Genomic DNA, 43,538 nt, shown 5'->3' on the forward strand with positions numbered 1-43,538 from the left:
CTTTTATTAAGCCGTATCCAGTAATCCTTGAACCAGGATCTATCCCTAATATTATGGCCATTAATCTATTGATTCTAATTGTTTTTCTGAAAACTCTGCATTGCTGTACACTTCCTGAACATCATCCAGATCCTCAAGCATATCGATTAACCTAAGAAGACTCTGTGCTGAATCATCATCGATAGAAACTAAAGTTTGGGCACGCATGGTTAAATGAGATTGCTCAATTTCTAGACCTGCTTCTGTAAGCGCATTTAATACACTATGATACCCCTCGACAGGAGTAATCACTTCAATTTGACCTTCATCTACAGAAACATCATTTGCTCCAGCATCTATGGCAATCTCCATAACCTGCTCTTCAGATTGTCCTGGTGCCATAAGAATTTCACCCTGATTAGTAAAGAGATAAGATACTGAACCGTCTGTTCCCAAATTACCGCCATTTTTCGTGAATGCATGACGCACTTCTGATACGGTTCGGTTTTTATTATCTGACAAACAATCTACAAGAACTGCAACCCCACCGGGTCCATAGCCCTCATAACGCATAGCTACCATTGCTTCACCGTCAAGTCCACCCACTCCACGCTTAATCGCATTCTCAATTGTATCGCGTTTCATATTCGCACTAAGTGCTTTTTTAACTGCATCCCTTAATCTAGGATTGGAAGACTCCTCCCCTCCTCCCATTCGAGCAGCTACAGTAATTTCTCGAATTAATTTGGTGAATATTTTTCCACGTTTTGCATCTTGAACGCCTTTACGAAATTTAATATTTGCCCACTTACTATGACCAGCCATATTACTACCTCAAAACCTTATTTAATTTTGTATAAATTATACATGCTCTTTTGTTAAAAAGAATAACTTAGCTTATATTTGGGCTCGACATTTTTAACTTTTTTAGACTATAGTAGCCCCCAGAATGTAGTTTTTAATTTATAGCAAATAAGAATATCTGGGTAAGCTTGGAAATAGATGCAGTCAATTTGGATTCCGCTCCCCAGCAAGAGTAACTCAATAAATCCATAACACTAAAGGAGATCAATAGTGTATTTGCAGGGATTTGGTAATTACCATCAAACTGAAGCAGTTCCAGGCGCTTTGCCAAGTAGCCAGAATTCACCACAACACTGTAATTTAGGTCTTTATGCCGAACAATTAAGTGGGACGGCCTTTACTCGTCCAAGACATAGTAATTTACGAAGCTGGCTTTACCGAATTCTACCCTCTGTAGTCCAGGGCAGATATCAGGTTTATGAGATGGAGCTGTTCAAACCCTATCATACAGAGCAATCTCCAAATCCCATGCGTTGGTCTCCTCAGGACCTGTTTAAAGGAGAAGACTTTGATTTTGTCGAAGGTATGTTTCATCTTGCAGGAAGCCACCATGTAAATGCATATATTTATCATTGCACCCGGTCCATGCAAAATAAATACTTCGCGAATAATGATGGAGAAATGCTTTTTGTTCCTTACTTAGGGGAGGTGAACCTACATACTGAGTTTGGTAAATTAAATATATGCCCTGGCATGATAGCTGTTATTCCCCGTGGTATTAAATTCAAAATGGAACTCATTGGTTCCGAAACAAAAGGATATCTATGTGAAAACACTGGCAGCCCGCTCACACTACCTCCATTAGGACTGATCGGAGCTAATGGTCTGGCGAATCCACGACATTTTCAATATCCCACTGCTGCATTTGAGCAAGGTATCACACAAGCGACCCTTATATGCAAGTATCAAAATAAATTATGGACAGCAAAATGCAACCACTCTCCGCTGAATGTAGTAGCCTGGCATGGTAATTATGCTCCTTATTGCTATGATTTGAGTTTATTTAATACAATTAACACAGTAAGTTTTGATCACCCCGATCCCTGCATTTTTACCGTGTTAACTTCGGAAAGTGATACTCCCGGAGTAGCCAATTTGGATTTCGTCATTTTTCCTCCTCGCTGGATGGTTGCCGAACATACATTTAGACCACCCTATTATCATCGTAATTACATGAATGAACTCATGGGGCTTGTCCGTGGTGAGTACGATGCAAAAAAAGAAGGATTCTCACCTGGCGGAGTAAGCATTCATAATTGCATGACGCCGCATGGGCCTGATCAAATAAGCTATGAAAAAGCAGTGGCGCAAAAATTAGAACCTGAACTTTACTTGAATACTTTGGCGTTCATGTTTGAAACAAGAGATGTATGGAACGTTACCGAGCAGGCTATGCGTATTCCACAGATGCAAAAAAACTATGCGGATTGTTGGCAGGGGCTGAAAGCAAATTTTACATGCCCATAGTACAAAATGATGAAGATGCAGCCATAACACGAAAAATTAACACCATAAATCGTCAGGGCAAATTAGTATAATCTTTGAATATTTTTTTTGCCTGCTTACCGCTTGATGCACGGCATCCATCGATCTACATGAAGACATGAACTGGATTCCCCGCATAAAGCGCGGAACGCAGGGTATTTTGTTTTATGCGATAAAGATTCGTTTACCCTGATAAGCCCCGAGCTCTACTGCTTCGCCCTGTCAGCAGGACTCAAGCAAAAACCTTAAATCCTTTATTTAAAGTACAGTCAATTTGATGACTTGCTAGTTTTTGATAATTGATTGCATTCATTACCGTATTTTTTATAGAGACAGTTCCATCTGCATTAATACTGTACTTAACAAATTCGAAGGCAGGATTACCACGAGCAAAAGGACTATCCAAAGTAAAATGGTTCACTGAAGTACTAATTCGACTGTTATCAATAACAAGAAAAGCATTAGGTTGTGCTGATGCAGCAATAGGGATCAAAGGTGGTTTTTGTGAGTTGCACTCTTGAATATTCGTTACCAGAGTGATTCTTTTTCCTTGAGATATCGCATCCGCCATTTCCGTTAATGTTGTTAATTGTTCTGCTTGAACCCCTGATGATAAAACAACTAAAGCGGATAAAATCATTTTCTTCATTAAAACTACTCCTCCCCTTTTGATATTAACAATAAAAAAAGCCTGGGGAAACGCAGGACTAAAAAGTGGCAAGAGCCGTCGTTTTCCCAGGCTACAATAGAGTTCATAAAATCATTTATGCGGTTGAAATTCCTAAAACAAATCTTCCTGCGTTAATCCCATTTTTTCCAACAAACCACGTAATGTTTTTAATGCTTCAACTTGGATTTGACGAACACGTTCTCGTGTCAAATCAATTTCCTTACCCACATCCTCAAGTGTTGCTTTTTCAAACCCTCTTAAACCAAATCTTCTCGCAATAACCTGCTGTTGATTTTCAGTCAATTTATCCAATAAAGATTCTATATGTAAACGCAAGTTTTCATTAGTTAAGAGCTCTGCAGGATTTACGCTGTTTTCATCAGCAATAGTGTCTAATAGTGATTTATTTTCATCAAAGCCTATGGGCGTATCAACAGAGGTTACCTTGTCATTCAATCCTAATAACTTTTGTACATCTTCTAAAGGTTTATCAACCATTTCTGCAATTTCTTCGGGTGAAGGCTCATGGTCTAATTTTTGGGTCAGTTGCCTTGCTGCTCTGAGATACACATTCAGCTCTTTAACTACGTGGATAGGTAAGCGAATAGTCCGCGTTTGATTCATAATAGCGCGTTCAATTGTTTGTCTAATCCACCATGTGGCATAGGTTGAAAAGCGAAAACCACGTTTAGGATCAAATTTCTCAACGGATTTCATTAAACCTAAATTTCCTTCTTCAATTAAATCGAGAAGAGGTAAACCACGATTAAGATAACGACGTGAAATTTTAACCACCAAGCGCAAATTAGATTCAATCATCTTTTTGCGGGCAGCAACATCCCCTTTCAAAGCCAGAGTAGCATAACGTACTTCTTCTTCTGCACTGAGCAAAGGAGAAAATCCAATTTCACTCAAATAGAGTTGTGTCGCATCCATCATTTTTAGTGCATTTTTACCACGGAATGAGGGGAATGCATTATCATCCGAAAAATCAGGAAGCTCGGCACTTTCCTCTTCTTCATCTTTTTCAAGAAGAGAATCAATGTCTTCCTCTATTAAGAGTGATTCATCGTCTGGTTCAGACCAATCTTCATCCTTAAGTTCTGGTTCTTTACTTGACTCATCGTCGTGCATTGTTTTTCACCTATAGTATTAGGCTCTGTCTACATTTCTACTGTCTTGGCCGAACTGTCCTGATTTTCTGCGCCCCAATGCGCACATACTTCGTATATGCTGTGCTTCGGTGCTTGAAAACCAAGTCATTTTGACCCAAGCTAGCGAAATGTAAACAGCCCTAGTCATGTTGCGAAATTTATTCCATAACTACATTATACTTCATAAAAAGATTATTGTTGCTATAACTACAAGTCATCTGTCAACCTTTTTGTAGATAATTCAAAGGATTGACTGGTACGCCCGATCTTCTGATTTCAAAATGAACACCGGTATATTTGCGATCAATAACACCGGCTATTCCAATAATTTGCCCTGCTTTTACTTGCTGTCCTTCGGATACCATAATCCGGGCATTATTGCCGTAAGCTGTTAAATATTCATGATTGTGCTTAATAATAATCAAGTTACCATAACCAGCTAACCCACTTCCAGCATAGGCAACCACACCATTTGCCGCCGCAATTACTTTCTCACCCTTTCTACATGCAATGTTTATACCTTTTTTGCCTTGTTCTGGAATAAATGATGTAGTTACTCTTCCACTCACCGGCCATAACCAGCCCGAAGTAGAACGAGCATATCTATTTGCGGGGGAATAAATTACAGAAGTTCTTGCAGGAGCAACATAATAATGCCGTGCTGTAGCTGGGCGTGTTATTTTTCTATGTCTTGGAATAATAATACCTTGCAAGCGGATTACTTGTCCCACTCTTAAAGAATAAGGCGGATTAATATGATTTAACCGAGCTAAAGTTCTGTAATTTGTATCATAGCGAAATGCAATAGAAAAAAGCGTGTCTCCACGTTTTACCACATATACTTTCTGATAGCGGGAATAAGGATTCCATTTTAACTCAGTAACAGGAGCTAAATTATTTCCACAACCAACTAAGGTTATCATGAGGAAAAGACATAAAAATCTTTTGCAAAATGTGGCTATCATTTATTAAACCTCAAACAAATTGTTTTATTGAATGCCAATCCCATCGAGCCAATTGGCTAATTGATCAAACATTTTGTAATTTGTCATATCCAAATGAAGAGGTGTGATTGAAACATACCCTTCACTTATTGCATAAAAATCTGTTCCAGGGCCCGCGTCAGCCTCTGCTCCGGGCAAACCAATCCAGTAAATAGGCCGTCCCCTAGGATCCTTCTCTTTTACAACAGGTTCAGCACCATGTCGAGTGCCTAAGCGAGTAACTTGCAATCCCTTTATTTTATCCAAGGGCATATCAGGGACATTAATATTTAAAATAGTTTGAGAAGGAAGACGGTGCGTACTTAATTTCATCACCAAATGCTTGGCAATAATTGCCGCTGTGTCATAATACTGAATGTTATCCCCTACCATAGAAACTGCAAGGGCAGGCAATCCTAAATAACGGCCTTCCATTGCGGCAGCTACAGTACCTGAATAAAGAATATCATCACCTAAGTTAGCACCATCATTAATTCCAGAAACAACCATGTCAAATTCGGTATCTAAAAAACCTGTAACTGCCAAATGCACACAATCCGTTGGGGTGCCTTCAACGCTATAATAACCATTATCCAGTTTTTTAGCTTTTAGCGGACGTGACAGAGTCAAAGAGTTGCTTGAGCCACTTCTGTTTCTATCAGGAGCAACGACTTCTATGTCTACAAAAGTTGATAACTCCTTGGCTAGTCGATTAATTCCGGGGGCAAAAACTCCATCATCATTACTTATTAGTACTCTCATCTTTTAACTCATAGGTGATTCAAACCATCTAACTACTGCTAAATGATCAGCTAAATCATGTCTGTTTTGAGTTAAATTGGCTTGTAAATTTGTATTATTATTCTCAATTTTTAATTGTGCTTGTTCTTTAACAATCGACTCTTGTAAAGCCATAATTTTTTTTCCGAAACCTTGGGGACTGAGTTGTAATTGATAAGCCAATTTATTCATCCGATTGGCAAGAGATTCCAATTGATCACAGGTCAAACCCGCTGGTTGTTTGTTTGGACAAGCTTTTAGCGCTTGTTGCAATTCATTAGGATGCGCTTTGTAATAATGTTCATTTTTTGCTGAGCAAGACGTTAACCCTAAAATTATAAATAATACTGCCAAAGATTTATTCATACTCAACCTATTCTAAACTACAAAAAACCGATATTATCACTAGACAAACGCTAACGCCATCTTATGAGATAACTATGCTTGATTTTAAATTGCTGCGTGATCCTCAAACAGGAGAACAATACATTGAAACTTCTCTTTGCGGTAAACCACTCCTAACGACTCCTCAATTGAACAAAGGCACAGCATTCACAAACGAAGAAAGAAAAGAGTTTGGTCTGTTGGGAAAACTGCCCCATCGCGTTGAAACACTGGATGAACAAGTCAAACGCGCTTATCTACAATATTCCAGTTATACAACTCGTCTACAACAAAATATTTATTTAAATAATTTGCACGATAAAAATCAAATTTTATTCTACAAATTAATCAACCGCCACTTAGGTGAAATGTTACCTACAATATATACTCCTATCGTGGGAACTGCAGTAAAACGTTTCAGTCATGAATACAGACAACCTCGCGGTTTATATATTTCCCATACAGATAAAAATCAAATAGAAGAAATATTAAAAAATCGTTCTAACCCAGAAATCGATGTGATTGTCGTTACTGATGGAGAAGGCGTCTTGGGTATAGGTGACCAAGGAATTGGAGGAATGGACATTCCTGTGGCCAAATTAATGGTTTATTGTTTATGCGGAGGCATTGAGCCGACTCGCACCTTGCCTATATTTCTTGATGTAGGTACAAATAATCAAGAGTTACTCAATGATCCTATGTACTTAGGTTGTCGCCATCCACGCATTAGTCCAGCTGCATATGACGATTTTATCTCTACTTTCGTTCATGAAATTCACAAACAATTCCCCAATGCATTTTTACATTGGGAAGATTTTGGCCGTGGTAATGCCCGGCGTATTCTGGAAAAATTCCAAGATCAATTATGTACCTTTAATGATGACATTCAAGGTACTGGCGCTGTGACCTTGTCAGCTTTATTAGCAGCCTGTGATGTAACAGGTTCAAAAGTGCATGAACAACGAATTGTTGTTTTTGGTGCTGGTTCTGCAGGGACTGGTATAAGCGATCAAATTATTGATGCAATGGTGCGTGAGGGAATTAGTCCCGCCGAAGCGTATCAACGTTTTTGGTTGATTGACCGTCAAGGCTTGTTACTTAGCACTGACCCAGAGCTTACTGAAGCACAAAAACCTTATGCGCGAGATCCCAAAGAGATATACAAATGGACCATCAATGAAAAACAGCATCCTTCACTTACTGATACTGTAAGACATGTAAAACCTACTGTTCTTATAGGTTGCTCAGCTCAACCAGGAGCATTCTCTCAAGACATCATCGAAACCATGTCTGTTAATTGTGAGCGTCCTATTATTTTCCCATTGTCTAATCCAGATGAAAAATGCGAGGCTAAACCAGCAGATATCCTAACTTGGAGCCAGGGAAGAGCTTTAATTGCTACAGGTACAGCCTTTCCGGCAGTTGAATATCATAATCGTATGGTACAAATTGCCCAATGTAATAATGCATTGGTCTTTCCTGGTATAGGACTAGGAGTCCTCGCAGTTAATGCAACAAAATTAACTGAAGATATGATCCTGGCTGCAGCACATGCTTTATGCCAGTTCGCTCCCAGCAAAAAAGAAAGTTACTTACCTTTATTGCCCTCTTTGGATGATGCGCAAACTGTTGCCAAGGAAATTGCGGTCGCCGTAGCACGCTGTGCTATTGATTCAGGACTAGCGCAAAAAAATCATGATGCTGATTTGGAAAAACTGGTAGAAGATATGTTTTGGGAACCTAGATATTTACCATTTAAATTTAAAAAATCATGATGAATGTATAGGTATGGCTCAAGTCCCGCGTAAATGCTTATTTTAACGGGGGATTTGGGTGCAGGGAAGGCTCAATACGACTAAGCCTGGTTGGGTTGAGCTCTTAACACTAATTCTAATTGTTATCCGCTTTTATGAAATTCACTTTAATACTTTTCAAGGTTGCTGTATCAGGTTCCCAAGAGCGGGCATATTTAAATACAATTACCGTATTTTCTGGATAGCTTTTTCTTTTCTCTAACCCAAAGGTGAAATGCATTTGCCCACCAGCTCCGATAAGATCAGTCTTCGGTCGTTCATAAGTACTACTTCGGAGTGTTAATAAATTTTTATCAAAGCGCACAACTGACCATTGAAATCCTGTAGTCGGATTTGCAGGTAAGGTCACAACAAAACTTGGTTCATCCAAATTAACATTCATGGTTAAATTATCATCTGCATAACCCATCATGGAAAAACTAAAAAGCAATAAACCAAATATTGTTTTCATTAACAAACTCCTTTTAAATATCTACACTCAGTTTAGCTTATTTTGTTAAATTCTGTTACTTCTTTTATCTTACTTATATTCAGAAAATCAAAAAAATTCTTCGATAAAATAATGATAATCGGCCCCTGATTTAAATAGAGTTAACTATTTGACTCTATTAATTAATTTAGATACTCTGCACAAAGATGAATCATTAAGAGGATTTTATGTTAAACTTAATTGGCTGGACTGAAATAAGTGAAATATTGGATTTAAACGATGAAGCACAGGATGAAAATTATCTTTCAGGAATCATTGAACGAACAGTCAGCAAATATCGAGAACGCCCCGGTTTTTTCGCTCCCTACCAAAATAGCCAGGAATTTACAGGCGGATTACTAGCCCCAATATGGTATCCTGCTGCAACAGCTATAGGAACGGCATTTATGGCATTTACTGTGCTTATGGCTGCGTGTTACTTTGTTGGGTTCACGTTACTTGGACTTTTATCAATTATTATGATGAATGCTGAATATCGTAATACAGCACTGGAAGGGGTTGCTAACAGCCTTGCGCTAATAGGTTTAACGCTCCTTGGAACTGTTGCAGGAGCTTTACTAGCTGTTTTTAGTTTTCCACACAGCATTGCTTCGCTATTTACTCGTTCAGCGGCCACAGTTGTTTCTGCTACAACGGATTGTTGTGAAAATGATTATCAATATTCAATTTAATTGTTAGATTGATACAGCCTGAGTGAAATATAACAAACCTTAAAATGCGGAATTACTCTCTAGATTCCGCTTTTCTTCGCCTATTCTGCAATGCGTATTAATTTTCAATATAAATCTTGATATTAAAGCATAGAAAAGCGATTATTTTATCTTTTTATAATCACAGTTAGGAGCGCGTGTGGAACACGAAACCATGGAATTTGATGTAATCATCGTCGGTGCAGGTCCGGCGGGGTTATCTGCCGCGATTAAATTAAAGCAGCTCGCATTAGCTGCGCAAAAAGAATTATCCGTTTGCATTCTGGAAAAAGGGGCTCAAGTTGGAGCACATATTCTCTCTGGAGCTGTTCTAGAACCTAGAAGTCTTAAAGAGTTACTTCCTGATACTTGGCAAGAAGCACCTCTCAATACATCAGTAACCGAAGATCGTTTTTATTTTCTAACCTCAAAAAACTCCTATAAGCTCCCTACGCCAAAGCCCATGCATAATGAAGGAAATTATATTATTAGCTTAGGTGAACTTTGCATGTTTCTTGCACAACAGGCTGAGTCCCTAGGGTGTGAAATCTATCCTGGTTTTGCTGCAGCTAGAGCCCTTTATAACGATCACAATCAAGTAATCGGTGTCGCAACCGGAAGTGTAGGCCTCGACAAAAACAAAGAGAAAACAAACAATTATCAAGCTGGTATGCATCTTCTTGCGAAACAGACTTTATTTGCAGAAGGATGTCGTGGACAGCTTAGTCAGAGTCTGATGGCACATTACCACTTAAGGGATAAAGCGAATCCACAAACTTATGGTCTTGGAATAAAAGAAATATGGCAGGTTAAGGAAGAACAACATAAGCCCGGACTAGTTATTCATACCGTAGGCTGGCCAATGGATCACATGACCTATGGTGGTTCATTCATATATCATCTGTCAAAACAACGCGTTGCTATTGGTTTTGTAGTCGGTTTGGATTATAAAAATCCATGGTTGAATCCTTTTGCGGAATTCCAGCGCTTTAAAACACACCCACTAGTTCAACCTACTTTAACTGGAGGTGAACGAATCAGTTATGGGGCGCGAGCCCTTAATGAGGGGGGATGGCAATCCTTACCAAAACTAACTTTTCCAGGCGGTGCATTAATTGGTGATGCTGCAGGTTTTCTTAACGTACCTAAAATCAAAGGAATACATATGGCAATGCAGTCAGGCATGCTTGCAGCAGAAGCATGCTTTGATGCCTTGCAACAAGAAAACCCTGCACCATTTGAATTGACTGATTATCCAGAAAAAATCAAAAATTCCTGGCTGGAAAAGGAGCTCTATGCTGTACGCAATATAAGGCCAGGATTTAAATACGGCCTAATTCCAGGCTTAATCAATGCAGCTTTTGAAACATACATTACCCGCGGACATTCTCCATGGACTTTAACTAATCATGCTGACCACAATACTTTAATTCCAGCAAATGAAGCAAAAAAAATAGATTATCCTAAGCCCGATGGGGTACTTACTTTTGATAGACTTTCATCTGTTTTTTTATCAAATACGTATCATGAGGAAAATCAACCCTGCCATCTCGTATTGAAAAAGCCTCAATTGGCAATAGATGTCAATTTAAAAACTTATGCATTCCCAGAAGGTCGATATTGTCCTGCTGGCGTATATGAAATAATTGAAGAAGAAAAAGGCCCTAAATTACAAATTAATGCCCAAAACTGTGTCCACTGTAAAACCTGCGACATCAAAGATCCTCGACAAAATATAGTGTGGCATGCACCAGAGGGTGGTGGTGGACCAAATTATTCTGAAATGTAAGCTGGCATATGTATAGATTCATGATTGAAACAGAGCACCCTGGGTGCTGGATGAATTAATTCATGCTCTGTTTCACCCAACTTATGAACATTTTCTACCTAAGAATATCTAATAAATTGAATTAGCAATGATTTCCCTCTAGGGTGACAAGCGTTGCAAATACCATGCATTATTCTGTAAAACATATTCCCAAACATCGGATAGCTCGTCCTGTCGGTATGAATAGAATATCATATGCTCAGGTTGAATACGAAAACCACAATAATCGGGGCTTAAAGGGATTGGTTTATTTACAAATGAATCCTCAATTTTTTGGCGCTTTTCCTCAAGAATTTTTTTACTATCAATAACTTGCATGGACGTAGGTGCATAACTTAAAAAACGAATTTGCGCCCATTGAGGATAGCTGTCCCAATAGTTTTGATTCTCAGCATGATTTAGAAATTGGGCTTTACCTTCTATAATCACTTCTCGTTGTAACAGTTCCAGCCAAAACACGAGACTTACATGGGAATTGTTTGTTAATTCGCTTACTTTGCGAGTACCTTTTTGAGTAAAAAATAAAATTCCTTCATTTGAAATTTCACGAATAGCGACAACACGGCTATGCGGCGCACCATCTAATGAAATAGAGGATAAAACCGCGTGATTCGGGTTTGGCGCCCCACTCTTTTGCTCTCGCTCCAACCAAAGAATTAGTTCAATAATAGGATTTGTTTGCATTTCCTGTTTTTCCTTGATTTAAAAATTGCAGAATTAATTGTACCTGAAGTTTAGTGGCGTATTCTCCATTGAGAATTAAATCTGCGCTTTTTCAGCTGTTCATCAAAAAAATAAAGGCCTTGATTCGTCTAAGTAAAATGTTAACTCATCCAAAAGCTCTTTTTTATTCTCTTTTTTCTTCTTTAAAATCACGTAATATCCTTCTACATAGGGAACTATCTAAGGGAACCTCAATATGGATACAGAAATCAATATATTGCCCTGTCTGCTGATGCAAACGCCCTAAAGGTGCATCAAAAATAATAAATCGAGTTGGTTTTAAAACATCCTGTGTTATCGAATGTACTATTGAATGTCCTGACTTAAGCATCTGTAGTATTTTAGCAAGCTCACTTAATTCCACTCGCGATAATCTTGTCCGCTTTGATGCCAAGCTACATAGTTTGCTGGAGCGAGTGATATCTCATCAAACTCATCCCAACTAATTAGCATAGCTCTTAACTCCTTAGCAAGAGTTTCAGCAAGCGTTGACTTACCAGCACCTGATACCCCACTAATGCCTAGTATTGTTGCCACAAGATACTCCAATAGCTTTGAATGACTATTAAAATGGTCTTGCTTATTATATTCTAAATTCCTGATTGGTTTGGCATACAGGACGTAAAAAACATTAACTACTCTACAGGGAATGGTAAATATGTTTAACTTGTTCCACTCACAAGGCATAGATGCTTTTAATAGAAGTGAATATGCGCAAGCTAAGAAACTATTTCTCCAAGCAATTGCCCAGAATCCTGAGGTCCCAGAAACCTACTTTTTTTTAGGAAAGGCTTGTTTTTTATCTGATGAAAAAAAGATACTATTTTTTATTTAAACCAGTTTATTGAATTAACTAAAAGTGTGAAAAAGCAAGAAAACAGATCTCATGCTTTTGATCTTGTAGGACAATGCTATGCTACGGAAAATAAAAATGAAGTGGCAATCACATATTACTTTGCTGCAATAGAAAATGACCTTAGTTGTGTTTCAGCGCGACATAATTTGGGGTTAAGTTATATGAGCCTTGCACGTGATCATCTCAATTCTCATTTAGAAAATTGTTTTATTTTACTCAAAAATGCTCATATCGCACTCAATTCAGCATTAGAAATATGCGTTAATAATCCGATGCTTTTACAAACAACAGCCAGATGGCATGAGCAATATATCGAGCTGCTTAAAAAATTATCCAAAGAGAAAGAGACTCAAGAAGACATAAGCGTGAACTTTATCTGTGCCATTCACTATTATCGTGAGGCATTAACACATTGTCAAAAAGAGGATATAGCATTAAAAAAAATAATTACAGAAAATCTTGCTGAGTGTTATGCCCAATTTGGAAATCATCTGTACCAAAATGAAGAGTATGAAAAAGCCCAGGAGTTATATAGTTTAGTACTCGAGTCAGATCAAAATCATATACCGGCACTCAATCAAACAGGTATGTGTTCCTTCAAACAAGGGATGTACATAGAAGCAAGAAAAAAGTTTACCACAATTCTTAAGCAAACGATTGAGACGCAAGATCAAGCGGATGCTTGGTTAAAAATAGCCTGTTGTTATCGATTTGAAAAAAATTGGGACGAAGCAGAACGCTCTCTCAGTGAAGCAAGACAATTAACTTCTCAGGCCCCTAGCATCGATGAAGAACTCGAGAAGCTAAGACTCGCGAAATCACAAACACTTCTTGCAGAAACAGATCAAGTTTTTTTTGGTCTTAAACAAAATAACATCTCCTCTTCATCTCGGAATGAAGATGGTATGCAATTAAATTTGGATATCACACGGGATATGGACTCTAAAATTTATATATAAATTAATGAAGTTCAAGCACTTTTCCAAACTAAATGTTCATCTGTAAGTTAACTTTTCTGAGCAAGCCAAACGGTTGCCCCGCCGCAATTCGGGTCGCTAACTTTATGCACCAAAACCTGCAAGTGATTCTTGTTTAAAATAGTTGTGTATTCTTTGGCATCTAGGGAGGCATGATATAAATCATAATCACCATTTTCACCCCAAACTTCTCCTGCCTCAGGCCCCGAAGTAAAAAGTAACAACCCCTTGGGTTTAACTAAGGAAGAAAATAAACTCAACGCACTTCTTTGATCAGCTTGTGGTAAATGAAAAAAACTGTGCCATGCAATAACAATATCAAACTGAACAAGAAATTTCATCGTTCGCATGTCTTCTATAATCCAGTGTGCATTTGGAAAGTTTTGTTTGCAACGCTCTATCATTTTTGTACTGGCATCAACACCGGTTATGTCATATCCCGCTTGAATAAAAAATTTTGCAATAGGTTCTCCAGTACCACACCCAATATCCAGCACACTCCCACCATGAGGAAAATGTTTTTTTATTTGATACAAATAAAATTGCTCCATATGGAGCTCTTTATTACGATGAACATCAAACCAATCAATTAGTTCATCATAAGCTTCATAGACTTTATTTTTATTTGATTTTTTCATGATTAATCTATATTAAAATTGAAATAGCTGGATAAACATATGAAAATAATTCATAGAACCACCCACCTACCAAGGCTGAATTCGATCGCAACAAGTAGCTCTTTTGCAGTCAATCTTTATCACGGTCATATAGAAATAGAATCCTTCTTACATGGATTTGCTACCTGTTTTGAAAGGGGTTGCCGAGACGATTGTTTTCTTCTTCCTCTTCTTTCGGAAGGATTTCTTTAAGTGCAGATTTATATTGTTCTATAGACTTGGATAATTTTATATCCTGAACAATGCCCACTTTATCCGGCAACGTTGCATCGGATGTTATATTGGCAATTAAAGTCACAAAAAACTTCACAGCACTAGCCAAAGCTTGCCATACTGAAGAAGAACTCCCCATTGCCTCATAAGAAAGACTAATTAAGTCCTTATTAATTTTTTCAATTTCTTCAATTTCCCCTGCCTGCAACAAAATCAGGCTATTGTAACACTGCGCAATGATATGAGTCAGTGTATCCAATTTCTTTCGATCCAGATTTTTTAATGCGGTTCCATTACTATGCTCAGCAATTGCATCAAGCAGTTTTAATATTTTCTCGATTGCTGTTCCAAGCTGAGGGTACTTATCCGTTCTCTGAGCCAATGCAGCTGAAAAAAGAATATAATGATCTTGATACGCTTTAACTGCTGAATCCCTAAAGGCTTCCTCTACATTTGCTTGTTCATTTTTAGTGATCTTTCCTTGTAGATCGAGATAACACAGCATACGAGCGTTAATCCCTACCCCATGCTCGCACTCAGCCAATGAATCGAGGAACTTCTCCATTAATTCTTGTTTTGCTTTTAATTGTTTTGGCTCACCAGCACACCATTTTTGTTCACTAAACAGAATTTTTTTAAGCTCTTCTTCTAAGTCCTTATTTTTTGTGTCATTCATTATACGTTGAACACATTCCAATTTGCGGACATGTAAAGCAATCGCCTTATCTAAGAATCCATCAGGACCTAAATACTGTTTGTAGTAACTTAACAATTGCAACCTAGTCCGTTGACTCTCTTCGTTCAATGCCATGATTTTTTTAGCTATATCGGGGGCAACACCATATAGGCGAGCGGCCATTAGATTTCTAACACAGATAAAATAATTAAGTGGTATGTAATCTTGGGAAGGACTGATAATTACATGATGATCACGAGCAGAGCCAGGCTCTGGTGCAACCTGTACTACTGCTGCGTCCTTGTCTATTTTTTTTCGGGAGCTCATTTGAACTATATTGCCATTATACATAGTCACAAGATCAAGTGTTCCTCGTGCCGCATCCCCTTCACGTTTTGGATCAGCTATTACTTCTTCGCCTGTTTGTGGGTCTATTGTTATATGACTGTAGGTTTCATCTTTGCTGTACTTGAGTGCACCCTCACAAATAAGATGAAGTGCATGTAGTTCAGGATGATCATTCGGGTTATCCCAAATCTTTATCTCGGTTTTACTCTTCTTATCAAATTTGTTTCGGGTATTTGCATCATACCCGGAAAGGAATAAATCAGGACAAGCAGCAACAAGTTCCTTCCAGCTACTCACATTTTTTACCGTTGCACTGTAGAGTTTATGCCAATCCTGATTACGTTTTACTACATTACCTGCATCCAAATGCCCAGTAACTGCTTGTATTTTAATACGTTCATCCTTAATATTTTTTTCACTGTCTCCACTTCGTAATACAGTAAAATTAGTAACCAAGCCTCCTTTATTATACCCTGCACCACAAAGTCTGCTGCTATTTCGTCGTGCTTCTACTGGCTCACCTTCAACTTTTACTTTCAAACTTGCTTTATGAATAATAAAGGTTGCCATACCTGTCGTAGGAAGGATCTGCGTATCCAATTTAGTATGGGTTGACATATGACTTATGCATTCTACCTCATAGCCTTCCAGACCTAATTTTCTTAACTGGTCCTCTATCTGTGCCTGAGTTTTTCCAAAATGCGTTTCTTGGCAATTGATGACGAAAAAATCTGCATCGTCTTCACGAAGCAACTTTATAATTGTGCAAGTAGCCTGTTCACCAAGAATGTCATTGCCACAATTTGCTGTGATTGCTCGATATTTAAAAGGAATATAAAACTCTCTTACTGCTCGATCATTTTGCTAATGTATATTATTAATATAGACCAAAGCAACCTGAGACAGAAAATTTGAAAAATCAATCTTAAATAAAATATTTTTTATTCAAAAAGTTAATTGTTTTAACATTTTATAATATTTAATGCAATATTGATATATTTCTAAACACATATTTTATGCGATGGAATATTTATCTCTGGAGGTAAACTCCTCCTCTGAGCAACAATTACTGCATCAAATATTTGTTCCACATCGCCTTTTTCGTGCCAAAAACTTTGAAATGCTAAAGGATATTTTTCCAATACCTCTTTTTTAGAAATTTTTTGAGGGTTTTCGATTACGTTTAATAATGATGTTAACAAAGAAATTTTGTCTTTTATTTTCGCATCTTGCGAGTCGGCTTTTTGTCTTAATATGTGCAATTTATACTGAATAAGCCCTTCCAGATAGGGGTTGATCGCATCTACACCCATCGTTCGAATTACTGCACTGTAATCCAAGTATGTAAACAACCTGGAGTAATTATGATCATTTGATTCTTCTTCTTTTAAACCGTTAAGTTTCAAGATCACTTCTTGCTGTGCAATTGCATCCTGAGTAACATCGGGTTTGCTCAAATGAAACCATCCTTTGATCGCTCGTTTTAAAGTATGAGGAGCCACACTCCATGATATGTCAAGACCAGTAAATAAGACCGCCGTCAGTGCAAATAGAGTGCCTATAGCAGGAGCAATAGGGAAAAGCAGGGTAAAAAAAACCACCCCTAAGGCAGAAGCGATAAGAGTCATAGCGAACAAATTACCCAATGCTGCTTGGATGTAATGCATGCGTTGAGCACTATTTGGAGGAGATTCAAAAGCTCTATATAAATTGAGCCCAACCATGACCAGCTGATGAACCAATGCAACAATTAAGCTGCTGGCAAAAAACCAAGGAGCTGCAGCAAAACTATAACCTAAGGCCATTGATATTGCTGCACCATAGAGTGATACACTCGCTAAAACAGCACAAAGTGCAGACGTAGCAAAAAGAAACCATCGATCAAAATTGCGATTGCTGGCTGTTGTAAGGCGATAGCCATTTATTAAAGCATTTACAGTTAGCAAGAAACCTATAAAAGGCAACATGATGTAAAATAAAGGAGATGTACGAAATATCGCTGATAATCTCGCGTCAGCCAGAGTAACAAATAATGCGATTTCCTGGGCTTCTCTGATGTATGCAATCGCCCGTTGGAAGTGAGTAACAAACATAAGTCACCTGATAAATTATTATTATTCCTTGATTTTTTATTTCTTAAATTTGAAAAAAGTACTTATTAAGAACACGTAATTACATGGTCTGGCTATAGAAAAACTACCATTAACCAATGGGGCTTGACTTTATGTCCTGCGGCTTATCTGCGCAATCCCAGGTTCGGGATCCCGCAGAAAAGCCATAGAAGGTAGACAAGAACACGCTCTTAACTCGAGGCAGTGGTTAAAGAAAGCACCTTTGATTCTCTCAAAGACCAGCTAGCACCTCTCTAACAACTAAAGCGATAAAAATACTTGTTAGTCACTCTTTATTGCCGTAAATGAGGGAACAAAATCACATCCCGAATTGACTGAGAATTGGTAAATAGCATGACCAACCGATCAATACCTATACCTTCTCCCGCTGTGGGGGGCAATCCATATTCCAGCGCTTCAATATAATCACTATCAAAATGCATGGCTTCTAAATCACCGGCATCCTTTTCCTCAACCTGCTTTCGAAAACGTTCGGCCTGATCTTCAGCATCGTTTAATTCAGAAAACCCATTAGCAATTTCCCGGCCTGCAATAAAAAATTCAAAGCGATCAGTCACTTCTGGGCTATGATCACTACGGCGTGCCAAAGGTGATATTTCGGTAGGATAGCCTGTAATAAAGGTAGGTTGAAATAATTGATGCTCAACAGTTTCCTCAAACAATATGATTTGCAGCTTGCCTAAACCATCAGTTTCTTTAAAAGGGAATCCTTTTTTCTGCAATATTGCACGACAACTCACTACACTCTCGAGATCTTTAGCATTAATTTCTGGGTGATAATGTAAAATTGCCTCTTTCACCGTCATACGGGTAAACGGCTTGCCAAAATCAATGATTTGACCTTGGTATTCGACCTGACGTTTTTTCAAAACAGCATCACAGAGATAACACAGTAATTCCTCGGTAAAATTCATCAAATCCTTATAATCCGCGTAGGCTTGATAGAACTCAACCATAGTAAATTCTGGATTATGGCGTGTTGAAATCCCTTCATTACGGAAATTACGATTAATTTCATAAACACGCTCAAATCCACCCACAACAAGTCGCTTCAAATAAAGCTCAGGTGCGATACGCAAATACATAGTCATATCCAGAGTATGATGATGCGTAACAAAAGGACGAGCCATGGCGCCACCAGGAATAGGATGCATCATAGGAGTTTCTACTTCCAGGAAATAGTGTTGTTCCATAAATTGCCTAAATGCTTGGATCAATTGTGAACGGATCAAAAAGGTATGGCGACTGTCATCATTAGCAATTAAATCCACATAGCGTTTACGGTATTTTACTTCTTGATCCGCTAAGCCATGAAATTTATCGGGTAAAGGGCGCAGAGACTTAGTTAATAATTCTATGTGCTCTGCATTTACTGTAAGCTCACCCGTATTTGTTTTAAATAGTTCACCTTTAACCCCAACAATATCGCCTAAATCCCAATGCTTAAACTCTTCATACTGCTCAGGAAGGTCGTTAGCTCGGATATACACTTGAATACGCCCAGAAACATCTTGTATATGAAAAAAGCTGGCTTTGCCCATAATGCGTCTCAATACTATGCGGCCAGCCACACTGACCTTAACATGTCGTTGTGCTAAAGCGTCCTTATCTAATGAATCGTAATGTTTTATAATTTCCTGGGCTAAATGTTCACGACGAAACTGATTTGGGAAATTAAACCCTTTTGTACGTAATTCAGCTAATTTTTGTTTACGAATAGAATAAACTTCACTTTCATCAATATGGTCAATTTGTTCTTCACTCATGCTGCCCTACTCCTGCCTTTAAACTGGCTTCAATAAACTGATCCAATGCCCCGTCCAATACTGCTTGTGTATTGCTCGTTTCAACACCGGTGCGTAGATCTTTAATACGAGATTGATCCAATACATATGAACGAATTTGAGATCCCCAACCTATATCTGATTTACTGGCTTCCAATGCTTGCTGCTCTGCATTTTTCTTTTGCATTTCCAATTCATATAACTTGGCGCGTAGCTGTTTCATTGCCTGATCTTTATTGCGATGCTGGCTTCGATCATTCTGGCATTGTACTACAATTCCACTTGGTGCATGAGTAATACGTACTGCTGAATCAGTTCGGTTAACATGCTGCCCCCCAGCCCCGGACGCACGGTATGTATCAATACGCAAATCAGCCGGATTAATTTCAATATCTATATCATCATCAATCTCAGGTGAAACAAATACTGCTGCAAAAGAGGTATGCCTTCTATTTCCTGAATCAAAAGGTGATTTTCTTACCAAGCGATGTACTCCGCTTTCAGTACGCAGCCATCCAAAAGCGTATTCTCCTTTGAAGTAAATAGTAGCACTTTTAATACCAGCAACCTCGCCCGGGGAGCATTCAATTAATTCCGTATCAAACCCATGCTGTTCACCCCAACGCAAGTACATGCGTAACAACATTTCCGCCCAATCCTGTGCCTCCGTACCACCCGAACCCGACTGAATATCTAAATAAGCATTCGAGTCGTCCATTTTTCCGGAAAACATACGGCGAAATTCTAAATCAGCAACTTTTTGTTCAATCGAGTGTAATTCTTCGCCAATTTCATTAATTGTTTGCTCGTCGCCTTCTTCACGTGCAATTTCAAATAATTCATTTAAATCAGTAATGGATTGACCTAATTGAGTCAAAGTTGAAACAACTGCCTCTAGCTGTGTTCTTTCACGTCCTAATGCCTGAGCAATCTCGGGATTATCCCAAACTGTTGATGATTCCAGCTCTCGAACAACCTCTTCCAAACGCTCACTTTTAGCATCAAAGTCAAAGATACCCCCTAAGCGACTCTACTCGCTTATCAAGCTCCACCAGATTAAGATTAATTTGGTTTACTTCCAACATAAGTGTCTCTTAAAAAATAGTAATTATGTCAATGCTCTTATCATAATGAAGTCTCTGGCAGGCTAGACTGTTAAGTCCAGCAATTTTTTAACCTTATTATTTTCCAAATCACATAGTTGATAAGGAATGCTTTTAGACCCATTTGGGTATAAATTGGGCATAACCGCCCAGCCTACTCAAGCTACATTTATAATTCAGCATGACTTAGTAAAAAATTAGTCTGGGATTTTACCGTGAAAGTAGGCAAAAAAACAGCTATGAAGTCTTCATTGCGGTCCGGTAGGCTTGCAAATTCATTAATAAATCCGCTTCTGCGAGAGATAAATGGCAACTTTCCACAATTTCATCGCGATTACCGCCCATTTCCAAAATACGCAAAGCATGGCGATATCCACCATCATTATCTCGTTTATTTTCCAGATCCTGAATTTGATTATCCATACTAATTAATTGATTATTAATTTCCTTTAACTGCTTGGAGAATAATAAATCAGCATGAATTAACACAGGATGATCTTTTGTGATTTGATCAATTAATTTTTGCTGCGTATTCAATTCCTCTCGAAAACTAATTAGTTTTTTCCGTTGATTCAATAAATAATTCATAATAAATAAAAAAATAACCACATTTAAGCTTAAAAGAAAAGTTATCATTTTTTATTTTTACCCCCAAAGATTACACTATGATCTTGCTCGCTTACCGCAGGGTTTAAAAGTCGAGGAACATTTCGATTCAAAGTAATGATAATAGTCACCCTACGATTTGCAGCTCTCCCTAGTTCTGTAACATTATCTGCTACTGGATATTGCTCACCATAGCCTGTTACTAAAATACGATCCGTTGTTATCCCAAACGAATTTAAAGTACGTCCAACAGCTGCTGCACGCATCGCAGAAAGTTCCCAGTTTGATGGAAATTGTGGCGTTTCTATAGGAACATTATCTGTATACCCTTCTATTGCGACAAGAGAAGATGATTTTTTAAGTTTAGCGGCTAACTGCATTAATTTGACAAAAGCTTCTGGTTTTAAATCTGCATCACCCGAATCAAATAAAGCTCCTGCTTTAATATCCAACTCCACCCAACCTTCCTGTCGGTTAATCTTATAATTACCATCTTGCAATTCTATGAGCGATTGATTTAACTCATCAAGCCCATCATGAAAAGGCCCTCGAAATGGTGTTGATTGTGGACCATCCTTTATACTTTTTGTTGATTTCAGGGCCTGGGCTTCATCTTTTTTATTAAAAGCCGACTTCATCCCTTCTGAAAGCGATTTATACTTTGAGGTGTTGACTGAAGAAATAGCATACATTACTACGAAAAATGCGAATAACAAGGTAATGAAATCTGCATATGAGACGACCCAACGATGATGATCATTATTTTGTTCATTTCTTTTTTTTCTTTTTTTCATCTTTCTTATGCTGGCCAAAATTATTGAGTTTTAACATCAAAACTCCTGGACTTTCCCCAGAGGCAATGGTGACTATGCCTTCTAGAATCATTTCGTCATAATGCACCTGACGAGCAATACAACTTTTTAATTTATTTGCTACGGGTAAAAAAATAAGATTAGCCATTCCAACTCCGTAAATAGTCGCTACGAAAGCTACTGCAATACCTAATCCCAATTCATTCGGCTCAGATAAATGACGCATCACTTCAATCAATCCTAATACTGCCCCCAAAATTCCTATGGTTGGGCTGTATCCCCCCATACTTTCAAACACTTGTGCCGCATGGATATCATGAGTTTCAACACGTTCTATCTCGTCTTCTAAAACTTTTCTTATAGTGAGTTTATCTACACCAATTACCAACAACTCCAGACCCTTATTGATAAGTGGATTTTTCTCAACCTCTAAGTGTTCCTCTAGAGAAAGCAACCCCAATTGACGAGCTTTTCGTGCTAAATCAAACATTCTGTTGCGGCAAGGTTCAAAATCAAGTTTAGGAGGCTTAATAACCCAAGGTAAAATTTTAAAGGCTCTTTTAAATATATTTAGTGGTGTTTGCACCATCACTGCTCCAATTGTGCCTCCGAGCACAATCAACAATGCAGGCATATTCATTAAAGCCTGCATACTTCCACCTTCAAAAATCTGGCCAAGTGTAATAGCTAAAAAACTAGTGAGTATTCCTATTAAAGTTAAAGCATCCATTCTTTTTATTCCGGTAAGCGTGATTTAATTCGATGTATTGCCTGACTAAGAATCTGTGAAACGCGTGATTCGCTAACGCCAATAACCTCCCCGATTTCTTTTAAATTCAAATCCTGTTCGTAATATAAAGAAAGTACCATGCGTTCCTTCTGAGGCAATCCGCGAATTACCTCGGATAAACGGCCCATCAAGTCACTATGCAATACATTGACATGAGGTTCAGTAGAAGTACGTCCATCGTCAACTTGCAAGGCATCATCCGTAACGCCCAAATCTTCAAAACCATACAAATGACTGCTCACAGAGTCTTGTAACATTTCATGGTATTCAGCAATTGATATTTCAAGTTCAGTTGCAATTTCAGAATCCTTAGCTTCCCTTCCTAACCGGTGTTCAACTTTCTTAACAGCTTCTGAAATCATTCTTCCATTACGATGTACTGATCGAGGTACCCAATCATTACGTCTTACTTCATCAAGCATATACCCTCTAATGCGAATTCCCGCATAGGTTTCAAATGAAGCACCTTTAGAAGAATCATAATGTCGAGTTGCCTCCAGTAATCCGAGCATTCCTGCTTGTATTAAGTCATCCAGTTGTACACTTTGCGGCAAACGACCCAATAAATGATGTGCTATGCGTTTAACCAATAAGGCATGAGTTTTTACCAGCGTTTCCTGAATTTGCTGGTTAACTTTGCTATAGGCAGCCAAAGCATCCACAATGATCTCCTTAAAATTCACCTGCTACTAAACGCTCTAAAAAGAAACTGGTATTACCCCCCAATAAAGCGCTGGGGGGCCACTCGGATACTTCATCTGCTAACTGTCTAAGTGCTATAGCAGCAGCAGAATCAGGATAAGAAATTAATACCGGCTTTTGCATTTTCACTGCCTTGTGTATGTGTTCATCAAATGGTACTGCTCCTAAATAGTCTAGCTGAACCTCGAGAAATTGCTCGGAAACTTTGAATAATTTGTTAAATAATTCCCGTCCCTCTCTCTCATTCCGCACCATGTTTGCCAAAATATGAAACCGTGTCCATTCATAGCGCTTACTCATTACTTTAATTAAAGCATATGCATCAGTTAACGAGGTGGGTTCATCACATACAACAACAATTAGCTCTTGCGACGAACGGGTGAAACTTAAAACAGTGTCAGAAATACCAGCAGCAGTATCAATAATCATGTAATCTAAATCATCCGTGAGCTCGTTAAATGAATCGATGATTCCAGCAAGTTCCGGAGAAGAGAGTTGCGTCATAAACTCTGTGCCAGAGGCTGCAGGAATAACAAGGACGCCATTAGGTCCTGACAGAATAATGTCACTTAAATGACAGATGCCCTGCATTACATGAGATAAATTATATTTAGTATGCAATCCCAACATGATATCAATATTTGCCAATCCTAAATCAGCATCAAGCAACATTACTCTTTTATTAAGTTGAGCCAAACCAACTGCCAAATTGACAGAAACGTTGCTCTTGCCAACACCGCCCTTTCCAGCAGAAACTGCAATTACTTTAATCGGTTTTGCTCGTGCCAGATTTCTCAAACCAGAAGCCTGATCGCGTATATTTTTATTCACTTTAGACATGATATTCTCTCCCAGCACTTTGCAGTGCATTCCTGACATTGTCCGTCTGGAACAGTTGTGTTTCCTGCTCTGCAAATAACTCAATTAGCTGATGGCGCGTAGCCATTTTAATATCTTCAGGTACTCGTTGTCCGTGAGTGAGATAGCTCACCCCTAAACCCGACTCAATAAGCGCGCTCAACGCACCGCCTACAGCCAATGACTCATCCAGCTTGGTCAAAATACACTGATCAATTTGATTAGCGTCATAACGTTTTATTGCATCAATTAACACTTGGTAATGACTTGTTGCAGGTAAAACCAAAACTTTGGAAATCGACAATAAATAAGTACCCAAGACATGCATTTGTTTTACAACTCGCTCATCCGCGGGATTCATTCCGGCGGTATCAATCAAAATTAATTTTTTGTCATTTAATTGCCGTAATACTCGCGCTAAAGACACTTCATCCTGAGCAACGCAAACCTTAACCCCTAAAATTTTTCCATACATCATAAGTTGTTCCTGTGCCGCGATTCGATAGGTATCCATAGTAACCAGGCCTAACTTATCCGCGCCAAATCTCAAGGTAAACCGGGCTGCAATTTTGGCTAATGTCGTCGTTTTTCCGACGCCAGTTGGACCAACAAAAGCATAAACCCCTCCCTCTTCTATTCTACGTGTATCACAAATAGTTAATTGATCTGCAATTTGATTCAATACAGCTTCCCAGCCTCTTTGCTGATTTAAATCAGATCGCACAGAACATGCCCAGTTCGCAGCTGTAGTATGGCTTACCCCAAGATACAGAAGTTTTTGCAATAAAATAGTATGCAAAGGCTCATGGATGCCAACATTTCCCCTTAACTGCGCTTCAAGCATGCTTCTTAGTGTTTGAATCTCTTGACGCATATCATCAAGAGGCGTTTGCATTTGGTATTTATTTGCTTGACTTGTTGGCTCAGCGCAAGATACTGCTGCGGAAGTTGACAGAATTGTTTCATCGAAATCAATCGCAGCAACAACTTCCACTCCACCATCTACATGATGACTGGACAAAATAACGGCATCAGCGCCAAGTGTCTCTTTAATTTGTTTCATAGCGCTGCGTGTATCGGTCGCAACAAAACGTTTTAATTTCATAAAGCCTCCTGCTTATGAAGAAATTTGTCACTATTCACGCAATGCCTCTTTATAGAAATTGTAGCTTGCCTGTAGGAAAACTGAAAAGTTTAGCCCTGGGCTCTATACCAGCACCCACTAAGTTCTATACATTGTTGCAAGCCGCTCCGCTCAGTCATGTACTTGAGTACACTCTTTCACCTCACTTTGCTTGCGCCTTGTCTAAAACGTAGTGGATGACGCTATACACTTAACACCGAGGTTACTAATTCAACTGTGATACACCCAGTTACTCCTATCCCACTGTACCTACTATTCTTATTTGCTTATTATCAGGAATCTCCTGATAAGACAAAACATGAAAGTCATGAGATATATTACGCACAAATCGTGCCAACACTGCGCGTATTCCCGGTTGAACTACCAATACAGAACTCTCTTGTTTCGCCTGCTGTTGCATTGCTAATTGTGTCAAAGAATGTTGTATTTTATCCGCCATTCCTGGCTCAAAATTTACACCACCGGATCCACTACTCTGAATAATGTTTTGCAATAATTGTTCCAACTCGGGTTTTAACGTAATAATTGGCAGCTCCTCATGAACACCGCTGATTTTTTGAGTAATTAATCGGGATAAAGCAATACGAACCTGGCTGATTAAAAACTCTGTATCCTTAGATTTTGGCGCTAGCTCCGCCAAAGTTTCGACTATAGTGCGAATATCCGTTAAAGGAATATGTTCCGCCAATAAGCCTTGTAACACTTTACTAACCATTCCTAATGAAAGACCGTCAGGTACTAATTCTTTCACTAATTTGGGTGAACTCAATGCAAGTTTGTCTAAAAGCTGTTGGGTTTCTTCATAACCTAATAATTGCTGGCTGTTCTGTTCTAATATTTGACTTAAGTGCGTGGCAACCACAGTAGAGGCATCAACAACTGTGTAACCCAAAGTATGTGCCTGTTCTCTTTGACTTTCATTGATCCAGACTGCCTCCATGCCAAAAGCTGGATCAAGTGTTTTTACTCCCTCTATTTCACCAAAAATCTGTCCAGGATTTATCGCCAGGCAGCGATCAAGATGAATTGCAGCCTCTCCCATCACAACTCCAGCCAAACTAATACGATAATGATTAGGTTTTAAATCCAAATTATCACGCACATGTACTGATGGAATTAAAAAACCCAACTCTTGTGATATTTTCTTGCGTACCCCTTTAATACGAGAGAGTAAAACGCCTCCTTGCGCCTGATCCACTAAAGGAATCAAGCGATACCCAACCTCAAGACTAATCACATCAACTGGATTCACATCATCCCATGATAATTCTGTAGAAATATTTGGATTTTGAATAGCGAGGGATTCATTTTCTTCATTGAGTAGTTCCTTGCTTCTTTCTTTATTTTGTTGAAGAAACAAATAAGCAATTCCTCCTAAACCTGCAGAAAGTAAAATAAACGCGATATGGGGCATACCAGGAATAATACCAATCAATCCCATAATAGCTGCTGCAATAATTAATGAACGTGGATTAGCAAATAATTGGGAAATAACTGCATGCCCCATATTTTGCGCACTGGAAACTCGAGTAACAATGATAGCAGCAGCAGTTGATAAAACTAAAGAAGGCACTTGTGCTACCAAACCATCACCAATAGTTAACAAAATATAATTGTGAAGCGCATCAGAAACACTCATTCCATGCTGAAAAACTCCAATAATCAATCCACCAATAATGTTAACAGCCAAAATCAAAATCCCAGCAATTGCGTCACCTCGAACAAATTTACTCGCACCATCCATCGAACCATAAAAATCTGCTTCCTGTGCCACTTCTAATCGACGCTTTATCGCCTGCTCCTGATTAACCAAACCTGCATTTAGATCAGCATCGATCGCCATTTGTTTTCCAGGTAGAGAATCCAAAGTGAACCGTGCACTTACTTCAGATACACGCCCAGCACCCTTAGTTACTACAACGAAATTTATGACTACTAAAATGATAAAAACAACCAAACCCACTGCATAGTTTCCACCAATTACTACTTCGCCAAATGCTTGAATCACATGTCCTGCAGCATCAGTACCTTTATAACCATTTAATAAAACAACACGAGTTGAAGCAACGTTCAATGCCAAGCGTAATAAAGTTGCAAGTAATATAACTGTTGGGAAAACAGCAAAATCCAAAGGCCTTTCGCTGTAAATCACTGCCAACAAAACTACAAGTGATAAAGCAATATTAAAAGTAAATAGAATATCCAATAAAAATGGGGGCAGAGGTAACATCATCATGCCAAGCATGATGATGAGCACTAGAGGGGTTCCTAAACCTTGACGCATCCCATATTGTACATAATACAATGCTTTATTCATTAGTATCCTCCTCTGCTTCTCGTACTAACTCTTCTGGTATAGGAACATTCTGTAACACAGCAGGTTTATAGTCATAACGCTCTTTATCACGCAGTTGAAATATATAAGCTAAAACCTGGGCTACAGCGATATAAAGGCCTCTTGGTATTTCTGTATTTAATTTAGTAGAAAAATAAAGAGCACGCGCCAAAGGGGGTACTGAGATAATAGGAATTTGATGCGATGTTGCAACTTTACTAATTTGGAAAGCAATCAAATCCTTACCTTTGGCGACTACTATGGGTGCTTTATGACTCTTCTCCCTATAACTGATTGCCACAGCATAATGAGTAGGATTGGTTAAAACGACGTTTGCTTTAGATATTTCATTCATCATGCGCCGTCTCGAAATCTCTTGCTGGGCACGACGAATAGCGCTTTTTATTTCGGGTTTACCCTCTAGTTCTTTGTATTCATCCCTTAATTCTTGCATCGTCATTTTCATACTTTTTTGATGCTCATACAATTGGAAAGGAACATCAAAAGCAGCAATCAAAATCAAACAGGAAGAAATCAACACAAAGGATTTCACCACAACTAAACTACCGCTGCTAATTGCTGTTTCAATAGGTGCATGGGCTAAACCGAGTAATATGGGAATTTGTGATTTAAGTACCACTATAGCAACCACTGCTACGATTATAAATTTAAAAAACGATTTGAACATTTCGACAAATCCTTTCAACGAAATCATTCGCTTCAATCCTTGAAACAAATTAAGTCGCGAAAATTTAGGCTGTAACACTTGAGTACTAAAAACCCATCCCCCCATAAGCAAAGGAGCCGTCAAAGTAATGAGAAAAATAACCACTAATAAAGGCATCAAGGACCAAAACCCCATTTTCGCTAAAAAAAATAACTGCTCCACACTTACTTTGGGTGTAATGATAACTCGAGTATCAAATGCAAAAGCATGATACATCATGGCTGCTAACTGATTGGCCAATTTCTTGCCAAAAATAAGAAATCCCAATGCAGTAAAAAGTAGCGTTACTGTAGTATTGAAATCCCTTGATCGTGCAACCTGACCTTTTTTGCGAGCCTCTTTAAGCCGCTTGGCCGAGGGCTGTTCCGTTTTTTCTTGTGAGTTTTCTTGCTCAGCCATCAGTGCAACATCCCTGTAATAAAACGCATTCCCTCTTTGATAAGATCTACCATTTGTATCGCAACACTAGGCAGACCCACCTTAATTACAACTATCCCCATTATTAACGTGATAGGGAATCCTAAAGAAAAAATATTTAGTTGTGGTGCTGCTCGAGACATAATCCCGAAGGCCAGGCTCACAATAAGCAAAGACAATAAAGCTGGTATTGAAATCAATACAGCCTGCTTAAACATCCATCCTGAAAATAGAATCACATTCCAGACCATAGATTGAGTCACAGAAAGCTGCCCTACAGGCATTATTCTGAAACTATCCAATAGCGCTTCAAAAACAGTTAAATGTCCATTAAGTGCCAAAAATATTAGCGTCATCATTATTGAATAAAGTTGGCTGACCAATGGAACACTGGCACGGCTTGCGGGATCCATCATCACTGCAAAACTAAGACCGGCCTGCATCGCAATAATTTGTCCTCCCAAAACAAAAATCTGGAAAACAAGCTGCAAAACAAAGCCCATTAATAAACCATAGAGCAATTCCTGGATAATATATGCCAAAAAAAAACCGTTGAAATTTAGAAATGAAAGCTCCTTAGGAACCATAAAGGCGCAGACCCAGCTTAAAACAATAAGTAAAATAATTTTAATGCGATGAGGTAATAAACCAGAAGAAAAAACAGGGAGTGTAAGCAACAAACCGCCAATGCGCCCCATTGGCCAAATAACCTGGCTTATCATACCTATTATTGTTGGATAATCCAGTTTCATCTTGAACTAACCTATTAAATAAGGAATATTGGTAATTAAAGAATCAGTGTAATTCACTATGATTTTAAGTAACCAGGGGCCTGCAAATACGAGCATCAAAAAAGTAATAAATAATTTGGGTATAAAACTTAGACTCGTTTCATTAATTTGTGTTGCCGCTTGAAACATGGAAACAATCAGGCCAACAATCAAACCAGGAAGAATGAGTACGCTGATAAGTAACAGCATCAAATATACTCCTTCACTGAATATAGAAACCACTGACTCTGGGGTCATATTATTTCCCTATAATTTTGTGTAGACTTCTTTTGAATCTCTACTGTAGCTGCATAATTGCTTCGTCGATGCAGTGCTCGAATCCTCATGTAACTGCACCCGATTCTCCTTCCACTTCGCTCAATAGAGCGCATTTGGAAAGAGGTCTATTGTCATTATAATTCGTAGCATTGATGAAAATGCGACGTTTAACTCATAGAAAAACTTGATGCAAGCGATCCCAAAACAAGTGTCCAACCATCAACCATCACAAAAAGCATGATCTTAAAAGGTAATGAAATAATCAAAGGGGATAGCATCATCATCCCCATAGCCATCAGAACACTCGATACCACCATATCAATAATTAAAAAGGGTAAAAACAATATAAAACCAATCTGGAAAGCTGTTTTTAATTCACTGGTAATAAATGCAGGAATTACCACACTCATTGGTACATCATTAAGAGTGGCTGGATTTGTTTGAGCAAATTTTTCAAACAAGGATAAATCATTTTTACGTGTTTGATTTAACATAAATTGACGTAAAGGCACCTGTGCATTGGCCAAAGCTTCAGGAAATTTTATAGTCTCTGCGAGATAAGGCTGTAGTGCGGTTTCGTTAATTTTATTAAAGACAGGAGACATCACAAAATAAGTCATAAACAACGCAATACCAATTAAGATTTGATTCGTAGGTGTTTGAGCCATACCTATGGCTTGGCGTAATATGGAAAGCACGATGATTATTCGCGTAAAAGCTGTCATTGCCATCAACATCCCAGGCAAAACAGTTAACAACGTCATAAAAATCAAAATTTGCAGATTTACACTATAAGTTTGTTCGCCATTGGCACCAGGTTGCACTGTTAATGCAGGTAATGATAAAGGAGCTGCTTGTAAAGCCAGGGGTACGAAACAAAATAAAGCGAGAAACAAAGTAACCCTGGTGAAGCGGAACGTAATCCATGATTTAGTGTGTCCCTCATCCCCTGCCATTAAGTTAAGATTCCTTGTCATTCGCGCGCATACAGGAATCCGTGTCTGAATTAACATTGGTGTTTGATTCGAGTTGGCTCCTCGCTGTGAGAAAAGCAACTTCCATATAGATGATAACCATTTTCCCAGATATAAATTCATTATCTTCATCTTATGATTTCGTAACTGATTTAAGCAGATCGGCAAACGAATTTTTATTTATAGAGTCGAATCCAGTCGGTAATTGCTCACCAAAATCATAGAGCAGCGTGATCTGTCCAGCACCTGAACCGACTAATAAATAACGCGTTCCCACTTTTAACAAAGTAATTTTTTCCTTGGGTCCTAAAATCATACTCGCTATGGATTGAAATCCTTTTGCCGAACCCATTTGCATTCCGTGTAAGCGTTTCACTACCCAAGACAATGCCATGATAAGTAATAAAACCAACAATAAGCCCATGATAATACGCATGAGCTCTCCATGATTGAGTACACTTTGCATTATCTTAATCGCTTAATTCGTTCTGCTTTGCTGACGATATCAGTCAATCGCACACCAAACTTATCATTAACTACAACCACTTCCCCATGCGCAACTAAAGTCCCATTGACTAAGACATCAAGTGGATCGCCTGCTAAACAATCAAGAGCAACAATTCCTCCTTGGTTTAATTGGAGTAAATTACGTATGGTCATTTTGGTACGGCCAATTTCTACAGTCACTGAAACAGGGATATCCAAAATCATGTCCATTTTTTCACTATCTTCCTGAGGAAGAGTATTTGATGGTTTAGGTTGTTCAATTGCATCTTGAGACATTCCTCATCTCCTAGTAACTAATATTTTTAATTATTTTTACAGCGCGCTTGTCATTTGCGGTTCCTTGAGTTGCCGTAAAACCCGGCGTCCCTTCAATATCTAAAGTAACTATTTCTTTCATTTCCATAGATATAAAATCACCTGCTTGCCATGACATTACTGCACCCAAAGTACTTTTTGTTTCAGCCATTGCTGAACTTACAGTTAATTCAACTTCCATTAACTCTTCTTTTAATGATTTAACCCAGTTCGGATCAATTTCATCATCTGGACGAGAAGCACCAAGTTCCAGTTGCTCTTTGATGGGTTCAACCATGGAATAAGGCAAGATAAAATAGAAAGTACCGATTTCTTTCCCAAAGTCCATTGAAAAGCGTGCAACGAGCAACATTTCTCCAGGTTCTGCTATATTGACTAATTGTGGGTTAGTTTCATCATTAAATTTGCTGATATCGAGCTGAGTAATTGGCTTCCACGCTTGGGTAAGGTTAGCAATAAGCTTTTTCGTGATCACATCCATAACACGCAGCTCAGTCGCAGTAAAATCGGTTCTATCTTTTTGGGCAAAGAATTGAGAACTGCCGCCAAAATAATAGTCAACGAGATCATAGACAAAAGTACTATCAAAAAGAATAATGCCTTTACCTCGTAATGGTTTAAATTTAAAGATACTCATTAAACTTGGATTAGGTAAACTCTCCATAAAGTCACGATGTTTTATAATAAGCAACGGGTCTTGTTTAATTTCAAAATCTTTGGCAGTTACATTATAGATATCCGATGCAAATAAACGCACAGCACGATCATAAATTCTATCTAATACAGGCAGCTTGCCTTTGACAATACGTTCCTGAGCAGTGAAATTAAGCGTTTTTATATCACCATCCTGCTGTAGTTCACCGGGCTCAAATACAGCTTCAGATACCTCATTTCTGCTGCCTTTTGCTTTTTTATGGTCCGATTGTTCTCTGGGTGCTCTTTGCCCCTCTGTTGTTTGGGGTTCTTCTTCAGGAGGCTCGCTAACTGTTTTGAGCAGCGCATCTATTTCTTCTTGTGATAAAACGTTTTTATCAGCCATATAAGCAATCCATACTAATTTAAAACTTGAATTTACTCATTACCTTCAAGTAACCATCATGATTTTTCTATTGAATAGGCTTATGCAAACTATATGCCATTTATAAAAATGTTTTCATAACATAATCTCTGATATATCTCTCAGTTATAAATGGAAAAAATGATATGCAGGTTTGACAGTCAAAAAATCGTATGCCAATCATTTGACAATACCTCCAAATTAATAAAAAAATGCTACCTCAATTTATTCATTAATTTGTTGCTGGCATTTTGCTTGTGCCATGCTTCGACAATTATCCTGGCAATCAATTTCCGATGAGGTCAGACATTGTGAATTAATACAATCTTGAGTTGTATTATGAAGACACTGAGTTCTATCGTATTTTTGTGCACCCAGGGTATCTTCAGGAATATCTGCTGCAAAAACTGAAAATGAAAAAAGAAAGCCCAAAAACATTAAAAAGTTTTTCATCATAATTCCTTTTAATTACGCTCTTAAATGAATTATAGTCTTAATATTCAAAAATAATTAAATAACACCAAAATGCGCAGCAAAATAAGAACGCTCACTAATTTTAGCCGTGCACGCTCCAGTCAGTCTTTCTGTCTACGTCCAGAGAATGAAGAGCAGCTGGCTGACTATCTTGCCCACAATCCTCAGCAAAACATGCTCGTGCGTGGTTCAGGATTATGCTACAACGACAGTTGTTTTAATACCGATGGCTTCATTATCGACACTGAACGCCTCAATCATTTCATTGATTTTGATCATGAAACCGGTATTGTGCGCTGTCAGGGCGGGGTATCACTTAAAGATTTATTTTTAGTGCATCCCGATTTTATTCCTCCTGTCCTCCCTGGCACTATCCACATTACAGTTGCTGGTGGAATTGCTCACGATGTGCATGGAAAAAACAATCATCAAGCAGGAAGTTTTGGCCATCATCTCATTGAATTTGATTTATTGATAGGAAGTAAAAAATTTCATTGCAGTCCTAATGAAAACAGTGACTTATTTTATGCCACAATTGCAGGTTTAGGTCTTACAGGGGTTATTACTCGTGTCGCCCTCCGTCTTAAAAAGGCCCCTCGTTTTGTGCAAGTAAAGCATCAGCAGTTCAAATCATTTCAAACACTCACTGACTTTATGAAAAACATGGGTATCCGCCATGATTATCAAGTCGCGTGGCTTGATCTGCTTAATCCTGCTTTACGTGCCATTCTTTCAGTAGCGGATCACTGTGATTCTTTCGACAATAAGAGAATGAAAATCCATACAATTCCTAATATTCCCTTTTCTTTAATTAAATCATGGAACATAAAATTATTTAATCAGTATTTTTTTAATAGCAAAAAAGAATGTGAAAAACTCACGCTTGAAGAATTCAATAATCCTCTCGATAAACTCATGCATTGGAATAGGCTTTATGGCCCTAAGGGATTAATTCAATTCCAGGCAGTATTCAGTGAAGACTATGCTCCAGATACTTTGAAGCAGCTAGTACAGTTGATAAGAGCTCATAAAGCAACACCTACCCTTGCCGTACTCAAGCTATTCACAAAATCCGGTAAAGGTTTATTCTCATTTTGTAAGCCAGGATTTACCGTGGCAGTTGATTTTATTAATAATTTCCAAGCGAAGCAGGCGATATCAGCCATGAATCAATTAATCACTGAACTCAATGGTCGAGTTTATTTGGCGAAGGATTTACTTTTGAATGAAAAACAATTTCACCAGATGTACGAAAATCATAAGCAGTTTTCTCAAACCCTTGAGCAACATGGATGTACCATGCACTCTGATCTGGCACAACGTTTAGGGTTATGAAAATGACACAAAGAACATGGGTCATAATCGGCGCAACCTCCATCATCGCAGAAAAATTTGCACATATTGCTGCTCAATCAGGGCATCAATTGCTTTTAGTAGGACGTCAGCACACGCCACTCAATCTAATTGCAAATGATATTAGCCTTAGATACCAAATTAGTTGTGATGTACTTGTTTTGGATCTAATTGAGCAAATTGATGCCCTTGTTTCGACACTTAAAACAAAAGATGGCGATCTTGATTTGTTTATTGCACACAGTGACTTCACCGATAACGATCATTTAAATGATGAATCAATCTCTCATCTTATCAAACTGAATATTTTGACAACCACTTTATTGATACACACTTACTTAAATCGCCAACAAAAAGAATATAATTTGCTGTTCCTAAGTTCGGTTGCTGCATGTCGAGGACGCTCCAAAAATAGTCTTTATGGAGCCAGCAAAGCAAGTATTGAAATTTACCTCCAAGGACTGCAACAGGTTGCCAGTACTCATCAACACATTACCATTGCCCGCTTGGGTTTTATTGATACCAAACAAACTTATGGTTTGCCTGGTATTTTTTATGCAGCTCCACCAGAAGCTTGTGCGAAAGCCTGTTGGAACGCCCTGATACACAGAAAAAGAATGTTCTATTATCCTTATTTCTGGAAAATTATTATGGCAATAATCACTCGCTTGCCTTTCTTTCTTTATAAAAGAATGGGGAAGATTTGAGATCCTAACTTAGCCTGGTTGCAAGCTGAATCTATTGAGGCACCCTTTTAATCAGATCTTGGTTGAAAACATCCAATCAAGCTAGTGTATCACCTGATTTATCCCTCCAATGGGAAAAAAGTCTATTTACAAGCAAACGGACTACCCTTGTGTAGACGACACTTATTTTAAAATTTTAATCATAGGCAAAATTGTTTTTATCAAACCAAAAAATTGTAAAATATAGATCACTAGAATGATGAGTACCAGCACATTTAACAAACTTTTAATTGATGGCGGCATAGGAATAAAAGTATCGATTAACCACAGCACCACCCCGAAAATAACAATTACAGCGATTAAATTTAGTAGCCCAGCCATAATTAATTATCCTTGTTAATGATTTATGATGGTTTCTGTATAAAATTATAGCATAATTACAAATACTTAGTGTGTCTCTTTTTTTTCCTTCAATAAATCACGAATTTCGGTTAATAATATTTCTTCCTTTGTTGGTATTTCTTTCTTTTCCTCTTCTTTTCTTAATAAATAAATCACTTTGATTGCTACAAAAATTGAAAACGAAATAATAGTAAAATCGATCACTGCCTGGAGAAACTCTCCCCACTTTACAACTGCATCACCTAAGGTAAACGTTCTATTTGCGATATTGATCCCACCCAATAACAAACCAATTAAAGGCATGATGATACCGCTGACCAATGAACTGATAATTTTGCCAAAGGCAGCGCCTATAACCACAGCAACAGCCAGATCAATCACATTTCCTTTGATAGCAAATTGTTTGAACTCTTGCAAAAAACCCATGTCATTTCCTTATACCTGGTTGCTTTAAAACAGTAGCCTGAAGAACAAGGCTCACTGACATTAAGTTAAGTTTGTCATGCATGTTCGATGGAGTTAGATGCCCTCCTACGCGAGGATGACAATTTTACATCGACATAGACATAACATAATGACAGTGGAGCCTTTGCCATGCGGCATCATTTTTTATGAATGTCGCATCATTTCTCTGATTTCTTCTATCTTTTTTTCCAAATCAGGTGGGACTGTCCCTCCTCCTTGAGCCATATCATCACGACCACCACCTTTTCCACAGAGATGCCTTACGAGAGCAGCTGCAGTAGGTGCTTTACCTAAAATATTTTTACTCACTCCTGCAATCACATTCATTTTACTTTGGTCTACGGTAAATAAAACAATTACAGCAGAATCGAGTCTGGATTTCAGTTGATCCATAGTAGTACGCATGGTTTGGCTATCTACACCTTCCAATTGCTTTACAAGTAAACTGATTCCGTCAATTTTTTCCACTTCATTTGCCAGATCAGCTCCTGATTTTTGTGCTTTCTCACTTTGTAATTTGGCAATTTCCTTTTCCAAACCTTTGTTTTCAGTAATGAGCTGTCCCACTTTATCTGGTAAACTATTTGTTGTGGTTTTTAACAAAGAAGCTAATTCATTCAACATAAATTGTTGTTCATTAACCCAAGCTAGAGCATAACGCCCTGTCACCATCTCGATACGCCTTACGCCACTAGCAATCCCATATTCAGCAACAATTTTAAATAGACCAATATCACCAGTCCGTCGCGCATGCGTTCCACCACAAAGCTCTTTAGAAAATTCCCCCATAGATAATACACGCACTTTATCAGTATATTTTTCTCCAAAAAGAGCTACTGCACCGCTTTTTTTTGCTGAATCAATGTCCATAACTCGAGTTTCAACTTCATGATTAGCGCGAATTTGCTCATTAACGAGCAATTCAATTTCTTTAATTTGTTCTGTGGCTAATGATTCAAAATGAGAAAAGTCAAAGCGCGCACGCTCTGCATCAACCAATGAACCTTTTTGTTGGACTTGTGGTCCAACAACTGTTTTTAAAGCAGCATGCAATAAATGAGTGGCCGTATGATTTAAACGGATTGCTTCTCGACGCTCATTATCTATTTGTGCCGTAACTATTTGATCTAAAGTCGCGGTGCCTTCTACCACTTCTCCATAATGCACTATGGCTTGACCTTTTTTTTGCGTATCATCGACACGAAAACTAAAGCCCATACTTGTGAATATCCCCTTATCCCCTACTTGGCCACCACTTTCTGCATAAAAAGGTGTGTGATCCAAAACTAAAGCTCCTTTCATACCTTGGGTTAAAGTGTGTACCTCACTTCCTTCATGCAGCAGGGCAATAATTTTTGCTTCTGTTTCCTTTTTCTCATAGCCATGAAAATCAGATTGGTAGTCCAATTGGGCACTGGTACTATAATCCACACTGAACTGGCTAGCAGCTTGAGATTGCTCTTTTTGCTGTTGCATCAATTGATTAAAACCATTCATATCCACATGCAGCCCTTGTTCTCGAGCGATATCAGCAGTCAAATCAACTGGAAAACCATAAGTGTCATACAGCTTAAACGCGATTTCTCCAGATATTTCATGGCCTCCAAGTGAATGCATTTGTTCTTGCAAGAGACGTAATCCCTGATCGAGAGTACGGGCAAATTGATTTTCTTCTTGATTAAGAATTTTTTCTATATGGGCTTTAAATTGTATCAATTCAGGATAAGCATCACCCATTACTCTAATTAAAGGTTCTACCAATTGCGAAAAAAATGGGGTTGGCAAACCTAACTTATTACCATGCCTTACTGCTCTTCTTATGATTCTTCTGAGTACATATCCCCGCCCTTCATTGCCTGGAATCACTCCATCGGCAATTAAAAATGCACAAGAACGAATATGATCAGCAATCACTTTTAAAGAGGTATGGCTTAAATTGCTCATTTTTCCAAGTTTTGCTGTAGACTGGATTAAATACTGGAAAATATCCGTTTCATAGTTGCTGTGCACTCCTTGAACTACTGCTGCGAGTCGCTCAAGTCCCATACCTGTATCTACAGAAGGTTTAGGTAAAGGATGTAAATTCCCATCCTTATCTCGGTTAAATTGCATGAATACCAGGTTCCAAATTTCTATATACCGATCCCCATCTTCATCAGGGCTTCCTGGAGGGCCACCTGGAATTTCAGGGCCATGATCATAAAAGATTTCAGTGCATGGACCACAAGGACCGGTATCACCCATGGACCAAAAGTTATCTTTTTCCCCACAACGCGAGAATCGTGCGGCCGAGACCTTCATTTCTTTTAACCAGATATCTTCCGCTTCTTGATCTTCTTTATAAACAGTCACCCACAGACGCTCTTCAGGCAGATGCAGAACTTGAGTTAAAAACTCCCAAGCAAATTTTATTGCTTCTCGCTTGAAATAATCTCCGAAACTAAAGTTGCCCAACATTTCAAAAAATGTATGGTGTCTTGCTGTATAACCGACATTCTCCAAGTCATTGTGTTTACCGCCGGCGCGTACACAACGTTGTGCTGTGACTGCCCGTTGATAAGAACGTGTTTCAAGTCCTAAAAATAAATCCTTAAATTGCACCATACCTGCATTAGTAAACAATAAAGTAGGATCATTCGCAGGAACTAAGGCACTGGATTCCACTAATTGATGACCACGTTGTGTGAAATAATCAAAGAATGCTTGTCTAATTTCAGTACTTTTCATTTATAATCAACACCAATTTGAGTTAATTTTAATCTTTTAATATAGCCATGATGCAGTGCATTCAGGCTAAACTTCATTTTTATTTTTCCAATTCTTTTTTTACTTGAGCAATGGTATCCATACCAAATCCACGATAAAGCAAAAAACGCTGCTGCTTTTGGAGTTCCTCAAAAGATAAATCACATTGACCTTTACATTTTTTCTGCCAAACATCTAAAGCATAAGTCAACCAATTATATTCCTCCTGATGCAGGAACTGATGAATTAATTCCTTATTAATTCCTTTACTACCTAATTCCTGACTGATTTTTAAAGGTCCATAACCCTGACGAATGCGTGAGCGGCTGTATATTTCTACAAAACGATAATCATTTTGTAAATCCAAGCGTTGGCATTCCTCTAGTGCATCTTTTATTTCTATTGAGTTATATCCTTTTTGTTTTAATTTATCATAAAGCTCTACCTTACTGTGCTCGCGCCTCGATAACAGGCGCACAGCACAATCAAATGCTTTAGTCATCAATTGTCTCGAACTCATCAGCACTAGCCGATGCAAGCATAGGTAGTTTTTTCTCCAGGAGCTCAGCACGAATTTGTTGCTCAAGGACTGTTGCCACTTGGGGATTCTCCTTAAGGTATAAGCGAACATTATCCTTACCTTGGCCAATTTTCTCCCCTTTATAACTGTACCAAGCACCAGATTTTTCAATCAAATTGAGTTGGACACCCAAGTTGATAATTTCACTTTCGCGAGAAATACCTTCATTATATAGAATGTCAAATTCAGTCATCTTGAATGGTGGAGCAACTTTATTTTTAACAACTTTCACGCGGGTTTCACTACCTAAAATTTCTTCGCCTTTTTTAATTGACCCAATGCGGCGTATATCCAGGCGGACAGAAGCATAGAACTTCAATGCATTACCACCAGTAGTTGTTTCAGGGCTACCAAACATCACCCCAATTTTCATACGAATTTGGTTAATGAAAATGACTAGTGTATTGGAGCGTTTAATATTAGCGGTCAATTTACGTAAAGCTTGAGACATGAGTCGAGCTTGTAAACCAACATGTGAATCTCCCATTTCCCCTTCAATTTCTGCTTTAGGGGTCAATGCCGCAACAGAGTCGACAATAATTACATCTACAGCGGCTGAACGAACCAGCATATCGGTAATCTCCAGAGCTTGTTCCCCTGTGTCTGGTTGGGAAACCAACAACTCATCAACATTCACACCCAATTTTTGTGCATAGCTAGGGTCTAAAGCATGCTCTGCGTCAATAAATGCGGCAGTGCCCCCCATTTTTTGACATTCGGCGATAACTTGTAAGGTCAAGGTGGTTTTACCAGAAGATTCGGGACCATAAATTTCAACAACACGTCCTTTGGGCAAACCACCAATTCCCAATGCGATATCCAATCCTAAAGATCCTGTTGAAATGGCTTCTATATCTCGGGATACATTGCTGTCTCCCATACGCATCACTGATCCTTTACCAAATTGACGTTCAATTTGCGAGAGGGCAGCTGATAATGCTTTTTGTTTATTTTCTTCCATAATATTTTCCAGGTAGTTAGAGTTATGCAAGGGTAAAATTATCACACAGATAAGAACAAGCAGCAAATTGATTCACCAGTTTAAAAGTGTTTTTTTGCACCCCAACCCACACCGTTCACAACCAGGAGTTGATTATAATTTTTACTATGTGGTAAAATATTGAAAAATTCACTTAAAATGGAAAATTTGATGCAAAGTAAAAATGAAAATACATCACCAATTTCTAATATAATAGCTACTTCATTGTATGCAGCACGCGGAGTAATTAATATTTCTAATGCATCTAAACATCTCTTTTTCCCTACGACAGAGGAATCAAACTTAAGCTTTACAAATCGTGCTCAACATGAATTTAAACAAAAAACATTAACGGTGGCAGAAGATTTAACCACCATACTTTTCCTAAAATAAATAGCTTGAACACTCAGGTTTGGAGTTGCTGATAAATTTTTTTATACATCACACCATATTCATCAATTTTTAATGTAGGAAAGAATACCCGACAAAGCTTCTTGGCATGCAGCCAAACGTATGTCTTGTCTATCTCCAGTGAACTGCTTTCTTAATATTTTAGGACTCATGTCTCTAGCTGCCCAACCAAAACACACAGTACCCACTGGTTTTTCAAAGCTACCTCCGTCAGGGCCTGCAATACCAGTAACTGATACAGCAACATGTCCTGCGCTATGCTGCAAAGCACCAGTCGCCATAGCCTGTGCAACAGGTTCACTCACTGCGCCATATTCTTCAATTAATTGTTTAGGCACTGACAGCAGCTCTTCTTTGGCTAGATTACTGTACGTAACAAATCCACGTTCAAACCAGGATGAACTTCCAGAAATTTCAGTGAGATAACTTGCAATGAGACCCCCGGTACATGATTCAGCCGTGACTAACTGCCAATTCTCTTTTTTAAGAATCGCGGAAATTTCATTGATTAGTTTATCAAAAGAGCTCATGAGTATATTGATATGTAGAGATTATCCTGGGTTACGGCCTAAGCCTTCACCCAGGTTAAATGATATTATTGATTTGGAGTCTGGGTTTGATTTCCAGCAGGTTGAGCTGGTGCTGGTTGTGTTGTAGTGGTAGTTTCAGTTGCTCCTGCGGTTGGTTGCTTGTTATTTTGCTCACCACATGCAGTTAACGTTAATGCTAGTAAACCAGTTGCTACAACTAAAGCGAAACGATTCATTTTATTCTCCCTATAAGTTTAATATTTTTTTTAAATCCCTTTAGATTCTAGCAAATAAATTTAAATTCAACCATGACCTATTGATATTTCAATAAAAAAGTTGAAAATATAATGTTTTCTTACTTTAAAAACTCAAAAAATTAACAATCCAGCTAGAAAATACTCCATCATCACAATGTTGCTGTAATGATTTTAATCCCTGTTCGACCAACTCTTCACTCAGCTTGCTCTTACGGATCTCAATCAGTGCCTGGGCATAATTTTTACTATACTCAGGATGACCTTGTACCGTGAACAGATTATCGCGAATTTGCAGCATATAAAACGGACAGAAATCACTTGCAGCGAGAACTTCTGCTTCTGGAGGTAGGACCACAACTTGATCCTGGTGGCTCACGATTAAGTTGAGCACTCCAAGGGATGGGGTCATCCACGATTTATGCTGGGTGATTTTATTTACCGACATTCCTATCCCCCAACCCTTGGGAGATTGAATCACCGTTCCTCCTAATGCCTTCGCAATAAGCTGATGACCAAAACAAATCCCTACAACTTTTTTTCTTCCTACATGAAGACATCGGATAAATTCTTCAAGTGCAGTAATCCATGAATAACCATCATTAACACCATGATGGCTCCCAGTAATAACATAAGCATCTTCGACATCAATATGGGCTGGTAGTTCACCATGACACGCATCATAGACGGTGAATATCAAATTGGGTTCTACCTGATACAGTAGTTTGATATACATTTCTGAATAAGTGCCATGTAAAGTAATCAATTCTGGCGCTACTTGGTCACATTGCAATATTCCGATTTTCATGGTGCTCCCAGTGGAGTTCCTTAAGGCGCTTACGCCACACTTATTTCCACAGTCTCAGAATGATGCGAATCGTCGCCGTGGATTGCAGCCATAAGAATATTTACATATTGCTGCTGGTCAAAAAGGATCGGATTGCTGTGTGCAGAAGGATCCTCTGTTGCCATTAGTGCAATACGTGTTACATGTTGCTCGTCAATACCAATTTCAGTCAACCGATGCTCAATACCTAATTCACGACGCAATTGCAGTATCCAATTGAGAAATCCATCAAATCCGTTGTCAATCTCCAAATAGGCAGCCAATCGCATTATTTTATGCTCAATCTCGGCTCGATTAGCTTGCAATACATAGGGCATTAAAATGGCATTTAAGCGACCATGATGAGCATCATAAATTGCTCCCAAGGGATGAGCAAGTGCATGCATAGCGCCCAATCCACGCTGGAACGCTGTTGCTCCCATCAGAGAAGCAACAAGCATTTGTGTTCTTGAGTTTACATCATTTCCATTTTGCATGACTCGTGGTAGATGTTCTTTTATTAGCCGCATCCCTTCAAGAGCAATTCCCTCTGCCAAGGGATGATAGCCGGGCGCAGAGTAAGCTTCCAAACAATGAGATAATGCGTCCATACCTGTTGCTGCCGTGATATTTGGAGGTAAGGCAACGGTCAACTCTGGATCTAATATAACTATGGCAGGTAACATTTTGGGATGAAAAATAATCTTTTTCCGCTGTTGTTGTGTATCAGTAATAACCGAAGCACGCCCCACTTCTGAACCAGTACCCGCAGTACTTGGTACCGCTATAACAGGAGTTATACCAGCAACATTCACCCGTAGCCAATTATCTCCTATATCTTCAAAATCCCATAAGGAACAATTTTGTCCAACCATCAACGCAATAGCCTTACCTGCATCAAGAGCAGACCCCCCCCCCATGGCAATCACTC

Annotated in this window: 49 protein-coding genes (1 of these 49 only partly in view); 9 read left to right on the forward strand and 40 right to left on the reverse strand. The window is 38.5% G+C overall.

Going from position 1 to position 43,538, the window contains the following annotated elements:
* Both ruvC and Lpar_RS14700 read right to left on the reverse strand, forming a co-directional pair.
* Positions 1–61: the start of a crossover junction endodeoxyribonuclease RuvC gene (gene ruvC, locus Lpar_RS14695; RefSeq protein WP_058518629.1), read on the reverse strand. The gene continues 458 nt to the left of window position 1, outside the view; only the first 61 of its 519 coding nucleotides appear in the window; the start codon lies at positions 59–61; the stop codon falls past the left edge of the window.
* Positions 61–804: a YebC/PmpR family DNA-binding transcriptional regulator gene (locus Lpar_RS14700; protein WP_058518630.1), complete on the reverse strand. Its 744-nt coding sequence runs from the start codon at positions 802–804 to the stop codon at positions 61–63. The genes ruvC and Lpar_RS14700 overlap by 1 nt, the downstream gene beginning before the upstream one ends.
* A gap of 249 nt (positions 805–1,053) precedes the next feature.
* Between Lpar_RS14700 and hmgA the strand changes: the two genes are divergently transcribed.
* Entirely contained in the window at positions 1,054–2,310 is a 1,257-nt protein-coding gene (gene hmgA / locus Lpar_RS14705; protein WP_058518631.1) for a homogentisate 1,2-dioxygenase, read from the forward strand.
* Between the two features lie 250 nt (positions 2,311–2,560).
* On the opposite strand, the gene Lpar_RS14710 is transcribed toward hmgA, so the two are convergent.
* From Lpar_RS14710 to Lpar_RS14730, 5 genes are all read right to left on the reverse strand, one after another.
* On the reverse strand, positions 2,561–2,977 hold the full coding sequence (locus Lpar_RS14710) for a VirK family protein (protein ID WP_058518632.1): 417 nt from the start codon (positions 2,975–2,977) through the stop codon (positions 2,561–2,563).
* Positions 2,978–3,109: 132 nt separating this feature from the next.
* Complete coding sequence (rpoS, locus tag Lpar_RS14715) at positions 3,110–4,132, reverse strand: RNA polymerase sigma factor RpoS (RefSeq protein ID WP_058518633.1); 1,023 nt, start codon at positions 4,130–4,132, stop codon at positions 3,110–3,112.
* Positions 4,133–4,373: 241 nt separating this feature from the next.
* Positions 4,374–5,117, reverse strand: coding sequence for a peptidoglycan DD-metalloendopeptidase family protein (locus Lpar_RS14720; protein WP_058518634.1), 744 nt, complete (start codon positions 5,115–5,117; stop codon positions 4,374–4,376).
* Between the two features lie 24 nt (positions 5,118–5,141).
* Positions 5,142–5,897, reverse strand: coding sequence for a 5'/3'-nucleotidase SurE (gene surE / locus Lpar_RS14725; RefSeq protein WP_058518635.1), 756 nt, complete (start codon positions 5,895–5,897; stop codon positions 5,142–5,144).
* A 3-nt stretch (positions 5,898–5,900) separates the two neighbouring features.
* Complete coding sequence (locus tag Lpar_RS14730; protein ID WP_058518636.1) at positions 5,901–6,281, reverse strand: EexN family lipoprotein; 381 nt, start codon at positions 6,279–6,281, stop codon at positions 5,901–5,903.
* Positions 6,282–6,355: 74 nt separating this feature from the next.
* On the opposite strand from Lpar_RS14730, the gene Lpar_RS14735 reads away from it, so the two are divergent.
* Positions 6,356–8,074 carry an NAD-dependent malic enzyme gene (locus Lpar_RS14735; protein WP_058518637.1) on the forward strand — a complete coding sequence of 573 codons (1,719 nt, stop codon included), beginning with the start codon at positions 6,356–6,358 and terminating at the stop codon, positions 8,072–8,074.
* A 115-nt stretch (positions 8,075–8,189) separates the two neighbouring features.
* Here Lpar_RS14735 and Lpar_RS14740 read toward each other — a convergent pair whose 3' ends face one another.
* On the reverse strand, positions 8,190–8,564 hold the full coding sequence (locus tag Lpar_RS14740; RefSeq protein WP_058518638.1) for a protease inhibitor I42 family protein: 375 nt from the start codon (positions 8,562–8,564) through the stop codon (positions 8,190–8,192).
* Between the two features lie 206 nt (positions 8,565–8,770).
* On the opposite strand from Lpar_RS14740, the gene Lpar_RS14745 reads away from it, so the two are divergent.
* Both Lpar_RS14745 and Lpar_RS14750 read left to right on the forward strand, forming a co-directional pair.
* The gene (locus tag Lpar_RS14745) at positions 8,771–9,274 is read left to right on the forward strand and encodes a hypothetical protein (protein WP_058518639.1); all 504 of its coding nucleotides are present in this window, start codon (positions 8,771–8,773) and stop codon (positions 9,272–9,274) included.
* Between the two features lie 178 nt (positions 9,275–9,452).
* Positions 9,453–11,081: an electron transfer flavoprotein-ubiquinone oxidoreductase gene (locus Lpar_RS14750; RefSeq protein ID WP_058518640.1), complete on the forward strand. Its 1,629-nt coding sequence runs from the start codon at positions 9,453–9,455 to the stop codon at positions 11,079–11,081.
* A 138-nt stretch (positions 11,082–11,219) separates the two neighbouring features.
* Here the strand turns inward: Lpar_RS14750 and Lpar_RS14755 are convergent, their stop codons facing one another.
* The 3 genes from Lpar_RS14755 to Lpar_RS19445 all read right to left on the reverse strand — a co-directional run bounded on the left by Lpar_RS14755 (position 11,220) and on the right by Lpar_RS19445 (position 12,380).
* The gene (locus Lpar_RS14755) at positions 11,220–11,804 is read right to left on the reverse strand and encodes a pyridoxine/pyridoxamine 5'-phosphate oxidase (protein WP_058518641.1); all 585 of its coding nucleotides are present in this window, start codon (positions 11,802–11,804) and stop codon (positions 11,220–11,222) included.
* 163 nt (positions 11,805–11,967) lie between these two features.
* The gene (locus Lpar_RS19440; protein ID WP_237759420.1) at positions 11,968–12,207 is read right to left on the reverse strand and encodes a nucleoside/nucleotide kinase family protein; all 240 of its coding nucleotides are present in this window, start codon (positions 12,205–12,207) and stop codon (positions 11,968–11,970) included.
* Complete coding sequence (locus Lpar_RS19445) at positions 12,198–12,380, reverse strand: nucleoside/nucleotide kinase family protein (protein ID WP_237759421.1); 183 nt, start codon at positions 12,378–12,380, stop codon at positions 12,198–12,200. Before Lpar_RS19445 ends, Lpar_RS19440 begins: the two co-directional genes overlap by 10 nt.
* Before the next feature lie 121 nt (positions 12,381–12,501).
* Here Lpar_RS19445 and Lpar_RS19035 point away from each other — a divergent pair, with 121 nt between their 5' ends.
* Together Lpar_RS19035 and Lpar_RS14765 are read left to right on the forward strand one after the other, a co-directional pair.
* A complete protein-coding gene (locus Lpar_RS19035; RefSeq protein ID WP_115341229.1) occupies positions 12,502–12,678 on the forward strand; it encodes a tetratricopeptide repeat protein in 177 nt (58 codons plus the stop codon).
* A gap of 26 nt (positions 12,679–12,704) precedes the next feature.
* The gene (locus Lpar_RS14765; RefSeq protein WP_058518642.1) at positions 12,705–13,658 is read left to right on the forward strand and encodes a tetratricopeptide repeat protein; all 954 of its coding nucleotides are present in this window, start codon (positions 12,705–12,707) and stop codon (positions 13,656–13,658) included.
* A 47-nt stretch (positions 13,659–13,705) separates the two neighbouring features.
* On the opposite strand, the gene Lpar_RS14770 is transcribed toward Lpar_RS14765, so the two are convergent.
* The 20 genes from Lpar_RS14770 to Lpar_RS14865 form a co-directional block, all read right to left on the reverse strand.
* The gene (locus Lpar_RS14770; RefSeq protein ID WP_058518643.1) at positions 13,706–14,314 is read right to left on the reverse strand and encodes a class I SAM-dependent methyltransferase; all 609 of its coding nucleotides are present in this window, start codon (positions 14,312–14,314) and stop codon (positions 13,706–13,708) included.
* Between the two features lie 160 nt (positions 14,315–14,474).
* Positions 14,475–16,343 (reverse strand): exonuclease/endonuclease/phosphatase family protein, encoded by a 1,869-nt coding sequence (locus Lpar_RS14775; protein WP_058518644.1) that lies wholly within the window; start codon positions 16,341–16,343, stop codon positions 14,475–14,477.
* A gap of 248 nt (positions 16,344–16,591) precedes the next feature.
* On the reverse strand, positions 16,592–17,683 hold the full coding sequence (locus tag Lpar_RS14780) for a hypothetical protein (RefSeq protein ID WP_058518645.1): 1,092 nt from the start codon (positions 17,681–17,683) through the stop codon (positions 16,592–16,594).
* 311 nt (positions 17,684–17,994) lie between these two features.
* Positions 17,995–19,488 carry a lysine--tRNA ligase gene (gene lysS / locus Lpar_RS14785; protein WP_058518646.1) on the reverse strand — a complete coding sequence of 498 codons (1,494 nt, stop codon included), beginning with the start codon at positions 19,486–19,488 and terminating at the stop codon, positions 17,995–17,997.
* Positions 19,481–20,591 (reverse strand): peptide chain release factor 2 gene (prfB, locus tag Lpar_RS14790; protein ID WP_115341228.1). Its coding sequence is split into 2 segments (ribosomal slippage): positions 19,481–20,515 and positions 20,517–20,591, totalling 1,110 coding nucleotides; the frame shifts between segments, so codons are not numbered across the junction. Before prfB ends, lysS begins: the two co-directional genes overlap by 8 nt.
* Before the next feature lie 255 nt (positions 20,592–20,846).
* The gene (locus Lpar_RS14795; protein WP_058518647.1) at positions 20,847–21,245 is read right to left on the reverse strand and encodes a DUF2802 domain-containing protein; all 399 of its coding nucleotides are present in this window, start codon (positions 21,243–21,245) and stop codon (positions 20,847–20,849) included.
* Positions 21,242–22,009, reverse strand: coding sequence for a flagellar motor protein MotB (locus tag Lpar_RS14800; protein WP_058518648.1), 768 nt, complete (start codon positions 22,007–22,009; stop codon positions 21,242–21,244). Before Lpar_RS14800 ends, Lpar_RS14795 begins: the two co-directional genes overlap by 4 nt.
* Positions 21,984–22,757: a flagellar motor protein gene (locus Lpar_RS14805; protein WP_058518649.1), complete on the reverse strand. Its 774-nt coding sequence runs from the start codon at positions 22,755–22,757 to the stop codon at positions 21,984–21,986. Before Lpar_RS14805 ends, Lpar_RS14800 begins: the two co-directional genes overlap by 26 nt.
* 5 nt (positions 22,758–22,762) lie before the next feature.
* Positions 22,763–23,479: an RNA polymerase sigma factor FliA gene (locus Lpar_RS14810; protein ID WP_058518650.1), complete on the reverse strand. Its 717-nt coding sequence runs from the start codon at positions 23,477–23,479 to the stop codon at positions 22,763–22,765.
* Between the two features lie 10 nt (positions 23,480–23,489).
* Positions 23,490–24,359 carry a MinD/ParA family protein gene (locus Lpar_RS14815; RefSeq protein WP_058518651.1) on the reverse strand — a complete coding sequence of 290 codons (870 nt, stop codon included), beginning with the start codon at positions 24,357–24,359 and terminating at the stop codon, positions 23,490–23,492.
* A complete protein-coding gene (gene flhF, locus Lpar_RS14820; protein ID WP_058518652.1) occupies positions 24,352–25,482 on the reverse strand; it encodes a flagellar biosynthesis GTPase FlhF in 1,131 nt (376 codons plus the stop codon). Before flhF ends, Lpar_RS14815 begins: the two co-directional genes overlap by 8 nt.
* A 274-nt stretch (positions 25,483–25,756) precedes the next feature.
* Entirely contained in the window at positions 25,757–27,838 is a 2,082-nt protein-coding gene (flhA, locus tag Lpar_RS14825; protein WP_058518653.1) for a flagellar biosynthesis protein FlhA, read from the reverse strand.
* Positions 27,831–28,982: a flagellar biosynthesis protein FlhB gene (gene flhB / locus Lpar_RS14830; protein WP_058518654.1), complete on the reverse strand. Its 1,152-nt coding sequence runs from the start codon at positions 28,980–28,982 to the stop codon at positions 27,831–27,833. Before flhB ends, flhA begins: the two co-directional genes overlap by 8 nt.
* A complete protein-coding gene (fliR, locus tag Lpar_RS14835; RefSeq protein ID WP_058518655.1) occupies positions 28,982–29,752 on the reverse strand; it encodes a flagellar biosynthetic protein FliR in 771 nt (256 codons plus the stop codon). Before fliR ends, flhB begins: the two co-directional genes overlap by 1 nt.
* 6 nt (positions 29,753–29,758) lie before the next feature.
* Positions 29,759–30,028, reverse strand: a complete 270-nt coding sequence (gene fliQ / locus Lpar_RS14840; protein WP_058518656.1) for a flagellar biosynthesis protein FliQ — start codon at positions 30,026–30,028, stop codon at positions 29,759–29,761.
* Between the two features lie 188 nt (positions 30,029–30,216).
* Positions 30,217–31,026: a flagellar type III secretion system pore protein FliP gene (gene fliP, locus Lpar_RS14845; protein ID WP_237759422.1), complete on the reverse strand. Its 810-nt coding sequence runs from the start codon at positions 31,024–31,026 to the stop codon at positions 30,217–30,219.
* Between the two features lie 130 nt (positions 31,027–31,156).
* Positions 31,157–31,489, reverse strand: a complete 333-nt coding sequence (gene fliO / locus Lpar_RS14850) for a flagellar biosynthetic protein FliO (RefSeq protein ID WP_058518658.1) — start codon at positions 31,487–31,489, stop codon at positions 31,157–31,159.
* A complete protein-coding gene (gene fliN / locus Lpar_RS14855; RefSeq protein ID WP_082650396.1) occupies positions 31,489–31,806 on the reverse strand; it encodes a flagellar motor switch protein FliN in 318 nt (105 codons plus the stop codon). Before fliN ends, fliO begins: the two co-directional genes overlap by 1 nt.
* Positions 31,807–31,816: 10 nt before the next feature.
* On the reverse strand, positions 31,817–32,884 hold the full coding sequence (gene fliM / locus Lpar_RS14860; RefSeq protein ID WP_058518659.1) for a flagellar motor switch protein FliM: 1,068 nt from the start codon (positions 32,882–32,884) through the stop codon (positions 31,817–31,819).
* A gap of 243 nt (positions 32,885–33,127) precedes the next feature.
* A complete protein-coding gene (locus tag Lpar_RS14865; protein ID WP_237759424.1) occupies positions 33,128–33,358 on the reverse strand; it encodes a hypothetical protein in 231 nt (76 codons plus the stop codon).
* Positions 33,359–33,427: 69 nt separating this feature from the next.
* On the opposite strand from Lpar_RS14865, the gene Lpar_RS14870 reads away from it, so the two are divergent.
* On the forward strand, positions 33,428–34,711 hold the full coding sequence (locus Lpar_RS14870) for an FAD-binding oxidoreductase (RefSeq protein WP_058518661.1): 1,284 nt from the start codon (positions 33,428–33,430) through the stop codon (positions 34,709–34,711).
* 2 nt (positions 34,712–34,713) lie between these two features.
* Complete coding sequence (locus Lpar_RS14875) at positions 34,714–35,436, forward strand: SDR family NAD(P)-dependent oxidoreductase (RefSeq protein WP_058518662.1); 723 nt, start codon at positions 34,714–34,716, stop codon at positions 35,434–35,436.
* 162 nt (positions 35,437–35,598) lie between these two features.
* Here Lpar_RS14875 and Lpar_RS14880 read toward each other — a convergent pair whose 3' ends face one another.
* The 5 genes from Lpar_RS14880 to recA form a co-directional block, all read right to left on the reverse strand.
* Complete coding sequence (locus Lpar_RS14880; RefSeq protein ID WP_058459183.1) at positions 35,599–35,796, reverse strand: Thivi_2564 family membrane protein; 198 nt, start codon at positions 35,794–35,796, stop codon at positions 35,599–35,601.
* A 66-nt stretch (positions 35,797–35,862) separates the two neighbouring features.
* Positions 35,863–36,243 carry a large-conductance mechanosensitive channel protein MscL gene (gene mscL / locus Lpar_RS14885; RefSeq protein WP_058518663.1) on the reverse strand — a complete coding sequence of 127 codons (381 nt, stop codon included), beginning with the start codon at positions 36,241–36,243 and terminating at the stop codon, positions 35,863–35,865.
* A 183-nt stretch (positions 36,244–36,426) separates the two neighbouring features.
* A complete protein-coding gene (gene alaS / locus Lpar_RS14890; RefSeq protein WP_058518664.1) occupies positions 36,427–39,009 on the reverse strand; it encodes an alanine--tRNA ligase in 2,583 nt (860 codons plus the stop codon).
* A gap of 79 nt (positions 39,010–39,088) precedes the next feature.
* Positions 39,089–39,529, reverse strand: a complete 441-nt coding sequence (gene recX / locus Lpar_RS14895; RefSeq protein ID WP_058518665.1) for a recombination regulator RecX — start codon at positions 39,527–39,529, stop codon at positions 39,089–39,091.
* Positions 39,522–40,568 carry a recombinase RecA gene (recA, locus tag Lpar_RS14900; protein WP_058518666.1) on the reverse strand — a complete coding sequence of 349 codons (1,047 nt, stop codon included), beginning with the start codon at positions 40,566–40,568 and terminating at the stop codon, positions 39,522–39,524. The genes recX and recA overlap by 8 nt, the downstream gene beginning before the upstream one ends.
* A 189-nt stretch (positions 40,569–40,757) precedes the next feature.
* Here recA and Lpar_RS14905 point away from each other — a divergent pair, with 189 nt between their 5' ends.
* A complete protein-coding gene (locus Lpar_RS14905; protein WP_058518667.1) occupies positions 40,758–40,979 on the forward strand; it encodes a hypothetical protein in 222 nt (73 codons plus the stop codon).
* Positions 40,980–41,041: 62 nt separating this feature from the next.
* Here Lpar_RS14905 and Lpar_RS14910 read toward each other — a convergent pair whose 3' ends face one another.
* From Lpar_RS14910 to Lpar_RS14920, 4 genes are all read right to left on the reverse strand, one after another.
* Positions 41,042–41,527, reverse strand: a complete 486-nt coding sequence (locus Lpar_RS14910; RefSeq protein WP_058518668.1) for a CinA family protein — start codon at positions 41,525–41,527, stop codon at positions 41,042–41,044.
* 65 nt (positions 41,528–41,592) lie between these two features.
* A complete protein-coding gene (locus Lpar_RS19120) occupies positions 41,593–41,763 on the reverse strand; it encodes a hypothetical protein (RefSeq protein ID WP_165482421.1) in 171 nt (56 codons plus the stop codon).
* A 124-nt stretch (positions 41,764–41,887) separates the two neighbouring features.
* Positions 41,888–42,589 (reverse strand): glutamine amidotransferase-related protein, encoded by a 702-nt coding sequence (locus Lpar_RS14915; RefSeq protein WP_058518669.1) that lies wholly within the window; start codon positions 42,587–42,589, stop codon positions 41,888–41,890.
* A gap of 29 nt (positions 42,590–42,618) precedes the next feature.
* Positions 42,619–43,538, reverse strand: a 920-nt coding sequence (locus Lpar_RS14920; protein WP_065236080.1) for an iron-containing alcohol dehydrogenase, incomplete at its 5' end; no start/stop codon positions are given.

Source organism: Legionella parisiensis (genome assembly GCF_001467945.1).
Lineage (GTDB): Bacteria > Pseudomonadota > Gammaproteobacteria > Legionellales > Legionellaceae > Legionella > Legionella parisiensis.

Bases quoted from the DNA above. Each gene is read 5' to 3' on its own strand.
- Lpar_RS14700 (WP_058518630.1), bottom strand. From the start codon at position 804: ATGGCTGGTCATAGTAAGTGGGCAAATATTAAATTTCGTAAAGGCGTT.
- Lpar_RS14710 (WP_058518632.1), bottom strand. From the start codon at position 2,977: ATGAAGAAAATGATTTTATCCGCTTTAGTTGTTTTATCATCAGGGGTT.
- rpoS (WP_058518633.1), bottom strand. From the start codon at position 4,132: ATGCACGACGATGAGTCAAGTAAAGAACCAGAACTTAAGGATGAAGAT.
- Lpar_RS14720 (WP_058518634.1), bottom strand. From the start codon at position 5,117: ATGATAGCCACATTTTGCAAAAGATTTTTATGTCTTTTCCTCATGATA.
- surE (WP_058518635.1), bottom strand. From the start codon at position 5,897: ATGAGAGTACTAATAAGTAATGATGATGGAGTTTTTGCCCCCGGAATT.
- Lpar_RS14730 (WP_058518636.1), bottom strand. From the start codon at position 6,281: ATGAATAAATCTTTGGCAGTATTATTTATAATTTTAGGGTTAACGTCT.
- Lpar_RS14735 (WP_058518637.1), top strand. From the start codon at position 6,356: ATGCTTGATTTTAAATTGCTGCGTGATCCTCAAACAGGAGAACAATAC.
- Lpar_RS14740 (WP_058518638.1), bottom strand. From the start codon at position 8,564: ATGAAAACAATATTTGGTTTATTGCTTTTTAGTTTTTCCATGATGGGT.
- Lpar_RS14745 (WP_058518639.1), top strand. From the start codon at position 8,771: ATGTTAAACTTAATTGGCTGGACTGAAATAAGTGAAATATTGGATTTA.
- Lpar_RS14755 (WP_058518641.1), bottom strand. From the start codon at position 11,804: ATGCAAACAAATCCTATTATTGAACTAATTCTTTGGTTGGAGCGAGAG.
- Lpar_RS19035 (WP_115341229.1), top strand. From the start codon at position 12,502: ATGTTTAACTTGTTCCACTCACAAGGCATAGATGCTTTTAATAGAAGT.
- Lpar_RS14770 (WP_058518643.1), bottom strand. From the start codon at position 14,314: ATGAAAAAATCAAATAAAAATAAAGTCTATGAAGCTTATGATGAACTA.
- Lpar_RS14780 (WP_058518645.1), bottom strand. From the start codon at position 17,683: ATGTTTGTTACTCACTTCCAACGGGCGATTGCATACATCAGAGAAGCC.
- lysS (WP_058518646.1), bottom strand. From the start codon at position 19,488: ATGAGTGAAGAACAAATTGACCATATTGATGAAAGTGAAGTTTATTCT.
- Lpar_RS14795 (WP_058518647.1), bottom strand. From the start codon at position 21,245: ATGATAACTTTTCTTTTAAGCTTAAATGTGGTTATTTTTTTATTTATT.
- Lpar_RS14800 (WP_058518648.1), bottom strand. From the start codon at position 22,009: ATGAAAAAAAGAAAAAAAAGAAATGAACAAAATAATGATCATCATCGT.
- Lpar_RS14805 (WP_058518649.1), bottom strand. From the start codon at position 22,757: ATGGATGCTTTAACTTTAATAGGAATACTCACTAGTTTTTTAGCTATT.
- Lpar_RS14815 (WP_058518651.1), bottom strand. From the start codon at position 24,359: ATGTCTAAAGTGAATAAAAATATACGCGATCAGGCTTCTGGTTTGAGA.
- flhF (WP_058518652.1), bottom strand. From the start codon at position 25,482: ATGAAATTAAAACGTTTTGTTGCGACCGATACACGCAGCGCTATGAAA.
- flhA (WP_058518653.1), bottom strand. From the start codon at position 27,838: ATGAATAAAGCATTGTATTATGTACAATATGGGATGCGTCAAGGTTTA.
- flhB (WP_058518654.1), bottom strand. From the start codon at position 28,982: ATGGCTGAGCAAGAAAACTCACAAGAAAAAACGGAACAGCCCTCGGCC.
- fliR (WP_058518655.1), bottom strand. From the start codon at position 29,752: ATGAAACTGGATTATCCAACAATAATAGGTATGATAAGCCAGGTTATT.
- fliQ (WP_058518656.1), bottom strand. From the start codon at position 30,028: ATGACCCCAGAGTCAGTGGTTTCTATATTCAGTGAAGGAGTATATTTG.
- fliP (WP_237759422.1), bottom strand. From the start codon at position 31,026: ATGACAAGGAATCTTAACTTAATGGCAGGGGATGAGGGACACACTAAA.
- fliO (WP_058518658.1), bottom strand. From the start codon at position 31,489: ATGCAAAGTGTACTCAATCATGGAGAGCTCATGCGTATTATCATGGGC.
- fliN (WP_082650396.1), bottom strand. From the start codon at position 31,806: ATGTCTCAAGATGCAATTGAACAACCTAAACCATCAAATACTCTTCCT.
- fliM (WP_058518659.1), bottom strand. From the start codon at position 32,884: ATGGCTGATAAAAACGTTTTATCACAAGAAGAAATAGATGCGCTGCTC.
- Lpar_RS14865 (WP_237759424.1), bottom strand. From the start codon at position 33,358: ATGATGAAAAACTTTTTAATGTTTTTGGGCTTTCTTTTTTCATTTTCA.
- Lpar_RS14870 (WP_058518661.1), top strand. From the start codon at position 33,428: ATGCGCAGCAAAATAAGAACGCTCACTAATTTTAGCCGTGCACGCTCC.
- Lpar_RS14875 (WP_058518662.1), top strand. From the start codon at position 34,714: ATGACACAAAGAACATGGGTCATAATCGGCGCAACCTCCATCATCGCA.
- Lpar_RS14880 (WP_058459183.1), bottom strand. From the start codon at position 35,796: ATGGCTGGGCTACTAAATTTAATCGCTGTAATTGTTATTTTCGGGGTG.
- mscL (WP_058518663.1), bottom strand. From the start codon at position 36,243: ATGGGTTTTTTGCAAGAGTTCAAACAATTTGCTATCAAAGGAAATGTG.
- alaS (WP_058518664.1), bottom strand. From the start codon at position 39,009: ATGAAAAGTACTGAAATTAGACAAGCATTCTTTGATTATTTCACACAA.
- recX (WP_058518665.1), bottom strand. From the start codon at position 39,529: ATGACTAAAGCATTTGATTGTGCTGTGCGCCTGTTATCGAGGCGCGAG.
- recA (WP_058518666.1), bottom strand. From the start codon at position 40,568: ATGGAAGAAAATAAACAAAAAGCATTATCAGCTGCCCTCTCGCAAATT.
- Lpar_RS14905 (WP_058518667.1), top strand. From the start codon at position 40,758: ATGCAAAGTAAAAATGAAAATACATCACCAATTTCTAATATAATAGCT.
- Lpar_RS14910 (WP_058518668.1), bottom strand. From the start codon at position 41,527: ATGAGCTCTTTTGATAAACTAATCAATGAAATTTCCGCGATTCTTAAA.
- Lpar_RS19120 (WP_165482421.1), bottom strand. From the start codon at position 41,763: ATGAATCGTTTCGCTTTAGTTGTAGCAACTGGTTTACTAGCATTAACG.
- Lpar_RS14915 (WP_058518669.1), bottom strand. From the start codon at position 42,589: ATGAAAATCGGAATATTGCAATGTGACCAAGTAGCGCCAGAATTGATT.